Genomic DNA, 55355 nt, shown 5'->3' on the forward strand with positions numbered 1-55355 from the left:
GCAAGCACGACATCGCCGATCTCGCCGACCCTGGCGTCGTTGGCGCCGTAGACAGTCGTGCCCTTCAGGTCATCGGCACGAATCTCGCCGACCGGCATCTCGGTCAACGTCGACTTGTCGATGGCGGCAGTCTGTGTCTGGTCGGGAGCCGAGGCGTCAGGGGTCGTCGCTGCCGGAGCTTCGGCGGTCTTGTCTGCCGGAGCGACAGCAGGAGCCGTGGTGTCAGAGGGCAGAGCTGCCGGAGCGGTGGCCGCCGGCGCATTTGAAGCCGTCGTTGCCGGCGCCGGATCATAGGCCTTTCGGTCGAAATCCGGCTGCGCCTGCAGCTCTTCCTTGGTGGTCTGGGCGACCAGCCAGCGGTCGCCATTCTTCTCGGCCCACTGCGCCTTGGAGAAGTCATAGGTGACGTTCTTGGCGCCGAGACCAAGGAAACCACCAACGCCGATGACAAGGGACTCGGCCTTGCCTTCCCTAGTCAGCACGATGTCATTGACGTCGCCGATATTCTGCGCGTCGTCGCCAGTGCCGTTATAGACGTCTTCACCGATGATGTTGGTGGCAAGGTTACCGTCCGCGCGCTTCACCGGTTCCGCCGGTGCGGCGTTCATGTCGGCCGGCTTTTGTGCCGTATCCGTCGTAGCGGGTGCCGTCGGTGCGGCCGCGTCAGTCGATGCCGCAGGTGCAGGGGCCGGACTGTAGGGCTGGCTGTCGAATTCCGCCTGAGCGGTCAACTCGTCCTTGGTCGTCTGGGCTACCAGCCAGCGGTCGCCATTCTTTTCGGCCCACTGCAGCTTACCGTACTCGAAGGCGACGCTTTTGGCACCGACGCCCAGAAAACCGCCAACGTCGATGACAACGGATTTCGCCTGCCCATCCTTGTCGAAGACGACGTCGCTGACCTTGCCGATGTTCTCGGCATCATCGCCGGTGCCGTTATAGACGGACTCTCCTATGATGTTGGTGACTATGCTGCCCTCTGCGCGGACCGCTGCGGCGCCTGTCTCCTGAACGGCGGGGCTCTGCGCGGGCGCTGGGGTCGTCGCACTCTGCGCATAAGCGCCGGTGGCGATCAGCGTTGCGAGTGCAGTGGTGGCTAAAAGATTGCGGATCATGATAGTCTCTCCTCGTGCCTGATCTCATGCGCCGCGTGTTCGTTGGAAAATCGGACGCGGCATCTACAGGTTCACAACGTTGTGACCAGTCTGTTGTTCCGACAAAACCGCTGCCGTCCGGGAATCGAAACCACAGAAATATCGGGCCGCCGGGCAGCCCGCGCGTAGCTAGGGAACCTTTCCGTCGCCGCCGCGTTTCAGCCATCGGCTGGGTGTGTCCCGGCCACTTTTGGCTGACATGGTGGAGCGGGGCATGAAATTCGCAGCGGTGCTGAACCGGGATGGCGGCACTTTGCGCACCACCGACCTCGCCGCATTCTCCGACCGGATGCATCAGACGCTGGAGACGGCCGGTCACTCGCTCAGCATCGAGATTGTCGCCGGCAAGGACGTGGTGGAAACGCTCGACAGCGCGGCGTCGCGTCGCTCGGTCGACATCGTGCTGGCGGGTGGCGGCGACGGGACCATTTCCGCCGCGGCTGCCCGGCTGATGGGCACGAAGAAGGCGCTAGCCATATTGCCGGCCGGCACCATGAACCTGTTCGCACGCGGGCTGGGCATTCCGCAGTCGCTCGACGGCGCGCTGAAATCCTTCGCCGACGGCGAAATCATCGCAGTGGACGTGGCGACGGCCAATGGCCAACCTTTCGTGCACCAGTTCTCGATCGGCATGCATGCGAAGATGGTGCAACTGCGCCAGAAGATGGAGTTCGGTTCGCGGTTGGGAAAGATCCGCGCCTCGGCCAAGGCGGCTTGGGCGACGATCAACAATCCACCTGCGATGAATGTGACGCTCAGCATCGGCGAAGCCGAAATGGCGGCCCGCATCACCGGCATCGGCGTCACCAACAATTTGTTCGGCGAAGGCCATTTGCCCTACGCCGACAATCCGGCGGGCGGCGTGCTTGGTGTCTATGTCACGGTGGCGAAGCAGCGCGCCGAACTGGTCAAGTTCTTCTTCAACGTGGCGCGCGGCAAATGGCGCGACAACGAACATGTCGAAATCCACCAGACGAACAGAACGGTGCTGAGAATCCATTCGAGCAGCCGCAAGTTTCGCGCCGTCATGGACGGCGAACTGGTCAGGCTTGACCGTGAAACGGTAATCGAAATCCAGCCTGGCGCGCTGAATGTACTGGTGCCGACGAGCGCGGCCCAATCGAGAGCCGCATGATACGATGCGTTGCAACGAACAAATCGGCTTTAACCAGCAGGAGCCTGCTCGGTGGTGCTAGGTGTGGGGACATGCTGTTCATCACTGGTTGGCGCCTTGATCAACACACCATAGATCTCGGCAACGCCCCACGCGGCAAACACCAAAAGCAATGCGGCGATCAGGATTCGAAATCCATGCCAGCCCCATCGCCCCTGCCGCGCCTTGTTTTCTGGAATGATCTTGGCCATGCTCGATCCCTGTCTCATACTGCACCAACTGGCGCGCTCGGCAAATCATGGTCGGGTAACGGTTCCTCGCTAGGATGGTTCCGGAAATGCGCCCTGGCCTTGCACCAGCGCAAGCATGGGGCGGCGAAGACCGGGACGAGGCAATTAGGGTGACTGGCAAGACGCAAACAACACCCGATCTGCCGGCCGAAGTTGCGCGCGCAGTCAAGGATGTTGACCGGCTCGCTGTGCTGCACGGGTTGGAGATGCTGGATACGGCGCCCGACCCCGATTTCGACCGGGTCAGCAGCCTTGCCGCGGCGGTGATGCAGGCGCCGATGGCCCTGGTCACACTCGTCGACCTCGAACGGCAGTGGTTCAAATCCTGCTTCGGCCTGGACGAGACCGAAACGGCGGCCGACATCTCGTTTTGCGCCCATGCGATTGCCGCCGGCGACGAGCCGATGGTGGTCGTGGATGCAACGACGGACCCCCGTTTCAAGACCAACCGGCTGGTCACCGGAAAACATCATGTCCGCTTCTATGCCGGCGCGCCGATGATCGTGGCAGGTGCCCGCATCGGTACTCTGTGCGTGCTCGATCGTGAGCCGCATGGTTTTCCATCCCGCGCCGAGCTCGACCAGTTGAAGGCGCTCGCCAGCCTCGCCGCCAGCCTGTTCACCCTCAAGGATGCAACCCGCAGCGGCGCGATCGCCGAGGCCGCACTGGTGCGCGAGGAAAAACGACGCGCCATCGCACTCGATGCGGCGTCGCTCGCCAGTTGGGCATGGGACATCCGCACCGACATCATCGAATGCGACACATTGATGTCGGAGCTGTTCAGCCTGCCGCGCTCCAACCGGCTGCGCGCACGTGACATCCTCGCCGCCATCGATCCGCGTGACGTCTACCAGACCGAAACCCGCTTTCGCGATGCCCTGACCGGCAGCGACGACTATTTCGGCGAATACCGAGTGAAGGGCTTTCATCCGCCGCGCTGGCTCGCCACGCGCGGCCGTGTGATCGAGCGTGACGGCGACGGCAAGCCGACATTGATCTTCGGCGTCAACTACGACATCTCCGAGCGCAAGCTCGGCGACGAACGGCAACGGCTGCTGCTGCGTGAGCTCAACCATCGCGTCAAGAACACTTTGGCGACCGTCCAGGCGCTGGCAACCCAGACCGTGCGCCACGCCCGCCAGCCAAGCCAGTTCCTCGAGGCCTTCGGCGCCAGGCTTCAGGCCTTGGGCATCGCCCACAATCTGTTGTCGGACCGCGAGTGGCGTGGCATCGGCATCAGTGAACTCGTCCAAATCGAGGTCAAACCTTTCGAAACGGCCGAGCAGCCGCGCATGACGATCTCCGGCGACGACCTGCTGCTGTCGCCCGACCAGGCCATCGGGCTTGGCCTGATCCTGCATGAACTCGCCAGCAACGCGCTGAAATATGGCTCGCTGTCGGTGCCGTCAGGCAGCGTCGACCTCGGCTGGAGGACGCAAGGCAGGAGGGATGCCCGGCGTCTTGTGCTGACCTGGCGCGAAAGCGGCGGCCCGCAAGTCGCTCCGCCGGATCGGCACGGCTTCGGCTCGATCCTCATTCGCCGCAGCCTTGCCAAGGTCATTTTCAGCGAAGTGACCCATGAATTCCGGCCGGAAGGCGTATTTGCCGAAATATCGATGCCCCTGGAAGATCTGTCGAAGTGACCTCCCGACAGGTCTATCTCCGCTCGCTCTCGTCCGGATCGTCGGATTTCACATTCTCGCGGTAGATGGCGTAGGCCGCGAGCGCCACGGCCGGCCCCAGAATGACGCCGAGACCGCCTTTTCCCTTAAGCAGGCTCGGCAGCACGGCGAGTGCGGCGGTGATGCCGATCGCCTTCATGTCGGCATTGCGGCGCCGCGCCCGGCGCCGGGCGCGCGAGCCTGCCGATATCCGGTAGACCAGCAGGACAACCCCGGCAAGCACCAGAAAACCGACGCCGAACCCCAGTGCCGCGGCAAGCGGCCCATAGCGCATCGCCGTCCAGATATAGGCGGCCCCGACAAGAAAGCCGAGACCGCAAAGTGCGGCGGCCATGGCGATCACATAGACGATTGCCGCCGTGCGCGCCCGGTATATGGCGGCCACGGTCTCCCCCGAGGCGAGACCCGAGATCAGGGTTGCCAGCATTCCCATCCGAAGCGCGACTAGCGACGCGCGATGAGCGCGAAAAGGAAGCCGACGCCGGCGGCGATCGCCAGTGACGTCACCGGCTTTTCGCGCACGCTTGCCATCATCTGCGCTTCAATGTCCTTGGCATTGCTGCGCAGGCTGTCAAAGGCTGCTTCGCCCTGCGCACGCAACTGCTCGACCCCTTCCGTGGCTGCGCGGCGCGCGGTGCCGTAACCATGCTCGCCGGTCTTGGCCAGTTGTTTGGTGAGCTTGTCGATGTCGGCCTTCAACTGCCTGATGTCGGCTTCCAGGTCCGCATTTGCACGGGCGTCGTTTGCGGTCTTTCCTGCGGCAGTGGCCATGGCTTAACTCCTTGTGATTGCTTGGTTTCAAACGCGCTGCCCGCCTCAAGGTTCCGGCATTGGGGACAAAGTAGCCGAAAACGCATCGGCGCGCACCCGGTCCGTCGGCTCCCGCAAAAGACGCTTCCTCAGATTAATGGCCGGCGCGCTTCACCCAGCCCTTCCCAGCCGGCGAGCCGCTTGAGGCCTTCATTGTCGGAGACCACGCAGCCGCCGTCGCGCCAGACGATCAGCTTGCGATCCATCAGCTTGCGGATCGTCTTGTTGGTGTGAACCAGCGACAGGCCGAGCGTATCGGCAATGTGCTGCTGCGTGATCGGTATCTGGACAGTTTGGTTGCCATTCAGTCCAACGACCTTGGCGCGGCTGCCGATGAAGGCGATGAGATAGGCAGCGCGCTCGATCGCACTGCGGCGCCCGAGGCTGAGCAGGTTCTCGTCCAGCATCCGCTCTTCACGCGATGCGATCCAGGTGATGTCATAGGCCAGCCCGGGATGATTGCGGTACAGCTCATGCAGATATTCGCGCTCGAAAACACACAGCAGCATCGGCGACAGTGCCTCCACGGAATGCTGCATCTCGCCCATCACACTGCCTTGCAGGCCGATCAGATCGCCGGGCATGAGATAGTTGAGGATTTGGCGGCGGCCGTCCCGCAACAACTTGTAGCGAAACGCCCAGCCGGAGAGCACGGTGTAGAGATGGGCGCTATGGCTTCCCTCCACCAGCACCGTGCCACCCTTTTCGACTGCGAGTTCGCCCTTCTTGAATTTGCTGATGAAGGCCAGTTCCTGTTTTTCGAAATCGCGGAAAATCGGCAACGGCCGCAATGGGCAGTTCTCGCAAGGATATTGGCTATTGTTCTGGACTGACATTTCGACCCCCTTCGAAAGCCCGCTCTTGGAGGAGCGCGTTTCCCGTTGCAAGGATTGAGATTCCGCCCGCTTGCCACATGTCTTTTTTAAATGACAGCAAGCGAATTAGCGATCATGACTCCGGCGTTTCAAGGAGTCTTTGCCTGTGCCCACATTGCTTGACGGATTGCGGATTCTGGTCCTGGAGGACGAATTTCTGATCGCCATGGATGTCGAGCAGCTTTGCCGCGACCATGGCGCCGATGAGGTGGTGATCGCCCGTGACCTGACCGAGGTCGATGGCCGCGAGGTCGCCACGCGATTCGATGCAGCCATTGTCGACTTAATGCTGGGCGGTGTCTCGACGATCGATTTCGCCTCCGGCCTGCGCGCGGCAGGCATACCTTTCGTGTTTGCGTCGGGCTATTCGGATGCAGAGGAGATCAAGGCATCGTTTCCGGGCGTCAGGCTGATTGGCAAACCCTATTCGGGTGAAGACCTCGTGCAAGCGGTCGCCGCGGCCTGCGGACGCGCTTGAGACACGATCGCGGTCAGCTTGCCGGCGAGCTCGTTACCTGGGCCGAAATTGCGTCCGGACCATACTCGTCCTCGCCTGATATTTTCAGGATCTCCTGCAAGCGCGTACGGGCTCGGCTGACGCGGCTCTTGATCGTCCCCACCGCGCAACCGCAGATCTCGGCGGCCTCCTCGTAGGAGAAACCAGACGCGCCGATGAGGATGATGGCTTCGCGTTGGTCCTCCGGCAATTGTTCCAGCGCCCCACGAAAATCCTTCAGGTCAAGCTGGCCGTGCTGAGCCGGATGAACGGCAAGCCTGGCCGTCATGATACCGTCGCTGTCCTGCACTTCGCGCCCGCGCTTGCGCATCTGCGAATAGAACTCGTTGCGCAGGATGGTGAAAAGCCAGGCCTTGAGATTGGTGCCGGGCTGGAAGCTCTCATGCTTGTCCCAAGCCTTGACGAGCGTTTCCTGGACGAGGTCGTCGGCTTTATCGGCATTTTGCGTCAGCGACACGGCGAACGCGCGCAGACTTGGGATTGCCCCAAGCAGATCGGTCTTGAAGCCTTGTGAGACCGCGGCCATGCCTCAGTCCTTCTTCTGTGCGGGTTCAGCCTGTTCCAGCTGGCTAAGCAACTGGGAAAAGCGATCCGGCACATCGTCGGAGACCAGCGCGTCGTAATATTGTTTGAGTTTGCGTCCGATTTCGGAGTTCGGTCCAAGAGCATCACCAGAACCGTTCCGGCGCCTGCTCTCGGCGCCAGCCAGAATATCTTTCGTCATATCCTTCATTTTGCCCTTGTATTCCCAGCGCTCAAGCCGCTCTTATCATACTCAACACAACGCAAGCGGCGCCCTCGTCTGGTTGCCCATCCCGACCACAAACGCCACTCCCCGGCTTTTGTTCCGTCGAGGCGGAACTTTTTCAAAAAATCCGCGTTAACGTCAGGGCTTGCAGTCAGCTTGACCTATGCAGTCATGTCATTCTGAGGGAGACGTCTTACCATGAGCTTATCCGCCACCATCGCACCACATCTGCCCTTCCTGCGCCGCTTCTCGCGGGCTGTTTCCGGGTCGCAAGAGAGTGGTGATGCGCTGGTAGCCGCGATGCTCGAGGCCATCATCGCCGATATCGAGATATTTCCCGAAGCATCGAGCGACCGCATCGCGCTGTACAAGGTTTTCGCCAAGCTGTTCACATCCGTCGCCATCCGCGTCCCGCAGGAGCAGGCGCAATCGGCGTGGGAACAGCGCACCGCCGCCAATCTGAATGCGATCGCGCCGCGGCCTCGTCAGGCCTTTCTGCTCGTGGCTGTCGAAGGCTTCAGCGAGGACGAAGCGGCTGAGATCCTCGACGTCGGCGACCAGGAGTTTTCAGAGCTGCTTGCCCAGGCGAGCAACGAGATATCCCGTCAGGTGGCAACCGACGTTCTGATCATCGAGGATGAACCACTGATCGCCATGGATATCGAAGAAATGGTAGAGAGCCTCGGGCACCGCGTCGTTGGAACGGCGCGCACCCATGCCGAGGCAGTGATGATGTTCGGCAAGACACGGCCGAAGATGGTGCTGGCCGACATCCAGCTTGCCGACGGCAGTTCCGGCATCGAGGCCGTGAACGAGATCCTGTCATCGACGTCGGTGCCGGTCATCTTCATCACCGCCTTCCCCGAGCGCCTCTTGACTGGCGAACGGCCGGAACCGGCCTTTCTGGTCACCAAGCCGTTCAATCCCGACATGGTCAAGGCGCTGATCAGCCAGGCACTGTTCTTTGACCGCCAGGCGAAAGCCGCCGCATAGTCGTGAATTGGGGAAGTGGTAATCGTGCCGCCTGATGCACGCGGGCGGCGACGGGGAAATTCCTGCGCGCTTCCTGCTTGAACGATTTGCAAGCTCGGTCTTTTTCGGCAAAGGGTGGGAACAAACCGCAGCCACCCACGTTTTTATCGCACCATTCGAAGGAGATGCATCATGCTTTACTGGGCGCTCGTATTTCTCGTCGTTGCGATCATCGCCGGCGCGCTTGGTTTCGGCGGCATCGCCGGTACATCTGCCGGCATAGCGCAGATATTGTTTTTCATCTTCCTCGCTTTCCTGGTCATTTCGCTTCTTGCGGGCCTGTTCAAACGGGCTTCATAACAACGAACGGCCGAACACTGGAAGCCGCACCCCTCAAACGGTTTCCAGCCACCGCCGGGCGGTGTCCTAAAGGACGCCGTCCGGCGGACCGTTTTTTGGCGGCGGGTTCGGGAAACCTGTTTGGAACCCATTCACCGGTGAGCCGTTCAGCCTGAATTGGGTGGACAGTTTGGCCGATGGGTTCCAGGACCGGAAACAGGAAGGACGACGTGCAAAGCGATGAAGTCATCGCCCTCCATCCTGCCGAAAGCGGCATGCAGCTCGGCCGCGCCCTTCTTCACGCGTTGCACAATGCCGGCATTTCCGTTCTCTACCAGGATCGCGAGATGAAAACCGTATGGGCGCGCAACATGCGTGCGCCCTGGGTTTCGGATACCACCGACAGCATCGGTATTCTGCCGGAGGCGCAGGCCGACCGCATCGGCGCGGCCAAGCGCGACGTCATTGCATCCGGCAACCCCCAACGTCTCGAGATCAGCGTTCCCGTCGAGGATGGCAGCCGCTGGTTTGAGGTCTGGATCGATGCCGACCACGGCGACGGCGGCACGGTGCAAGGCGTCGTCACCACGATGGTCGAGACGACCGAGCAAAAGCGCCGCGAGCAGACCCTGACGACGCTGTTGCGGGAGGTAAGCCATCGCTCCAAAAACCTGCTGGCGATCATCCAGAGCATAGCCACCCAGACCGGTCGCTACTCCGACAGCATCGGCGATTTCCTGACACGCTTTCGCGGCCGGCTGCAATCGCTGGCTTCGTCCCAAGATCTCGTGACCTCTTCCAACTGGCGGGGTGCAGCACTTCGCGAACTCGTGTCGGGCCAGGTGGGCCGCTACGGCGGCGATCCGGTTCGCAGCCTGAGATTTCAGGGGGCAAACCCCTATCTCAATCCCAACGCTGCCCTGCATATCGGCCTTGCGATGCATGAACTCGCCGTCAATTCGGTGAGCTATGGCGCCCTGTCGCGGCCCGATGGATTCGTCGATGTTACAGCTAACCTGACCGCCGCCGACACGGGAACCTCCCTGTCCCTGACATGGGCCGAGGCAATCGGAGCCAGTGATGTTAGGCGTAGCGAGAAGCGCTTCGGCAGCGTCGCACTCGAACGGGTCGTGCCGACGTCGCTGAACGGAACGGCGACGCTCGAAATCGCGGCTGGCCGTCTCGAGTACCGCCTTGTCGTTCCGCACGGCAATTTCGAGACGGATTGAGCGGCCCGAGCTTCCTTAACCAGCTGTTCACCATAAAAGCAGATGCTGTTTTTCCCAGATACCGCTGGAACTTGTTGCATCACCGAACATTTCCGCAGCAGGATTGCAGCATGGTGCGGGAGGAATGCCTTGACGGTTGCCGACATGAACAGACTGGAGCAGGCCGCCCGGATTTCCATGGGCGAGTTTGAGGACTCCGAGGCATCCGCGCCACCGCTGGCCCCTGTTCCCAATGGGGCCTTGCGCCTTGTCGCGCTGGGCCTGCTGGCCGTGATCGCGGTGGTCGCCCTGTACCAATTGGTCTGAGGCCAGCTCGTTTCGGCCGGTGACAGAATCGATTGTCGCCCTCTTACTTCCCTGCCCGGCCCAGCGAGCCAGGAACTTTGGCGAATGTAGACCGTTACTATGGCGAGAGGACTTCCCGCCATGGAACATATCGCTGCATTGCTGCTGGTCATCGGTTGCTCGAACACGATGGCCGACTGCCGTGAACTCCAGGTGCCCAGAAGCGTTTTCGCGAGCGCCGAGCAATGCGTGGCCGAACGCCCGTTCGCCTTGGGCGACGTGCAAGGGCAGGCTGACAACATCGTCGCCAAATGCCTTGCCGTCGATCCGGCGCTTGAAGACGACTATGATAAGATCGTCTGGAATGTGCGCGCCGATGGTACGCTTGACGCGTCTTTGGCAATTTCCAGCCTCGTAATGGCGTCGAACGCGGCACGCCCAGAAAAAGACTATCTTCACCAACAATAGATTGCAGCAGCAAAGGCCGTCATTTCATGCTAAATGGCAGCTGGAGCTTTACCAAGTGAGGACAAAAAGTGAGGAGTGACTCTATGCGGAAGATGATTATTGCACTGGTTGCGGTGGTTGCCGTCAGCGGCTGCACCTCGACCGAGCAGGACGTGGTTGGCGGCGGCTTGATCGGCGCCGGTGTCGGCGGCTTGGTCGGCGGCGGCAAGGGTGCGCTGATCGGCGCGGCCGTTGGTGCCGGTTCCGGCCTGCTGGTGCGCAATCTGCGCAACGGCTATTGCCAATATCGCGATCATCGCGGCCGGATCTACACGGCTCGCTGCAACTAATTCGGCGATAATCGAAACGTGGATCCGGAGGCCGGTCCGCTGGCCTTCGGATTTTTCATGTCTGGACGCTTGATCCTTTTCGGGTGAAGGTCGCGCTCAGTTGGCGAGTGGAATTTTGATTTCAACGTTCAGCCCATTGGCCTGGTAATCGCGTTTGATCGTACCGCGCAGCTCCCGCGTCACGTTGAGATCGATCAGCTTGGTGCCGAATCCGGTCTTGGCTGGCGCTTCGAGTTTCGTCTGCCCGTTTTCGCGCCAATTGAGAGCCAGCGTCCTGTCGCGCCCGCGCCCTTCGACCGACCAGTCCACTTTCAGCGCGCCGACGGAATTGCCGGCTTCGCCGTATTTCAGCGCATTCGTCGCCAGTTCGTGGAAGGTCAGGCCGAGCGCTTGCGTCGTGGTTTCGTCGAGCAGCACCTGCGGCCCTGACAGCAGCCCCTCGGGCAGCTCCTTGCCGAACACCTGGCCGAGTTCGATGCGCAGGAGATCGCCAAGATCGGCCTTCTGCCAGCGCGAGCGCGTCAGCATGTCCTGGGACGCCGCCATCGCCTGCAGCCTGGCCGAGAAGGATGCGGAAAACTCGTTGACGTCGGTAGCCCGCGATGCCGTCTGGCGCGCGATAGCCAGCACCCTGGTGATCGAATTCTTGATGCGATGCTTCATCTCCTGCAGCATCAGGTCTTTTTCGATCAGGCTCTTTTCCGTCGTTTCGTGCAACCGCGACGCTGCCTCATAGGCCCGCTCCTGATAGCGCGCCACCAGCGCGATGGCGCCCGCCAACAACAGGCCGAACAGCCCCAGCATCACCGGAATGGCGCGCGACGACGGCTGCGAGAAGGCGCTTGTCGGCCGGAACAGGACAGTCCATGGCCGTCCGGCGACGATGATCTTTCGGGTGACCAGCAGCCTGTCGCCGAAAGTCGACGCCGGCGGCGTCTCCGACCGGAACAGCAGATTATCGCCGTTCACGGCACCATCGCCATCATAGATTTCGGTGTTGACCGGCAGCAGCGGCGACCGGCTGAGCGCGGTCTGGAACAGATCGCGAGCCCGAAAGGCCGCATAGAGAAAACCGGCCGTCGAGGATCTCGAAGCATTGATGACGTCGGGAGCGGTTTCGACATTGAGCCGCACGAAAACGAAGAAGCCGGTGAACGTCTGCGCGACGCCGGTGTCCTGGCCCAGCTGCACCAGCCCGCTGGCGTGCTGCTGGTCGTCGGACATCGCCTTCTCGATCGCCACACGCCGCGCCGGTTCGCTGAACATGTCATAGCCGATGCCCGCTTCATTGGATGGATCCAGCGGTTCGAACAGCACGATAGGGGTGCGCCAGGGTTGAGTGGTATCCGGGTAGATTGGATGACTGACGCCATAATCGTGCAGCATATCGCGTTCGACCGTCGCCTCGTCGCCCGCCTTTACCAGCCTGAGGAAGCCGATACCGCGTAAGCCGGCGAAATTCTTGTCGACATCGAGCGCGGTGAAGAACGCCTTGAACTCATTGCGAGAAATATCGCCATCGCGGGCGTCGAACAGGGCCTGCGTCGAGCGCAGCAGCGACAGATGCAGGTCGATGCGGCTCTCGATCCGGTTGAGCGCATCGTCGGCAGTCGCCTCGAACTTGATGCGCGCGGCTTCCTGCGTGGCGAAATAGGCAAAACCTGCCATCACCATGCTGATCAGCGCGACGGCGATAAAGGCGATGATCGGAAAAAGCTTCTTCAACGGATCGTGCGGTCCCTGCAATGTCGGACCTTTATGGGCAAGTCGCCGTGCCAACACAATGCCAAGGCCAAGCCATCCTTACGGCTGGCATATCACGTGTCCGGCAACCGCGATCTGGCTCGATCTCAGGCCGCGATCTTCAGCGCGCCCGGTCCGGGAATGGCGCCCGGCGGGCATTTGCCCAGAATGATCATTCCCAGCACCTCGTCCTGGGTGACATCGGTGGTGCGGGCGGTGCCGACCACCTGGCCGTTTTTCATGACGCAGACCCGGTCGGCTAGCTCGAACACATCGTGGATGTCGTGGCTGATCAGGAAGATGCCGATGCCGTCGGACTTGAGCTGCTTGACCAGTTCGCCGACCTGCGCCGTTTCCTGCGGACCAAGCGCCGCCGTCGGCTCGTCCATGATCAGGATGCGGGCGTTGAACAGGATCGCACGCGCGATCGCCACCGATTGCCGCTGGCCGCCCGACAGCTTGATCACCGGCTCCTTGAAGCGCTGGAACCGGGGATTGAGCCGACCCATCACCTTGCGCGCCTCGGCCTCCATGGCAACGTCGTCGAGCGTGCCCCAGGCGGTCATCAGCTCGCGGCCGAGGAACAGATTGGCGGCGGCATCGACATTGTCGGCCAACGCCAGCGTCTGATAGATCGTCTCGATGCCATATTTCTTGGCGTCGCGTGGATTGGAGATCGATGCCTCCTCGCCGTTGACGAAGATCTGGCCCGAATCGCGCTTGTAGGCGCCGGACAGGATCTTGATCAATGTCGACTTGCCGGCGCCATTATGGCCGAGCAGCGCCACGACCTCGCCGGGGAAAAGATCGATCGAGGCGTCGTCGACGGCGCGGATGCCGCCAAACGCGATCGAGATGTTCCTCATGTCGATCAGCGCGGTGGCTGCAGGAGCAGTCTTGTCAATCATGGCATGCCCTCCTAGACGCGCTTGCGATAGACGGTGTCGAGCCACACGGCGATGACCAGGACGGCCCCGACGACGATGCTCTGCAGCGGCGAGTCGACGCCGAGCAGCACCATGCCGGACTGCAGCGACTGCATCAGCAGGGCGCCGAGCATGGCGCCGATGATCGTTCCCGATCCGCCAGCTAGCGACGTGCCGCCGATCACGGCGGCTGCAATGACGAGCAGCTCGTCGAGCGTTCCAAGCACGTTGGTGGCCGAATTCTGCCGGGCCGAGGAGATCGCCGCGGCGATCGTGGCCAGCACGCCCATGATCATGAACACCTTCATGGTGATCCAGCGCGTGTTGATGCCGGCGAGATTGGCCGCCTCGGGATTGCCGCCGATGGCGAAGACATAGCGGCCGAAACGGGTTCGGTTGGTGATGAAGGTCATGACCAGCCCGACGGCGACCGCCATCAGCACCGGTATGGCGATACCGTGGGCGATGAACAGGCCGCCTTCGGGAACGGTGATGTTGTTGGCGGCCGCATATCTGTTCACGATGCCGATCGGCCAGGGATAGGAATTGGCGAGCCAGACCGCGCCCATGATGGCGCCGCAGGTGACGAGACCGAGCAGCGTCTCGGCCCAGATCGGACGTAGCGGAAACCGGAAACGCTTGCGCTGCACCCGGCCGTTGAACAGCCCAAACACCACGGCGAGGCAGGCGACGATCCCGACGACCCAGCTCCAGGTCGCGCCGATCGATCCCGCCGGCCCGCCGCCCATCAGCTGAAAGGTGGCGTCGAGCGGCGCCACGGTCTGGCCTGACGTGACCCACCAGGCCGCACCGCGCCAGACCAGCAGGCCACCCAGCGTCACGATGAAGGCGGGCACTTCGAGATAGGCGATGACGAAGCCTTGAAAGGCGCCGATCAACAGGCCGAGCGCCAGGCCGATGACCAGCGCCAGGACCCAGATCCACGGATTGCCGAGTTCGAGCCCGACAAAGCGCACCAGGAAATGCACCTGGGCGAACCCCATCACCATGCCGATCAGGCCCTCGGCGGAACCGACCGACAGGTCGATGTTGCGCATGACGATGACCAGCACCATGCCGCAGGCCATGATGGCAACCGCGGATGTCTGCACGGACAGGTTCCACAGATTGCGCGGCGTGAGAAAGGTGCGGCTGTCGAAATCGAGCGGGTTGACGCCCAGGCGCAGGCTGGAAATGCCATGCAGCCCAATCCAGATGACCAGCAGCGCGCCGATCATGCCGAGCATGCGGGTATCGATCTCGGTCGCCTTCAGGAACCGGGCGACGGCCCCGAGTTCCGACGCGCGCGCCGTATCGGTCTGCGGGTTTGACGTCGTATCGGTCATGATTTCCTCCCACCGACTGGCCGTCTGACGCGCATGCCGGAGCCCAGCCTAGAAGCTATCCGCATGATGCGGAAACACAAAAGTCTTTGAGAAAACGCCGCGGCTTTTGGGCCGCGGCGTTGAGAATGCAGGAACAAGCCAGCTTTTAGTTGCAGGCCGCGACGGTGCCGGCAGCGACGCCCGTGCAGACTTCTTCCTTCTTGATCCAGCCAGCGTCGATGACGAGGTTGAGATTGTCCTTGGTGATGGCAATCGGAGTCAGGAACAGCGACTTGACGGTGTTGCCGCCCGGCGTCGTGAAGTCCTTGGCGCCGGCAATGTCGCCGGTCTTCTTGCCGTCTGCGAGCTGCGAAGCGATCTCGGCGGCCGTCTTGCCGAGCTCACGCGCGTCCTTCCACACCGAAACGGTCTGCGTGCCGAGCGCGATACGGTTCAGCGCGGCGTGGTCGCCGTCCTGACCCGAGACCGGCACAGTGCCGGCAAGGCCCTGCGCCGTCAGCGCCGCGACGACGCCACCGGCGGTGCCGTCATTGGCCGCGACCACCGCGTCGACCTTGTTGTCGTTGGCGGTCAGGAACTGTTCCATGTTCTTCTGGGCGTTGGCGGGCAGCCAGCCATCCGTGTAGGCTTCGCCGACATTCTTGATCTTGCCGCTGTCAATGGCTTCCTTGAGCACTTCCATCGAGCCCGAGAACAGGAAGTCGGCATTGGGATCGGCACCGGAGCCCTTGATGAAGACGTAGTTGCCTTCCGGCTTGACCTTGAACACTTCGCGGGCCTGCATGCGGCCGACTTCCTTGTTGTCGAAGGTCAGATAGAAGACGTCCTTGTTTTCGATCAGCCGGTCATAGCCGACGACCGGGATGCCTTCGTCCAATGCTTTCTGCACCGCAGGGCCGATCGCCGAGGCGTCCTGCGCCAGAATGATCAGCGAATTGGCGCCCTGCGAAATCAGGCTTTCGACGTCGGTGAGCTGCTTGCCGGGATTGGACTGCGCATCGGCGGAGATGTACTTGTCGCCAGCGGCCTCGATCGCCGTCTTCATGGCGGCCTCGTCGGTCTTCCAACGCTCTTCCTGGAAATTGGACCAGGAAACGCCGACGACCTTGTCCTTCGCCTGCGCGACAGACGCGAGCGTCAGCGACATGGCGGCACCCGCCAGGATGGCGGCTGTGAATCTTTTCATATTATCCTCCCTGCGCCGCGTATGGCGCGACCAAACTGACCCGAGGGCCGGCATAGAAGCCCTATTTTTTCGAGCCTCGAAAAAACACTGGGCCAACGCCTGAACGCTGTCAACATCGAATCTGATGGATTTTGATGGCCTTTCGAATTTTTTTCGAGCCCCGGAATAAATAAATGACAGGGCGCGCGGCTTCTGCCAGTATTTATCTGCGTTGCCGACAGCGTTCCAGGGCAGGAAGAACCGCGGCGACCGGGAGGACGTGAAAGAACATGTCGGTCGGAATCCGCCACGACGATCTGCGTCGCCGCAACCGGGCGATGGTAATTGCGGCCGTGCGCCAGGCCGGACAACCGTCCCGCACCGAAATCGCCGCGACCACAAGCCTCAGCCATTCGACCATCTCGGCGATTTCCTCCGACTTGATCGTCGAAGGCATCCTGACCGAAAGCAAGCCGAGCGAGGCCGGCTCGCTCAAACGCGGCCGGCCGCAGGTCGGCCTCAGTCTCAATCCGGAAGCGGCCGCGGTAATGACCGTGGTGCTGTCGCTGAACTTCCTCTCCGTCGCCGTCATCGACTATGCCGGCCAGGTAGTATCCGAGGAACAGCGCCGGCTGGACACGCTGACGATGTCGCGCGAGTCGCTGATCGGTGAATGCACGGCAATCGTGCGGCGCCGCCTGGCGGATCCCGACCTGGACGTGCGCAGCATCGCCCGCATCGCGCTGGCCATCCAGGGCATCACCGACACCCGTGCCCGCGCCATGCTGTGGTCGCCGATCACTCCGCACACCGACATCGCCTTCGCTGACATATTCGAAGACGAGTTCGGCATCCCCGCCATAATGGAGAATGACTGCAACATGATGGCGGTGGCATTGCGGTGGCGCGATCCGCTGCGCTACCGAGACGACTTCATCGCTATCCTTTTGTCGCACGGCATCGGCATGGGACTGGTGCTGAAGGGCGAATTGTTCACTGGCACCCATTCTTCGGGCGGCGAATTCGGCCACATGATCCATCGGCCGAACGGCGCGCTCTGCCGCTGCGGACGGCGCGGCTGCGTCGAAGCCTATGCGGGCAATTACGCCATCTGGCGCAACGCCAGGCAGATGGGCGAGGATGCAGAACCCGTCGCCGATGTCAGCGACGCCGACATGCGCGCCCTGGCTGCCGCGGCCCGCGAAGGTGACGGACCCGAACGGGAAGCCTATCGCAAGGCCGGCGAAGCGCTCGGCTACGGCCTCGGCAGCCTGTTCGCGCTGATCGATCCGGCGCCCGTTGCCATGGTCGGCGTCAGCGCGGCCGCCTTCGACCTGATAGAGCCGGCACTGCGCGAAGCGATTGCCCAGACCGCCGGCGGCCAGCACTCAAAATCGATTTCCTTCGATACAGAGCCGAACGAACTGCCGCTGATCCGCGAAGGCTGCGCCATGCGGGCATTGATCTTCGTCGATCAGGAGATTTTTGCGCCGGGCGTGCAGGCGAGAGGGAGCGCCGGAAAGAGCGTGGCGTGAGGGCCAGGGTCAAAATTGCGCGGTCCGCAACATCTACCGCTCCGTGAAAGCGCGCGCGAAGGAATCGCGCATCGGCCGTACGAGATACTCGAAGAAAGTCCGTTCGCCGGTGCCGATGAACGCTTCTACCGGCATTCCAGGGTAAAGCTGCTCCGCTTTCACTCCGGGCGGCAAGTCGGCGGCAATCTTCAGCTTGGCGCGGAAATAGGGTTCATGCGTAGCCTGATCGATGAGCCGATCTGCGGAAACCTGTGTCACCATGGCTGAAATCTCAGGGGTGAGCCGCATGTTCAACGCTGATAGTCGCAGTTTTGCCGGCTGGCCGACACGAACCTGGTCAATGTCTTTCGGCGGCAGCCGTGCATCGACGATCAAGCCCGATGCCGTAGGCAGAATCTCCATGATCTTCTCGCCGGGGGCAATCACGCTGCCCTTGGAATTGTAGGTGGACGATACCACGATGCCCGCCGCTGGCGCCTTGATCGTCGTCCGCCGCAGCACTGCCTCGGATGCCCGCATCTGTTCGTCAATGTCAGCCAGCGAAGAACGTACCTCGTCGAGTTTCGTCAGGGCTTCCTCCACGCGCTGCGTGGTCAGGCGCTCTATCTGCTCCTGGGCTTCGACGATCTGGGTGTTGGCCGATGCAAGATTTGCCTCCAGCGCCCCTGCCTGCCCGACGAGATCGGCCTCGCTACGCAAAAGCTGTGAATATTCAGTGCGATTGGTGAGGCCCTTGTCCAAAAGGCTGGTCTTGATGCCCAGTTCTTTCTTCACGACTTCGGCCTGTTGCTCAATGGCCTGTTTCTGGGCCTGCAACCCGACGACCGATTGGCGATGCATGGCAACCCGTTGCCTGAGGATCGATTGTTCCGATCGAAATCGGGCGAGCCTGGCGTTGAATTCCTTCCGCTGTTCTTGAACCAGGACCTCGAAATTGTGCTGGAACGGTGCCGGCGCAGCCTCTGTGATTGGCGCAAGCCGATCCAACCCGTCGCGTTCCGCCTCCAGCCGCGAGGCGCTGGCCTTCAAAGCGATCGACTGTCTCGTCAGCCGGTTGAGTTCGGCTTGCGCGGCTGTTCGATCCAGCAGGATCAGTTCCTGGGCCTGTTGCACGCGATCACCCTCATGGACGAGCAACTCTTGGATGATGCCGCCCTGGGGATGCTGGATGAGGATGTTCCCGCCTGTCGCCGAGATTGTGCCTTGCGTGATGACCGCGCCGGACAACGGTGCACTGACCGCCCAATAGCCAAAGCAACCAACCAATATCGCCATTGCCGCGTATCCGGCGAATGCCACCCGGCGAATGTCGGTGCGTGCTGTGCCTTCCCGGACGAGGCTTTGCGCTGTCATCTTCTACGATCCAAAGCGGACACTATGAGGGGTGCCGCGGATCGTCGTGGCAAAAGACCCTGTCACCGCCATGCTGCGCTGTGGGGCAAGGCTGATGCCGGCGATCGGCTGCCGCATCACGTCGCCGCTTGGACCGAAGGCTTCGATCACTCCGCTGCGCAGAAGCATCACGCGGTCGCAGGCTGCGGCGATCGAAGGGCGGTGCGTTATCACGATTGTCGTAACGCCCGCCGCTTTTGCGGCGGCAAGCACTTCTTCGAGCGCGGCTTCGCCGCTGCCGTCGAGATGGGTACTGGGCTCATCCAGAACGAGAACATGCGGATTGCCGTAAAAAGCGCGCGCCAGCCCGATCCTTTGGCGTTCGCCGCCCGATAGTGTTCTGTCCGACGGACCTATTCTGGTCTGATAGCCGTCTCGCTGCTCCAGTATCAGCTCATGCGCCCGGGCATTCTTTGCTGCCTCGACGATAGAGGCGTCATTCGCATCGGGTTCAAAGCGGGCGACATTTTCCGCGATCGATCCGGGAAAGAGCTCCACCTCCTGAGCGAGATATCCGATATGCCGGCCAAGCTGCTTCTCGTCCCAGGTTCTGAGATCGGCGCCATCAATCCTGACGCAGCCGCTGGTTGCCTGAATCGCACCGACAAGCAATCTTGCCAGGGTGGACTTGCCGGCTCCGCTCGGACCTATTATCGCCACCGCTTCGCCTGCGCCGATGCGGAAGTTCAGTCTCTTGATGATGGGTTCGGTGCCGGGCGTGGCGTTCGGCGCGACAAAGATCAGGCCCTGCACGACAATTTCGCCGGACGGGTCCGGCAAGGTCAGTTTTTGCGCATGTGCCGGATGGGCGGAAAGCGCCTTGTCCAACCGCTTCCACGATCGTCTGGCGTCGACGATCTGCCGCCATGACCCGATCAGTTGGTCGAGCGGCTGCAGCGCGCGGGACGACACCAGGGAAGACGCGAAGATCATGCCGGCCGTCATCTTCCCTTGCAGCACGAGCCATGCTCCGACACCCAGTATTGCCAGCTGAAGCATCATGCGTACGGCTCGCGACGTTCCACTGAAAATCGCGTTGGCCATCGACGAACGGTCATGCAGGACTAGCGCCTCCGCCACGTGCCTTCCCCACACTCGCGCGGCGTTTTGGATCATGCCCATGGCGCGCAGCGTCTCCGCATTCCGGGCAAAGGCCTGCTCCGACAGGCTGGCAACAGCCGAGCGTTCCGCCGACAAGGCATCATTCCTGCCGGTGGCAAACTGATTTGCCAGGACCAGCGCAAGCAACAGACCAGATCCCGCCAGCGTAAGCCAGAACAGCAAAGGATGGATGAGGTACAGCAGGGCGAGGAAGAACGGAGCAAACGGCAGGTCGAACAAGACCGCCGCGCCACGTGACCTGATGAAGGCGCATACCGAGGCAAGGTCGCGCAGTGGAGGCAGGGCTGCTCCCCCGGCGTACTTAGCCTCCAGCGAGACGGCGAATGTCCTCGCGCCCAGTCTGTTGTCGACAATGGCTGCAACGCGCTGCGTGTAAACGGAGCGGACCGCATCGAGGAGACCGAGAAAGGCGAGTGCGAGAACCGCGATAGCAGAGAGGTAAAGAAGCGTCTCGACGCTGGAGGAAGGCAGGACGCGGTCATAGACCTGCAAGAGATAAAGGGGGATCACCAATAGCAGGATGTTGATGAGGAACGAAAAAACACCGACATCGGCGATGGCGCGCCTCAAGACTGCCCGCAGATCAGACCGTGCAATCATTCCCGCGCTCCTAACGGCTCATGGCCCCAACATAAGGGCGTCGCTTAGACCGAATGGTCGCCGGCGATGTCCAAGGGGTGGTGCTGCAGGTCGTCCAGCGTATAGGCGCGGATGTAGTCGATCTTCATCTCCGCTGGCGTAGCCAGATGGTCAGGAGGCTGGCCGGCAATGCCGCCCACCGCGAGATTGGCCAGCATATACATGGGATCGTGCATGTCGGCCGGCGTCGCTGCTTGAGCGACCTTTACACTATCGTAGGTCCAGACAAGCTCATCCTTCGTCCAGAGCAGGCCATAGGTGTGGAAACCGTCGGTATCCGCAACGTTCACCGTTGACGAAACCTTCGTGTGCGCTCCCGTCTCATTGGAATGCGCCGTCATGTAGAGCGTGTTCGGGTCCTGGCCGCGCGTTTCGACAACGTCCAGCTCCGGCGGCCACGATCCGTCCTCCGGAAGCAGCCAGAACGCCGGCCAGGCTCCGGCTGTTTCAGGAAGATCCGCCCGCATTTCGAAATAGCCGTAGGTTTGCGAGAAGGTGTCGTGGGTCGTCAGGATCCCCGAGGTGTATTCGTAGTTGTTGATCAGAGGCTTGATGTCCTCCGGCGCCTGCGCGGCGGTGATGGTGAGGACGCCGTTCTCAACGCTGAACGGATGGACCGAACTCGTCGGGCCATAATTGGCGTCGATATACCACTGCAACTCACCATTGCTGCTCAACGTGCTGCCGTTCGGCGCTCCCCACCAGAAATTGGAATTCCAGGTGCCGTCCTGCCCGTCCCGAAGGCTCAGCGTGTTGAAATCGTCGGAGAAGGACAGCGTCATTGCGGACTTGTCGATCGGAAGTTCGAACTGGGTGGGCTGCAGCTTGTCGATGGTCGTATTCTTGAACACCAGGATCTCGTCGGATCCGAGGTTCAGCATCACGTTAGATTCCACCTGGACCATCTGTGAACGGACGGCATCGAACGAAGTGAAGTCGTAGCCGTCAAGCCGGACCGCATCGGTCGCACCGAAGTCGAAGATAAGATCGCTTCCATTACCTTTGGAGATGGCGAAAGTATCGGCGCCATCGCCGCCGATCAGGACATCATTTCCCTTGCCGCCATCCAGCGTCTGGTGACCCGACCCGCCCTTGATGATGTTGTCCACCGCATTTCCGAACGCAAATCGGTTGGTGCCGGTAACGACGAGGTTCTCGAAATTGTCGGGGAGCTTGTAGCTCATCCATGTGTCGATCGTGTCGATCCCTGCCCCAGGATCCTCGACCACCTTATTGTTGGTGGAATAGAGATGATAGTAGTCGTCGCCGGCGCCACCGTAGATCGTGACAGTGACGCCGGTGTCTCCCCAGAAGGAGTCGTTGCCGGAGGTGCCATGCAGTTCCGGTCCAGACCCGGTGGCCGAGAACCAATGAGTGGAAGCGCCGGTGTAGGCAAGAGGGATGCCCTTGGCATTTAAGACCGTGCTCATCAGAAATCCTTCCCAATGGTGCCCGACCTGGTCAAAGGTCCGGCGACCGCTTCCAAGCAACGCTGCAAAGAACGAGATCGTTCCACGGAATCGTCATTAGATCCGAGATCGCGTTGAGCAATCGACAGACGAGCAATGAATAAAGAGGAGAGGACTCGCAATAATTTGAAGTAATTTATTAAAATTGTATATTTCTGCAGAATACGCGTCATCCGACGAACGTATATCTAAATTAACTCAAAGTCATTCTTGCGTGGCTTTCTGGGCGGAGTCTGCGGGCAAGATGGCGACGTACCAAGTAATTCGCCGTGCTTCCTGCGGCCAGCCGGGCCCCAATAGAGAGTTTGGGAGATCGGGGAACGCCAGAAGCTGCCTGTCGCTTTGGCCCAAATGCAGTCATTCGAAACCTGATGAGGATGACCGCTCCTGGCGTCACGTGCTCGCTCCCCATCCATGAGACGAGTGCAACATTCCACCGGCTGTTGGCGACCGCGTGCTAATCGAGTTTTCCCGATCTATCGGGACGGAACAGCCACCTAGTCTTCCCTGATCGCGTAACCCGCCCCACGGATGGTGCGGATGACATCAGGCATGCGGCCGTTGTTGACCGCCTTGCGCAGCCGGCCGACGTGCACGTCGACAGTGCGTTCGTCGATGTAAATCGTCTCGCCCCAGACATTGTCGAGCAGCTGGCTGCGCGAGAACACGCGGCCGGGGTGGCGCATCATGAATTCGAGCAGGCGGAATTCGGTCGGCCCGAGCCGGATCTCGCTCTTCTTGCGATAGACCCGGTGCGACTCGCGATCGAGCACGATGTCGCCGACCTTTAGCACGCTGGACAGCACTTCCGGCTTGGCCCGGCGCAGCAGCGCCTTGACCCTGGCCATGAACTCCGGCGTCGAGAACGGCTTGACCAGATAGTCGTCGGCGCCGGTCGACAGGCCGCGCACGCGGTCGCTTTCCTCGCCTCGCGCGGTCAGCATGATGATCGGCAGCCGCTCGGTCTCTGGGCGCATTCGCAGGCGCCGGCAGAGTTCGATGCCGGAAACCGCCGGCACCATCCAGTCGAGCACGAGAAGGTCGGGAACGTTCTCCTGCAGCCGGATTTCGGCCTCGTCGCCGCGCGTCACCACCTCGACCTGGTAACCTTCGGATTCAAGATTGTAGCGGAGCAGCACGCCTAGCGGCTCCTCATCCTCCACCACCATGATGCGTGGTGCGATCATCGGCTGGTCACCCCTGTTATGCCGCTGGCGCGGACATTGCCGTCTCGTCCTGCTTCGGACGATTGGCTGGCAGCTGCGTGCCGGTCAAAACATAGTAGGCATTTTCGGCGATGTTGGTCACGTGGTCGCCGATCCGCTCGAGGTTCTTGGCGCAGAACAACAGGTGCGTGCACGCCGTGATGTTGCGGGGATCTTCCATCATGTAGGTCAGCAGCTCGCGGAACACCGAGGTGTATTTGACGTCGATGCGTTCGTCATTGTTTCTGAGCGTGGCAAGCGCTGCCGGGTCGGCGGCGGCGTACTCGTCGACGACCCCCTGCACCTGGATCAGCACCAGTTGCGCCATCGCGTCGATCGAATGCGAAAGGTCGTGCGGCGTGACACTCAGCCCGACAGTGCCGACGCGCTTGGCGATGTTCTTGGCAAGGTCGCCGATGCGCTCAAGGTCGCCGGCCATGCGGATCGAACCGACCACCGCACGCAGATCGTTGGCCATTGGCTGGCGCTTGGCGATCAGCGTGATGGCGCGATCGTCCAGCTCGCGCTGGCGTGCATCCATGATGGCATCATCGGAAACCACGCGCTGCGCCAGCGCATTGTCCGAATTGAGCAAAGCCTTGGTCGAGCCACTGACCATCGAGCGGGCGAGATCGCCCATGTCGCGGATCAGCTGGCTGATCTGCTCCAGATCCTCATCGAAAGATGCGACGGTATGTTCACCCATGATCTTCGTCCCTCGTATGCCTGAGCTCAGCCGAACCGGCCGGTGATGTAGTCCTGGGTGCGTTTGTCGTCGGGGGTGGTGAACATCTTGTCGGTGGCGCCCTCCTCGACCAGATAGCCTAGATGGAACATCGCGGTGCGCTGCGACACGCGCGCTGCCTGCTGCATCGAATGGGTGACGATGACGATGGTATAGTTCTGACGCAGTTCGTCGATCAGTTCCTCGACGCGAGCGGTGGCGATCGGGTCGAGCGCCGAACACGGTTCGTCCATCAGGATCACCTCGGGTGACACGGCGATGGCGCGTGCAATGCACAGACGCTGCTGCTGGCCACCGGAAAGACCCGTGCCAGGTTCTTGCAAACGGTCCTTGACCTCGTTCCAGATCGCCGCCTTCTTCAGGCTCGACTCTACGATCTGATCCATATCGGCCTTGCGCTTGGCCAATCCGTGGATGCGCGGACCATAGGCAACGTTCTCGTAGATCGATTTGGGGAACGGATTGGGTTTCTGGAACACCATGCCGACGCGCGCCCTGAGTTCGACGACATCGATGTTCTTGTCGTAGATGTCTTCTTCGTCGAGCGTTATCTTGCCGGTTACCCGTGCTGAATCGATGGTGTCGTTCATGCGGTTGAGGCAGCGCAGGAAGGTGGACTTGCCGCAGCCGGAGGGGCCGATCAGCGCCGTCACCTGATTCAGGCGGACGTCGAGATTGACATCGAACAGCGCCTGCTTCTCGCCATAGAACACGCCGACCTTGTCGCCGCGCATTTTGATCACTTCGTTCGACTTCATCTTGTCGCCCACTGCGTTTTCAAGGGACTGTTCGGTCATGATGTTCATACCAAGATGCCTTTTTTTCTACCAGCGCCGCTCGAACCGACGCCGAAGCACGATCGCGGTGATGTTCATGGCCATGAGGAAGACGAGCAGGATGATGATGGCGCCGGACATACGCTCGACGAAGGCGCGTTCGGCCTCGTTCGCCCACATATAGATCTGCACCGGCAGCGCGGTGGCCGGATCGAAAGGCGTCGTCGGTGGATCGGCGACGAAGGCGACCATGCCGATCAGCAGCAGAGGCGCGGTTTCGCCGAGCGCACGCGCCAGACCGATGATGGTGCCGGTGAGGATGCCGGGCGCGGCAAGCGGCAGGATGTGCTGGAACACCATCTGCATCTTGGAGGCGCCAAGACCGAGAGCTGCCGAGCGGATCGACGGCGGCACCGCTGCAAGTGCGGCTCGCGTCGCGATGATGATCGTCGGCAGCGTCATCAGCGTCAGCACCAGGCCGCCGACGAAGGCGGCAGAGCGCGGCATGCCCAGGAAATTGATGAACACCGCGAGGCCGAGCAAGCCGAAGACGATTGACGGCACTGCGGCCAGATTGTTGATGTTGACCTCGATAAGGTCGGTAAAACGGTTCTTCTTGGCGAACTCCTCCAGATAGATGGAGGCGGCGACGCCGATCGGCAGCGCCAGGAGCAACACGATCACCATCATATAAAACGAGCCGATGATCGCCACGCCCATGCCCGAGGTTTCCGGGCGGCTGGAGGCGCCGTAGGTGAACAGGCCGCTGTTGAAGTGCTCGGCCATCGCGCCCTCGGCCTTGAGCTTGTTCATCCAGGTGATCTGCTGGTCCGAGACCTTGCGTCGCGCTTCCTCGACGCTGAGGTCGATCTGACCCTTGAAAGCCGAGTCGAGATTGGCGGCGGCGAGGATGTTGACGTCGCGCGTCGTGCCGATCACGGACGGATCGGCGGCAACGATGTCGCGCAACTGGACGCGGGCGCCTTCCGACAGGAAGCCCTTGAGCTGCTTGATCGCCGGCTTGTCGTCGGGATTGATGCCGAGCTTGGCCACCAGCGCGTTTTCGGCGAGCTTGGGATAATTCGCCTTGATCAGAACGCTCGGATCGGTTGCGCGTTTGCCGGAAGGATCGATCACCTTCTCGTCGAACGAGATCGGCAGTGATACCGTCGTCTGCCAGAAGGCGGTGTAGCCTTTCGAGACGATGGTGATCAGCATGATTGCCAGGAACGCCAGGCCTACGGAAATCGCCACGACGCCATAGATGCGGAATCGGCGCTCGGCAGCGTAACGGGCCTTCAGGCCGATGTCGCGGCGCGGATGGGCCGCCGCCCTGACCATCGTATCCATGGAAATGTCGGTCATTCGTACTGCTCCCGATATTTGCGCACGATGTAGAGCGCGACGATGTTCATCACCAACGTCAGCGCGAACAGCGTCAGGCCGAGCGCGAAGGCGACCAGCGTCTGCGGCGAATTGAACTCGAGGTCGCCGGTGAGCTGGTTGACGATCTTGACGGTGATGGTCGTCATCGCCTCGAACGGGTTGATGGTGAGGTTAGCGGCGACGCCCGCCGCCAGCACGACAATCATCGTTTCGCCGATGGCGCGCGAGGCAGTCAGCAGGATGGCGCCGACGATGCCGGGCAGTGCAGCCGGCAGGATCACCCGCTTGATCGTCTCGGAGCGGGTCGCGCCGAGGCCAAGCGACCCGTCGCGCATGGCGCGCGGCACCGCGGTTATGATGTCATCCGAAAGAGAGGACACGACCGGGATCAGCATGACGCCCATGACCAGGCCGGCGGTGAAGATGCTCTGGCCCTGGATGAAGGGCGAACCGCCGGTCAGTGCCGCGGACAGGTCGCGCAGGAATGGCCCAAGCGTGACGACGGCGAAGATGCCGTAGACGATGGTCGGTATGCCGGCCAGCAGTTCAAGCGCCGGCTTGACCACCGAGCGCACCCTGGGCGTTGCATATTCGGCCATGTAGACAGCCGACATCAGCCCCACCGGCACCGCAACCAGCAGTGCGACGGCGGCGATGTAGAGCGTGCCCGCAAGAAGCGGGATCAGGCCGAACTGGCCCTGGCTGCCGCCCGAACCGGCAGCGGCAAAACGCGGATCCCAGACGGTGCCGAAGAAGAAACTCATCGGCGAGACGCTTTCGAAGAAGGTGATCGTCTGGAACAGCATCGAAAGCACGATGCCGATGGTGGTCAGGATGGCGATGGTGGAGGCGGCAAGCAGCCCCCACAGCATCAGCCTCTCGACATTGTTGCGTGCCCTGGCGCGCGGCTCGATCTGCCTGAGCGCATAGAAGGCGCCGGCGATCGAGGAAACGAGAATGACAATGGCGCCGAACAGGCCGAGCCGGTCCTGGACCTTGTTCGCCTCGACGGCGATCGGGATCATGTAATCCTGCGTGTCGCTCGCCAGTGCCACACCCTTGGCGGCGAGCAGCGGCTGCAACTCGGCAAAGCTGGCAGGCATTGCGGCCAGTGTGCCTGCATCGAGTTTCCGCAGGCCCCTGGCGAGGCTCTTTACCAGGCTGACATCCAGTGCCTCACTGGCAACCTTGCTGTCGACGGTGCGCTCGGGCAAGGCAGCGTGAATGTGTCGGTCCAGATAGATGGAAGACCCGACGGTCCAGACGGCAAGCAGCAAAAGAGCAGGCAGGACGGCGAGCAGGAAGGCCCACCAGCCATGATAGTGGGCGCGCGAATGCGGCTTGACCTTGCCATTGTCCTGGGCCGCGGCACGCTGCCGGCCGATGAAAAAGGCAACCAGGCCGACGGCAACGACGATGGCCAGTACGAGCAAGGACGACATGGACCCACCCCAAGAGAAATTCTTACGCAGCCGCCGTTGCGGCCTGCGATGAAACCGGGGCGCGGGATTGGCCCGCACCCCGGTTCGGCAGCTGATTACATCGACTTTCCGGCGGCGAAAGCGTCACGCTGGGCCTGACGCTCGGCATCCGGAGCAGCAACGAGGCCGTATTCGGCGAGCGGGCTTTCCGGGCCAACCATCTGGTCGTCAAGGAAGAACTCGACATATTCCTTGAGGCCGGGAACGACGCCCAGATGCGCCTTCTTGACGTAGAAGAACAGCGGGCGCGAGACGGGATACTTGCCGCTGGCGATCGTCTCGGTCGAAGGCACGATGCCTTCCACGGTGGCGACCTTCAGCTTGTCGGCATTGTTCTCATAGAAGGCGAGGCCGAACACGCCGACGCCGGTCTTGTTGGAGTCGATGCGGGCGAGCGTCTCGGTATAGTCGCCATCGATGTCGACGGCCTTGCCGTCCTTGCGGATGGCGATGCAGGTTTTGCCGATTTCCTTGTCGTCGGCAATGCCGGCAGCCTTGAGAGCAGCCTTGTCGCAGCCGGCATCGAGAAGCTTGGTCTCGAATACTTCGCGCGTGCCGTGCTTTTCGCCCGGAATGTAGGCGGCGATGTCCCAGTCGGGCAGCTTCGGATTGACCTGGCTCCACTTGGTGTTCGGATTGTCCACCAGCTTGCCGTCGACGACCAGCTTGGCCGCGAGCGCCTTGTAGATGTCGGCGGGAACCAGCGCCCAATCCGGGCCCTTGATGTCGGTGGCGAAGACGATGCCGTCATAGCCGATCCGGACTTCCTGGACTTCTTTCACGCCGGCGTCGGCGCAGGACTTGAGTTCGTCCGCCTTGATCGGACGCGACGAGTTGGCGATGTCGATCGTGTCTTCGCCGACGCCCTTGCAGAATTCCTTGATGCCCGCGCCGCTGCCGCCGGATTCGACGACCGGGGTCTTGAAGTTGGTGAATGTTTCGCCGAACTGCTCGGCGACGATCTTGGCATAAGGTAACACGGTCGATGACCCGGCGACCTGGATCTGGTCGCGCGCGGCGGCGAAGCCGGACGTCGCGGCGATCGCAAGCGCAGCGGCCGACGCCGTATAGAGGAATTTCTTCATGTGGCCTGCTCCTGTTCGGAAGATGGTCTCTCGGCGCTCGTCAGTCGGCACCCGCTGAGGCCAATAGCCTTCGATTATAACAGTCGCATGACAGTTTGATGTCACCCCGGTAACGCGTCATCGGGATGAGCAGAATGCCGCCTGGCCGGCACTCCCGACGCAGCCCGGCTTTGTCACCGGAATCAGGGACTTGCTCGATTCGGTCGAGGCTGGCCGGCGATTTGGAGATCAGCCGGCCTTTATGAAGAAAAGCCGGACGGGAGCGCGTTGCTCTCAGCCAGACGGTGTCGTGGCCGGGCCATCGCCGAAAACAGGTCCGTTGGGGTAGGTTGACGCTGCCTCATGCCGGCGGTCGCTGCTCCCGCCCGTAACTGGGAAGAGCGGAATTCGTATGTCGCCATTGTCTCGGCTGGATGCCGCCTTTCATATGGTGCGATCGCACCATAGTCTTGGCCGCCGACAGGGGCGCGAATCTTCGCCGTATTCCCGGCACTCGGGCAGAGCCGGCCTTATCCGGCGTTGCGCTGCGCCTGCCGGCCGGCGCCGACCCAGCGCTCGACCTTCTCGAGCAACGCCCGGGGACTGATCGGCTTGGGCAGATAGTCGTCCATGCCTGCCTCCAGGCAGCGCTCGCGGTCGCCCTTCAGCGCATGCGCGGTGACGCCGACGATCGGCACATGCGTGCCGGTTTCTTCCTCCAGCCGGCGAATGGCGGCGGTTGCTTCGAGACCGTTCATCTCCGGCATGGAGACATCCATCAGGATCATGCACGGGTTGAGCCGGCCAAAGGCGTCGAGCGCCTTGCGGCCATTGCCGACGATCTCGAAACCATAACCGGTCTCGCCGAGGATCTGGGTGAACACCATCTGGTTCACCTCATTGTCCTCGGCCACCAGGATATCCAGCCTGTCGCCGCCAGCCGCCACCGGTGGCCGGGGGCGAATCGAAGGCGGCTGCAGCAGCGCCCGCTGTTCGGACGGTGCCGAGGGCTGCGGCCGCGCAACATTGCCTGGAGTGGCGTCGGCCGCGAGCGGCTGCGTGTCGCCAGTATTGTGGCGATGCCGCTGGATGGTGGCGACCAGCGTTTCCAGCAGCACCGAAGAGCGCGCCGGCTTGATCAGCTGGGCATCGATGCCGAGAGCGCGATAGCTGGTGTTGGCGAGCGACTGGTCGACCGAGGTCAGCATGATGATCGGCGTGCCGGCAAGACCGGCGGTGTTGCGCACGATCCGCGCCATTTCGGCGCCGCTCATTTCAGGCATCTGGTAGTCGAGCACGACGCAGTCGACCGGCACGCCATAGGCCGCGGCGGCGATCAGCACCTTGAGGCCTTCGGCGCCGCTTTCGGCCGCGCAGGAATCGAACGTCCACGATGTCATCTGTTCGGTCAGGATCGCCCGATTGACGGCATTGTCGTCGACGATCAGCACACGCGCACCGGTCACGTCGATCGGCATGATGCGCTGTCCGTTCTGCTGTCCGGCCCTCGGCAGCGTCACCGAGAACCAGAAAGTCGAGCCCTTGCCTTCCGCACTTTCGACCCCGATATCGCCGCCCATCAGCTCGACGAGCCGCGAGGTGATGGCGAGGCCGAGACCGGTCCCCTCGTGTCGCCTCGTCGAAGAGGTGTCGACCTGGCTGAATTTCTCGAACACCAGTTTCAGTTTTTCCTCGGGGATACCGATACCGGTATCGGTGACCGAGATCGTCAGCTTCGTTCCGGTTGGAACGCTCTCGCCGGTGACGTCGACCAGCACATGGCCTTCATCGGTGAATTTCACCGCGTTGCCGAGCAGGTTGGTGACGATCTGCCTGATACGGCCGACATCGCCGACGAACAGGCTCTCGAGCCGAGGCTCGACACGAACGATCAGCTCGAGGTCCTTTTCCTTGGCCCGTGTGGACACCAGCGTCGCTACATCCTCGATCGCCTCGGCCAGATTGAAGGGCGCCGGATCGAGCACCAGCTGACCGGCATCGATCTTTGAGAAGTCCAGGATGTCGTTGATGATGGTGAGCAGCGCATTGCCCGATTTCACGATGATGTCGGTAAACGTCTTCTGCTTCGGGTCGAGGTCCGATTTGGCCAGCAGTTCGGCCATGCCGAGCACGCCGTTCATCGGCGTGCGGATCTCATGGCTCATATTGGCGAGGAATTCCGACTTGGCGCGGTCGGCGAGCACGGCGCGCTGACGCGCCTCGCGCAGTTCGGCCTCTCGCATCTTCAGCTCGGTGATGTCGGTGGTCGAGCCGATCAAATAGAGCGAGCCGTCGGAGGCGATCATCGCGCCCTTGCGGGCGAATTGATGCCTGACGCTGCCGTCGGCCAACGTCACCGTCTCTTCGACCTCCTGGGTTTCGCCGGTGCGCAGCACGGCGAGGTCGCCATTGACGAAAGCCTCGCCATCCGGCCCGAAAATCTCGATGTCGGTCTTGCCGATAGCCTCTTCCTTGCGGAAGCCCGTGAGATCGCACCAGCCCTTGTTGACATAGAACTGCCGGAGATCGGAGCGCTTGGCGTAGATCGATACCGGCACGTTGTCGATCAGGCTGCGGAACACCTCGTTCTCGCGCATGCTTTCTTCCAGCGCACGCTCGCGCGCCTTGACGTCGGTGATGTCGGTGCTCGAACCGACCAGATGCACCGACCCGTCCAGCGTCACCAGGCGGCTCTTGCGCGTCATCAACTGCCGAACCGTACCGTCGCGATGGGTGACGGGTTCCTCGACCTCCTTGACGGCGCCCGTCACGGCGACTTGCGTGTCGTCATGGCTGTAGCCATCGGCGTCCTGCGCACCGAACAACTGCCGGTCGGTGCGGCCGATGACATCCTCCTTGGCCAAGCCGGTGATCGCGCACCAGGCCTTGTTGACGAATTCGATGCTCAGGTCCTGCGCCTTGATGAAGGCGGCCACCGGCAACTCGTCCATCACGTGCCGGAACAGGTCGATCTGGCGCATCGAATCGCGCAATGCCGCCTCGCGGCTCTTGATCTCGGAGATGTCGACGCGAACACCGATGAAGGTGCCATCATCGGTCCGCATGTCGTAGACCTGGTGCCAGCGGCCGTCGGGGTTATGACGCTCGTAGCAGGAATTGGGCAAGCGGTAGCGGGCGAGGATCGCATCCAGCCAGCGGTCATGGTCGCTGTCGTAGAGCTGGTCGACTTGTGGATCGCCGCTGTTGCGGAAATAGCCGTTCGCATGGCCCAGAACGAGTGCCTCGCGGAATGTGCAGCCGGGCTGCCATGCCGGCTTCAAGGCCGGCAGCGTATCCTGGATCTTGCGGTTGGCGAACACGAACCTGTCGTCGCTATCGTAGATGATCACGGCGGCCGGCAAGGATTCCAGCACGCTGGCGAGATGCTTGCGCGCATCCTGCGCCTCGGTCTCGCGGCGCTTCATGTCGGAAATGTCGAACAGGAAGCCGGCAACATAGTCGCGGCCGCTGGCCATGCCGACGCGGCTCTTCCTCACGATGCGCGATCGGCTGGCGCCATCGGCCTCGAAATTCTCTTCCACTTCGTACGGCCGCCCGGTCGCAAGGACCTCACCTTCGCTCTGCTCGAAAAGCGCGACAGCGTTCGCCGGGAGGAAATCGCCGCCGGGCTTGCCGAGCATGGCTTGCGGCGTCTGGCCAAACAGAGCGGCGAACGCCTCGTTGACGAAGACGAAGCGCAGATGGTCGTCCTTGACGAAGATCGGATCCTTGACGGCGTTGATCACCGCCTCCGCCAGCCGCGCCCTCTCCAGCGCGTCGGCAAGTTCGGCCTCCCGGTCCTTCATGTCGGTGACGTCGACATAGGAGATCAGCCGCTTGCCGCCGGCCAGCGGCGCCATCGACGAGATCAGGGTGCGGCCGTCATTGCGCGGGAACTGCCGCGAGGCGGCGATCCCGGCCCTGATTTCCGCCTCGCGCTCTGCCACATGCCGCTGCCATGATGCATCGTCGGCACCAAACGGATCGATGTCGCGGCTGGCGTCCATCAGATCGCGGAAGCTGCAGCCGATCTCGGCGCGCCGGGCGTCGATCTGCCAGAAATCATAGAAAGCACGGTTGATGATCTCCGCGCGCATATCGGCGTCGAGGACGAGGACACCGATCGGCATCTGGTCGACCATGGTGCGGAGACTGACGAAGGTCTCGGCGATCTTGGCGTTCGCGCTTTTGATCTCCGCATCGCGTTGCTTGATCTCGGTGACCTCATAATAGGTCAACAGCCGCTTGCCGCCTGACAGCGCCGTCACCGAGAACATCATCGTCCTGCCGTTGGCATGGACAAATTCGCGCGGCGCGACGGATCCGGCGCGAATCTCGTCGAGACGAGTGGCAAGGTAGCGCTGCCATTGCCGTTCGTCGATGTCGCCATAGATGCCGCTGCGGCGGTTGAGCTCCATCAACAGGCTGAACGGAGCGCCGACGCTAACAGCGCCGTCCGGAATCCTCGAGAGGTCGCGATAGGCCTTGTTGATGATCAGCGTGTCGAGCCTGGCATCGAGAAGCACGACGCCCATATGCATGGCGTCCATCGTCCGCTCGAGGTCAGCCAGATGCTGGTCGGGCTCGCCGTCGGCCGATGGTCCCGGCCCCGGACCTTTGAAGGCGTCCGCCAGTGCCGTGACGTTGCGGCCGATGCCGCGATAACCGGCAAATCTTCCTTCGTCGTCGAACTTCGGAAAGCCTGACGTCAAGACCCAGCGACAGTCGGCGTTGCCACCCTTGAGTTCGTAGACGAAGTCGCGAAAAGGCCGGTGCGACTGCAGATCCTCCAGATGCGCGGCGCCACTGCGATCGCCGTTCAGGACCTGGTTGAGGAAGTCGAAGCGGAACCGGCCAAGCACGTTTGCCGGATCGATGCCGGTGGCTGCCTGGTAATTTTGCGAAAGCCAGGAGAAGCGAAGTTCGGCGTCGGTCTCCCAGACCCAGTCGGAACCGGCTTCAACGAGTTGGCGAAGCGCATCGTTCGAATCCATGCAAGAGGCGGACGATGATGCATCATCGCCATGCGCAGTGGATCTGCGGGGCCCGCGCTTGCCGCGCGCGCCGATTGTTTGGTTCGCTTCCGCCATGCCGTCCCCACCCCGAAAACCAAGGCCGAACCCTCCTCCGCGGTTCGTCGGCGGAATGTGCCCGAGAAGCATTAAGGATCCGCTAACCTTAACGGTTGGTCAGACAGGGTTGGGCGGCAGGGTCTGCTTCATTCCGCCCGGTTGTCGGCAGGGTCGAACCCGCTATATAAGCAACGGCAGGGGTATTGCTGATGCTTGGACGGATTGTGCCTTTTTTCATGGGGCTGGCGCTGCTTTTCGGCGGCGGTTGCTCGCGCAGTTATGACGGCACGGTCGTCATCCCGAGGCCGCTCGATGTCCGGCGCTTCTGGGACCGGCCGCCACCGAATGTCGACTATGGGCAAGCCGAGGTCGAAAACGGCGCTTTTCCGGTGGCGCCGCAGCCGCCCCGGCGTTTTTCCGAGCGCAAGGTCAGCCATGCCGCGCCGAGACGGCACCAGACGAGGTTGCCTGCGTCGGCGTCCCTATCGGCGCCGGCGAAATCGCTGACCTGCAGGAACGTCAGCGAGCCTGGCAAGAGAGCTCGCATGGTCTGCGATTAGATTGGAGCTTGGTCCTAAAAGCGGGATTCGATCAAACAAAACGCGATCCGCGGATAGCTCGGTTACCCGGCCTTCACAGGGAAGCAGCGCCTTTTTTCGGCTCCTTCGCTCCGAGCTTGTCGAGTGCAAGACGAACCTGACGCAGATCTTCCTGCCAACCGTCATCGTCGTCCATTGGACCCTCCGAGGCAGCCCGCTGCAACCCACGCGCCTCGGATTCGATCTCGCGCAGTTCGGCGATTTTCTGTTCGGTGGTCAGCGAGTCGTCTTCGACGATCTCCAGCACCCGCATTTCCCTGAACGTGGCCACGGCGTTCCTCCCGGCTGATGTCGATCACAACGCCGTGAGTGCCCCTCTGTTCCAGAGGGATCGCGCAACCGCATCGCAGCACGCACGCCGCCACCGGTGATCGCCGATCGGGGAAGACCGGCGATCATTCGGCCGGGAAAAATGCCGGGCCGACCACGCGCACCGGCCGCTCGCCGGCCTCGATCGAAAGGTGCTGGGCCGCACCTGGGGCTTCGGCATCGATCCCGGCGACGGCCGCAACCGTGGCGAGATCCGGCTTCGCCGTCGGCAGCGGAATAATGGCGTTGCGCATGTTGGCGGGCGTCACGGTCCTGGCTCGCAGTTCGGTGACCCGCTGGTAGTAGCGCTTGACGTCGCATGCCTTGAAATTCGCATCATCGCGATATCTGAAGGCTGCCGGCAGCTCGGTATAGGGTTTGCGCGTGTCGAGTGCGGTCATCTGGTCGGTTTCGAGGCTGGCGTCGCTCAACGTGTAGAGGTCGACGCCGGGGTCATCGCAGATGTAACGGCATTGATCGACCGTCTCCTTAAGATCGCCACTGGCGGCGAACTGCGACTTTGGCGCCGGGAAGAAATACCCGTCCGACAGACGCACGCAAAACAGCATCGCATTGCCGGCGAACGTGGTGGTCGCCGATTGGGTGCTGGGCGCGGCGCGCACAGGCCGTTGCTTTGCCGAAGGCGCACAGCCAAGCGCGACGAGGCGCGCCTGCAGGCCCGCTGTGTCGCGGCCCGAATTCCCGGCGGCAGCGATCCGGCGCTGCACATCCGAGCGGCTCCTGGCGAGATCGGCGCAGGCGTTGAAGAGACCACCAAGCGAACTTTTCGCCGTGCACTGGCGCTGTCTCTCGATAGTCTGGATGGCTGCAAGTTGCCGGCGCAACTGGGCAAGCTCCGGGCTCGCCCCGCCGCTGCGGCCAGCCGAAAGCAACTGGCTTCTGATCGCGCCGCAGCTGTCCGCGTAGGACGAAAGCGTACCGAACAAAACTGCCGCCAGCGAAATAAATACGATCACCATGGAAGGCCAGAAACGGATCATCGGGAAAACTTGGTCCTTTTTGCAGAGAACCTGGAATTCAGAGCCCATGACTTCAGCAAGCTTCAGATACATGAGTAATTTCTAATAATCTAAAGAGTTTCAACCTGAAGGACCTATTATCTATTGTACTACGTCACCTCATGTAAATTCGATATTACATTTTTATTTCAAGATTGAGACGAACCTCGAAAGAAAGCGCAAGCCTGATCATGGCCGAGGATTTGCAACGCAACGGACCGAGATCAATGCGCCATTATCGCCAGGCGTTCGAAACCTTTGCCGGGCCTTCCGCGTTGAAGGACCAAAGGGAGATTGCAGATGTCGATCCACTTCACCGTCTCGGACCTGACAAGAAACCTGTTTCACTCGCTGGGGCTGGACCAGCGCGCGCCAAGGCCACTCAATCCCGAGCAGAGCCTGTTGCTGGAGTGCTATCTGGCCGGCCAGGTTCCTGAATCAGCCTGGAGCGACTACGTCTTCGAGACGCCCGATCTTGCCCGGCATGCCGAGGCAAGGCGCAGTCACCACTGAGCGGCAGCGCCTATTTTGGAGAAGCGAATTGCAATGTGAACACGTTGCCGGCGATCCCTTGCGCCAGCTTCGCTGAGAAGGTCAGGGGCAGACAATTCTGCAGGGCGGTTGTCGCGGCGTCGACAAACGATTTCTTCGCCTTGGCATCGCCTTCCACCTTGATGGCTGTCGGCCTCGGTGGGCCGATTAGCGTGCCGTCCCGCTTGAAGCTGAAGCTCAAGGTGACGCTGGCGGTTCCGGCATCCGCCGGCGGTGTCCAGCATGCCTGAATGGCGGTCCCGACATCATTCATTGTGTTCAATTCAGCCGCATTTGAAGGATGAACAGCACTCGCCAGCATCACACCCACAACCGCAACCCGCTTCGCAACGCTTTTCATCGCCAGCCCTCATTTCGCGCCTGACCGACAATCCATGCCGGACTGGATGGTAGGGCCAACGCCGGCGATGACAATATCTCTCTGCAAAAGTTGACGTCAGAAAAGCGACACTGGACGAGGCCTCCGTGCCAGATCGCACTTGGCGATGGCGTGCGAAAGCAAAAAGGCCGGCATTGCGCCGACCTTTCCTATCGCTACGACGTTCTGCGCCAGTACATCCGTGGTCGCGGGCCGAAAGCGAATTGCCCCGCAGTAGACAGGGCTTTGGTTAACGCATCCTTAACCTCAGGCCTTGGCCTGCGACTTCACATGGGCGATGTAGCCGCGCACGTCGCCGGCCGGCTCGCTATAGGCCTTGCCGAGCGTCTTCTCGATCGCCGCCACATAGTCCTTCGCCCATCGGGGCAGGGAATAGTCGATGACGGCCAGGAATTCGAGCGTCGCCGCCAGCCGGATATCGGCGATCGAAGGATGCTTGCCGCCGATGAACGGCTTGCCGTCCCTGAAGAAGCTGTGGAAGACCTCCAGCGGCTCGGCGATCGCGGCCATCGCCGCCTTCTGGGCCTCCGACTTCCTGTCGGGGTGCGCGTCGCTGTGGCCGACCTCGCCGGCATAATGCGGGAAGCCGAGCGCCGGGTAGGTGGCGCGCGCCACATAGGGGTAGAGCGTGCCGATCAGGTAGAACATGGCGCTGTCGACCATCGCCCGCTTGGCCGGCGCCTTCGGATAGAATTTCTCCAGCCCGTGCTTGTTGGCGAGATACTGCATGATGGCGCAGCTTTCCCACAGCACGCCTCTGGGGAGGCTCTTGTCCTCGATCATCGGTGTCAAATGGGCCGGGTTTCGCGCCATGAACTCCGGCGAACGGGTGTGGCCCCAGGCATCGGTCTCGGCATGGTCGAAACCGGCCGCGCGCGCAAACACCCGCACGGTCATGTTGTTGACGCTGGGCTTCAGCATGCTGAGCTTCAGCGCCGGCTTCTTGGCCGACTTGGCCTTGGCCCTGGGCGCGGCTTTTCCCGTCGCCTTTACCGCAGGCCTAGCGGCTGCCTTGGCTTTTGGCTTTGCCGCAGCTTTCGCCGCCGGCTTGGCGGCAGCTTTGGTCGCGGATTCCCCGGCAGTCTTCGTCGCTGTCTTGGCCATCTTATTCCTCCCTCTGGTCTGTTCAGTATGGGTTCTTCGCTGCCCGGTCCTCCGACAAGGTTGCGCGGGAACGCTCGACGAGCGCCTGGATCGCATCGGCGAGATGCACTTCGGCGATGTTGTAGTCGCCGCGCGCGACCCGCAGCCTGTGCGCTTCCATCAGCACATCGGCATGGGTGAAGCCCGCTGGCGGTTCGAAGCGGTAGGACGCCAACTCGACCAGCAGACCGAGCGGATCCTCGAAATAGATCGAATCCATGAAACCGCGATCCTTCACGCCGCTGTGCTTGATGCCGCGCTCGTCAAGCCGGGCGACCGCCTGCAGGAAGGTGACGCGCGACACCGAAAAGGCAATGTGGTGGACACAGCCCGGATCGGTCGGCGTGCGCCGCTTCTCTGGTGTGCGGCTCTCGTCGGTGAAGATGGTGACCAGCCGGCCGTCGCCAGGATCGAAATAGAGGTGGCTTTCCCTCGGCTTGTCGAGATTGGGCTGTTCGAAGATGAACGGCATGCCGAGCACGCCTTCACAGAAATCGATAGAGGTCTGGCGCCCGGCGCCGACCAGCGTGATGTGATGGACGCCCTGCGATTGCAGCTTCTGCATTGGCCTTCCTCCCCACGGCATCAACTGGCCGTCCGGGCAGCGCGGCGTTCTGCGCGCCGCTGGAGCCGTATCTCAGGATCCGTGACGTGATGCTAATGCAAACAGCCTCGCGGCGCCAGAAGCGACGACGCGGCGACGCAACGGGAAAAAGCCGACTGATTGAGAGCGCCGTCCGCACTCCCGATGCCCGACATCGGAAGCACGTACGCGCTACGCTCTTGGAGGCTGAGATCGACGAATCCGGCCGGTGGCGACCGAATTGATGTACCGACTTACGAGCCGCTGCTGTTGACCGTAGTGCCGACGTTCGTGAATATCCCGTTGAGCGAATTGCCAAGCGCCCCGGCGCCGGTGATGATTGCCAGCGCGATAAGAGCCGCGATCAAGCCATACTCGATCGCGGTCGCGCCAGGCTCGTCCCAAGCGAAACGATAGGCTATTTTCTGCATCTCAACCTCCTGCAGATACTAAAGCGACAACTAATATATCGCCGTGAGCTGCGGGGCGTTAAGGTTCTCGGTTTCGGGTCCGTTAACATTTGCCAGACGACTGAAATGAAGGCCGGAGTGGTTGGTGCCACTGGGATCTTCAAGATTGCGGCTACCTGTGCAGAGCGGGTTTTCCGAACGCCGCAGTATCGACGGTCGCCGACTTCAGAAACGAAATCGACGGCATCCTGTAATTTGTCGGAAAACTTGGTACGCCCAAGGGGAATCGAACCCCTGTTCCCGCCGTGAGAGGGCGGTGTCCTGACCGCTAGACGATGGGCGCGTTCAAGAACCGGCGATATAGGCTGAGCGCTGGGAAAAAGCAACTGGGGTTAGGCCGCTTTCCCTTGCCGAGGAAAAGCCGGCCGTCAGCCTATCGTTTCGGCTCGATCAGATCCCAGAGATTGCCATGCAGATCGGCGAAAACAGCCACCGTGCCATAGGGCTCGAAGCGCGGTGCTTCGCGGAATTCGACGCCCTTCTCCAGCATCGCCGCGTGGTCGCGTGCAAAGTCGTCGGTTTCCAGGAACAGGAAGACACGCCCGCCGGTCTGGTTGCCGATGCTTTTGCTCTGTGCCTCGTCGGAAGCCTCGGCCAGAAGCAGCCTGACGCCCTGCCCGTTGGCCGGCGCCACTGTGACCCAGCGCTTGCCGCCGCCGAGATCGACATCCTCGACGAGCAGGAAGCCCAACTGCTCGACATACCAGGCAATCGCCTCGTCATAGCTGGCGACAACCAGGGCGACGGTCGCGACGCGGCGATGTTCGGCGAACCCGCTCATGCCTGTGGCCAACTCATTGGTTGCTACCGCTCATTTGTTGCGGATCGCAAAACGGCCGATCAGGCGGCGCTCAGTGATATCGTAGACGAAGATCGTGCGGCTGCCGTCGCCAAGCTCGGCATCGATCGAGACACGATTGCCGGACAGCGACTGGCTGACCACCTTGGCCCCGACCGGCAGCACGATGTCGCCGCTGACCGGTTCGCCGGCGGGTGTCTGGATATCGCCGGCCAGCGGCGGGTTCGCCGGCGGTGCATTGCGCGCTTTGTAGACAAGGGCGCCGATCACCACCATAAGGGCGAGGAACAGCAGGCCGAGATTGATCCCGACGAAGCGGACGAGTTTCCTGCGCACTTTTTCGACCTCCGGGTCGAGCGGCTTATCCTGGTCTTCTTCGGTGATCGGGCTGGCCATGGCGAAACAGTTCCGGAACGGTTTTTCAATGAGCGCTCATAGCGAACAGGCCCCTGAATTGATAGAGGCGGAACCGACCGTGCTGGTGGCAGGCGCGGATGCGGCCGGCCTGCGCCTCGACCAGTGGCTGGCCGCAAGCCTTGGCCCGGACATGTCGCGCAGCCGCGTGCAGATGCTGATCAGGCAGGGCGCAGTCTCGGTCGACGGCAAGCCTGTCGACGAGACCAAGCGCAAGATGGCGCCGGGCGAAAGCGTGTCGGTTACCATGCCGGAGCCGGAGCCGGCGGAGCCGCAGGGCGAGAACATCGCGCTCGATGTGCTCTATGAGGACGACGATCTGATCGTCATCAACAAGCCGGCGGGGCTTGTCGTTCATCCCGGTGCCGGCAACTGGACCGGCACGCTGGTCAATGCGCTGATCCATCATTGCGGCGACAGCCTTTCCGGCATCGGCGGCGTGCGGCGGCCAGGCATCGTCCACCGCCTCGACAAGGAGACCAGCGGCGTCATGGTCGTCGCCAAGACCGACCGCGCCCACAAGTCGCTGTCCGAAGCCTTCGCCGATCACGGCCTGACCGGCGACTTGGAGCGCGCCTATCTGGCGCTGGTCTGGGACATACCGCAGAGGCCGACCGGAAGGGTCGACGCGCCGCTCGGCCGCGCCGCCGACCGCGTGCGCCGTGCCGTGGTGCCGGAAGGACGCGACGACGCCCGCCATGCGGTCACCCATTTTGCCGTGCAGGAGCGCTTCGGCGTCGATCAGCAGGAATTCGCCACCGCCAGCCTGGTCGAATGCCGGCTGGAGACCGGCCGCACCCACCAGATCCGTGTCCATATGGCGCATATCGGCCATCCGGTGGTCGGCGACCCCGATTATGGGCAGGCCTTCCGCACCAAGGCCAACCGGCTGCCCGAACCGCTGAAAAGTCAGGTCAAGGCATTTCCCCGGCAAGCTTTGCATGCCTGGCTCCTTGCATTTCGGCACCCCACTACCCATCTAACGATGAGGTTCGAGGCGCCGTTACCGAGGGACATGGAGGAACTCGTCGGCGGCTTCCGCAAACTCTGAACCCGTCACCGACAGCCATCAAAAACCTGACTGACATTGTTCACTTCACCGTGACACACTGTTTCGTGTTGAACAAATGCCTGTCTTTTCTGGTTTTGTTCCTGTATAAGATCTGATGTCGCGGGCGAGCCTTTTGGTGCTCGCGTCACATGCCCGCCGCGTTTCGGGGGCATCACTCCAATAGAGAGGGGGCGCTATCATGGCCCAGTCACTACCCAGTATCGTTTCCGGCGAAGGCGGCCTCAGCCGCTACCTGGAAGAAATCCGCCGCTTTCCCATGCTGCAGCCGCAGGAAGAGTACATGCTCGCCAAGCGTTACGCCGAGCATGAAGACACCTCCGCTGCGCACAAGCTCGTCACCAGCCACCTCAGACTCGTCGCCAAGATCGCCATGGGCTATCGCGGCTATGGCCTGCCGATTGGTGAAGTGATCTCGGAAGGCAATGTCGGCCTGATGCAGGCCGTCAAGAAATTCGAACCCGAGCGTGGCTTCCGCCTCGCGACCTATGCCATGTGGTGGATCAAGGCCTCGATCCAGGAGTACATCCTGCGCTCGTGGAGCCTGGTCAAGATGGGCACGACCGCCAATCAGAAGCGCCTGTTCTTCAACCTGCGCAAGGTGAAGGGCAAGATCCAGGCGCTGGACGACGGCGACTTGAAGCCCGACCAGATCGCCGAGATCGCCACCAGGCTGAACGTTTCCGAAGCCGAGGTGGTGTCGATGAACCGCCGCCTGTCGGGCGACGCCTCGCTCAATGCCCCGATCCGGGCGAGCGAAGGTGAGTCCGGCGAGTGGCAGGACTGGCTGGTCGACGACCACGAAAGCCAGGAAGAGATGCTGATCGAGCAGGACGAGCTGGAAAACCGGCGCGGCATGCTGTCGGGCGCTCTTGCCGTGCTTAACGAGCGCGAGCGGCGCATCTTCGAGGCTCGTCGCCTCGCCGAGGAGCCGCTGACGCTGGAAGAGCTTTCGTCCGAGTTCGACATCAGCCGCGAGCGCGTGCGCCAGATCGAGGTGCGCGCCTTCGAGAAGGTGCAGGATGCGGTCAAGGCCGCCGCCAAGCGCCAGACCCAGGCGCTGCGTACGATTGAGGCACAGCCCGCGGCTTAAAGCCGGCTAAGGCAACAAAAATCAAGGCGGCGCCAGGAAACTGGCGCCGCCTTTTTTGTAGCGGACTGCAATGGTGGTTGGCGAAAGCGAAGGCGACATCCGATCTCCCCCCTTGCGGGGGAGATGTCCGGCAGGACAGAGGGGGGTGTGAAGGATCGCTACTTTTCGGCGTCAGTCACCCAACCGAAAGACTGAAGGCACAGCCACAATTAACTGACAGGTTGGCGGGACAGCACCCCCCTCTGCCCTGCCGGGCATCTCCCCCGCAAGGGGCGAGATTGGCAACTTCGCCAACAGCCCCTCAAAGCCCGTCCAGCGGAAACTTCAGGTACCGCCGGCCATTGGCTTCGGGTTCGGGCAGCCTCCCGCCATTCATGTTGACCTGCAGCGCATGCAGGATGAGCCTTGGCATCGGCAGCGTCCTGTCGCGCGCCTCGCGCAGGGCGATAAACTCGGCCTCGCTGCGGGCGGCGGCGAGATGGGTGTTGGTTGCCTTCTGTATGGCGACCGTGCTTTCCCACAAAGGTTCGCGGCCGCCGGCCTGATAGTCATGGCCGACGAACACCCGCGTCTCGTCCGGCAACGCCAGTATGTCCTGGATCGAGCGCCAGAGCCGCGCGGCACTGCCGCCGGGAAAGTCCGTCCTCGCTGTGCCGCTGTCGGGCATGAACAGCGTGTCGTGGACGAAGGCGGCATCGCCGATCACATAGGTGACCGAGGCCAGCGTATGGCCAGGCGAGAACAGCACCTTGACCGGAAGCGTGCCGACCTTGAAGGTTTCACCTTCACCAAACAGCCTGTCCCACTGCGAACCGTCGGCGGGAAAATCCGGCCAGTTGTAGATCGCCTTCCACAAATTCTGGACGTCGACGACCCTGTCGCCGATCGCTGTCGGCGCTCCGGTCTTCTCTCTCAAATAGTGCGCCGCCGAGAAATGATCGGCGTGCGGGTGCGTGTCGAGGATCCATTCGACGCTCAGCCCCTGCTCGCTGACGAAGTCGAGCAGGACATCGGCATTCGTCGTTGCCGTAGCACCTGATTTCTCGTCGAAATCAAGGATCGGATCGATGATCGCACAGCGCTTCGTCGCCTGGTCGGCGACGACATACTGGATGGCCCCGGTCGGCTTGTCATAGAAGCCGCTGACCTGCGGCTTGGCCAAAGCTACGTCCAATTCCGGCTTCCCCAACTCTCGGTCGCCAGGAAATGATTTGCTCTGACGACACCCGAGAGGAGCATGGTTGTCCGCTCGGGTGCGGCAGTCAAGTATCACTTGGCTCGCAAGGGCGAGAAGGCCAAAGATCGCTCCGAAGCGCCTGGGATCAGGCCGATGGCTGCTTGGTCTTCCGCAGATAGGGCAAAATGGTCTCGTAGGCGCCGAAGCGCTTGATCGCGTCTTCGTTGGAGACAGCAGCGGTGATGATAACGTCCTCGCCCTGCTTCCAATTCGCCGGTGTCGCCACCTGGTGCTTGGCGGTAAGCTGCATGGAATCGACCGCGCGCAGGATCTCATCGAAATTGCGCCCCGTGGTCATCGGGTAAGTCAGCACCAGCTTGATCTTCTTGTCAGGTCCGATGACGTAGACCGAGCGCACCGTGGCATTGTCGGCCGGCGTACGGCCCTCCGACGTCTCGCCGGCACCGCCCGGCAGCATGTCGTAGAGCTTGGCGACCTTGAGGTCCTTGTCGCCGATCAGCGGGTAGTTCACCGAATGACCGGTCGCCGTCTTGATGTCGTCCTGCCACTTGCCGTGACTTTCGACCGGATCGACCGAAATGCCGATGATCTTGACATTACGCTTCTTGAACTCGCCTTCGAGCCCCGCCATCGTGCCAAGCTCAGTCGTGCAGACCGGCGTGAAATTCTTCGGGTGACTGAACAGGATCGCCCAACCGTCACCGATCCAGTCATGGAATTTGATCGTCCCTTGCGTGGTCTCGGCGGTAAAATCCGGCGCAATGTCGTTGATACGAAGGCTCATGGTACATCTCCCCTGTAAACGGAACCGTCGGCAGCGAGGAACAGCACGCGGCAATCACGCCGACATCAAGCTGTCCCGCCCGGCATCGTTGCATCTTAGCGCAAAAATCGTGGCTGCAAGATAATATGAAACTCTTGTCGGCGGCAGGCGAGCATTTTTATGCTGCCGAATACGCTGCGCGCGTATGAGAGCCTGTTGGGCTGGACAGGAAAGGTTCCTGCCTCAGGTTTTGTTGACCGCCAGCGTCACAGCCAGGTCTTCCATGCGCTGTGCCAGCGCGCCGAGCGCGTTGGTCAGCACGCTATCGCTTTTGTCGGCCTTGGTCAGAGCCTCGTCGCGGGTCTTGCGCAGGGTCAGCACTTCGCTTTCCATGCCCTTGACGCGTTTCTGCAACTCCGAGAGTTCATCCATCACCATGATGCCGGCCATCACGGTCAGTCGCTGATCGCCGATCTCGCCGAACGAGTCCTTCAGGTGTGAAACATAGCGGTCGAAGCGTTCGGCAAGGTCGATCAGATGCTCTTCCTGGCCCTCGTCGCAGGCCATGCGATACTGCTTGCCGTCGATTGAAACCGTGACCTGTGCCATCGGGGCCAGCTCCTATCTGTCCAACACGGCGCGGATGGTTTCCATGGCGGTCACCAAACGTCGCGAGACTTCCTTGTTGGCATCTTCCAGCCGTTCGGCGCGCGCTTCGGAATTATCGAGTTCCTGCGCCAGCCGCGAGCGGTCGGCATTCATCCGCTGCACCTCGGCCTCGGCTTCGGAGTAGTCGCGTTCATGCTCGAGCTTGGCCGCGACGGCGTTTTCCAGCCCCTCGATGGCCTTGCCCAGCCTCGCGATGACTTCCTTGAGTGTGGCTTCCCCGGTCATGGCCTTCGTCCTGTGCCCTGCCCATCACCGAATCGTTCACGTTCAGAACGCGTTATCCCTGAAACATTAGGCACCGGGTGAAGGCAACGTCAACAAAGCTCTCGCGACTATCCCCCGCTAACGCTAATGTAGGTCCGCCGCCGGCATCACAAGACCGGCAAATGTGCACCCGATTTGTTGACTAAAAGCCCGCGCCTGCTATGTGTCGCGCACCCTTTTCAAGGGCTCTCCCAAGCCCCCCAAACCCCCACTTCTGGAGGAACCATGACGTCGCGTGAACAACATGACCGGATGGCCAATGCGATCCGCTTTCTCTCCATGGACGCCGTCGAGAAGGCAAATTCCGGCCATCCAGGCCTGCCCATGGGCTGCGCCGATATCGCCACGGTGCTGTTCACGCGCTTCCTGAAATATGATCCCAAGGCCCCGCACTGGGCCGACCGCGACCGTTTCATCCTGTCGGCCGGCCATGGCTCAATGCTGCTCTATTCGCTGCTGCATCTGACCGGCTACGAAGACATGACCCTCGACCAGATCAAGCACTTCCGTCAGTTGGGCTCGAAGACCGCCGGCCATCCCGAATATGGCCATGCCGCCGGCATAGAGACGACGACGGGCCCGCTCGGCCAGGGTCTCGCCAATTCGGTCGGCTTCGCGCTCGGCGAGCGCATCATGAACGCCGCCTTCGGCAACGATCTCGTCGATCATTACACCTATGTGCTGGCCGGCGACGGCTGCCTGATGGAAGGTGTTTCCCAGGAAGCCATCGCGCTTGCCGGCCATCTCAAGCTCAACAGGCTGATCGTCTTCTGGGACAACAACGACATCTCGATCGACGGCCCGGTCTCGCTGTCCGACAACACCGATCAGGTCGCCCGCTTCCAGGCCTCCGGCTGGAATGCCAGCCACATCGACGGCACCGATCCGGAAGCCATCGCTTATGCCATCGAAGCTGCCCGCCATTCCGACAAGCCGACGATGATCGCCTGCAAGACGACCATCGGCTTCGGCGCGCCAACCAAGGCCGGCACCAACAAGGCGCACGGCTCCCCTCTGGGCGCCGACGAAATCGCCGGCGCGCGCAAGTTCTTCAACTGGGATTCGCCGCCCTTCGAGATTCCAGCCGACATCCTTGACGCCTGGCGCACCGCCGGCAAGGCCGGCGTCAAGGCGCGTACAGACTGGGAAGGCCGCCTGGCCAAGGCCGATGCCAAGCTGAAGGCCGAGTTCGAGCGCCGCATCAGCGGCAAGCTGCCGTCCAATTTCGACGCCGTCATCGCCGACTACAAGAAGAAGCTGTCGGCCGACAAGCCGAAGGTCGCCACCCGCAAGTCTTCCGAGATGGCGCTGGAGGTCATCAACGGCGCCGTGCCCGAGAGCATCGGCGGCTCCGCCGACCTGACCGGCTCCAACAACACCAAGACCAGCCAGACCAAGAACATCACGTCGGACGACTATGGCCAGCGCTATGTCCACTACGGCATCCGCGAGCACGGCATGGCCGCCGCGATCAACGGCCTGACGCTGCATGGCGGCCTCATCGCCTATGGCGGCACCTTCATGTGCTTCTCCGACTATGCCCGTCCGTCGATGCGGCTCGCCTCGCTGATGGGCATCCGCTCGATCTTCGTCATGACCCATGATTCCATCGGTCTGGGCGAAGACGGCCCGACCCATCAGCCGGTCGAGCATCTGGCCGCATTGCGCGCCATTCCCAATCACAATGTCTTCCGCCCGGCCGACGCCGTGGAAACCGCTGAATGCTGGCAGATCGCCCTGGAGTCGGAAAAGACGCCGTCGACGTTGGCGCTTACCCGCCAGAACCTGCCGACGGTACGCAACGAATTCGTTGCCAACAACTTGAGCAGCCAGGGTGCCTATGAGCTGGCTGCCGCCAGCGGCGAGGCAACGGTGACGATCTTCGCCACCGGCTCCGAGGTCGAGATCGCACTCGGCGCCCGCGACCTGCTGGAAAAGCACGGCCATCCCACCCGCGTCGTCTCGGTGCCCTGCTTCGAACTGTTCGACCAGCAGAGCGACGACTACCGCAAGAAAACGATCGGCAACGCGCCAATCAAGATGGCGATCGAAGCCGGCATACGCCAGGGCTGGGATCATCTGATCGGCTCCGACGGCATCTTCGTCGGCATGACAGGCTTCGGCGCCTCGGGCACTATCGAGCAACTCTATCCGCATTTCGGCATCACCGCCGAAGCCGCGGCCAAGGCGGCGGAAGCCCGCCTGCATAACAAATAGGTTCAAGGTTCGGCGAAATCGCGTAAGGCGGTCTCGCCGGGCCGGCCCAACTCAATCGATTTAAATCCACGCCGCTGCGGCTGGATTCTTTCTGCTTCCACAGCTATGAAACTGCGGACCCCTCATCCGCCCTCCAACTCCCAGGGAGAGAATTATGACCGTCAGAGTTGCCATCAACGGATTCGGCCGCATCGGCCGCAACATCCTGCGCGCCATCCATGAATCCGGCCGCAAGGACATCGACGTCGTCGCCGTCAACGACCTCGGCCCGGTCGAGACCAACGCGCACCTCTTGCGCTACGACAGCGTGCACGGCCGTTTCCCGCATGAAGTCTCGGTGTCCGGCGACCAGATCACCGTCGGCAAGGAGACGTTCAAGGTCACCGCCATCAAGGATCCGACGCAGCTGCCGTGGAAGGAACTGGGCATCGACATCGCGCTCGAATGCACCGGCATCTTCACCGCCCGCGACAAGGCAGCGGCACACCTGACCGCCGGCGCCAAGCGCGTCATCGTTTCGGCCCCGGCCGAAGGCGCCGACCTCACCGTCGTCTACGGCATCAACCACGACCAGTTGACCAAGGACCATATCGTCATCTCGAATGCCTCTTGCACCACCAACTGCCTGGCGCCGCTGGCAGCCGTGCTGCACGAGACGGTCGGCATCGAAAAGGGCATGATGACGACGATCCATTCCTACACCGGCGACCAGCCGACGCTGGACACCATGCACAAGGATCTCTACCGCGCCCGCGCCGCTGCCCTGTCGCAGATCCCGACCTCGACCGGTGCCGCCAAGGCGATCGGACTGGTGCTGCCCGACCTCAAGGGCAAGCTCGACGGCATCTCGATCCGCGTGCCGACCCCGAACGTCTCGGTCGTCGATTTCAAGTTCATCGCCAAGCGGTCGACCACGGTGCAGGAGATCAACGAAGCGGTGATCGCCGCCTCCAACGGCAAGCTCAAGGGCATTCTCGGAGTCACCCATCACCCGAACGTGTCGATCGACTTCAACCACGATCCGCGCTCCTCGATCATGGCGCTCGACCAGACCAAGGTGATGGACGGCAACTTCGTGTCGGTGCTGTCCTGGTACGACAATGAATGGGGTTTCTCCAACCGCATGGGCGACACATCGGTCGCCTTCGGCAAGACCATCGCCTGATCACAAAACTCTCTTTTCGAGACTTGGAACGCCCGGCTTTGCCCGGGCGTTTTTCATGAGCGCAGCTTGCGCCTTTCCAAATTGTGTCCTGGACGCCAAAACATCCAAAAATCAGCGGCATAGGCCAAAAAGCCACCCTGCCGCCTTGCACTGGTCACGTCTTCGCCCCACTCTCTCGCAAAGCAGGAGACAGACGAATTTGAGGGGCTGATTTCAGGATGGAGCATGCGATCTATCTCGTCACGCTGGTCGGCACAGCGCTTGTCGTCGCCGCCGCGTTTTCGAGCCTGATCGCCTTCCGCTTCGGCGCCCCTCTTCTGCTCCTGTTTCTCTGCATTGGCCTCGCCACCGGCACTGATGGTCTCGGCATCCAGTTCGACAACGCCCGCATCGCTTATTTTGCCGGCTCACTGGCGCTGGCGGTCATCCTGTTCGATTCCGGTTTCGGCACGCCGCTCAACGCCTTGCGGCAGGCAGCCGGCCCGGCGTTGTCGCTGGCGACCTTCGGCGTAATTCTGACCACCGGCCTGTTCGGCGCCGCCGCCCATTATCTGCTCGATCTCACCTGGCTGGAATCCTTCCTGCTCGGGGCTGCCGTCGCCTCCACAGATGCGGCGGCCGTGTTCTTCCTGTTGCGAGCCGGCGAGATCAATCTGCGCGAACGCGTGCGCTCGACGCTGGAGGTGGAATCCGGCACCAACGACCCGATCGCCATCTTCCTGACCATTACGCTGGTAGAGATCATCGCCGCCCACGCCAACCCCGAGACCAATGTTCTGGTCACCAGCCTGTTTCTCGGCTTCCTCCTCAATATGGGCCTCGGTGCAATCGTAGGCGTGCTGGGCGGTCTCGCCATCGTGCGCCTCGTCGACCGGCTCAATCTCGACCACGGCCTGCTGCCGATCTTCGTGCTGACCTTGTCGCTGATGGTGTTTGCAGCAGCCGGCGCCATTGGCGGCTCAGGCTTCCTGGCGGTGTATATCGCCGGCCTTATCGCCGGCAATTCCGACATCCGAGCCGTCACCATCCTCAAGCGTTTCCAGGACGGCATGTCGTGGCTGGCGCAGATCATCATGTTCCTCATCCTCGGCCTGTTCGCGACGCCGTCGCAGTTTCCGGCGATCATGGTGCCGGCGGTGCTGCTCGGCCTATTCCTGATGTTCGTGGCGCGGCCAGTCGCCGTCTGGCTCTGCCTGATCCCGTTCCGTCTGCCGCGCCCCGAAGTCGCCTTCATCTCGTGGGTCGGCCTGCGCGGCGCGGTGTCGATCCTGCTCGCCATCACCCCGCTGCTCGGCGGGCTGGAAAACGGCCGTGTCATCTTCAACAGCGCCTTCATCATCGTGCTCGTGTCGCTGGTCATCCAGGGCTGGACGGTCGGACCGCTGGCGCGCCGCCTCGGCCTGATCGTACCGGCACGGCTCGGACCGCTGGACAAGGTCGAGCTGGAACTGCCGGGCTCGGCCCATCACGAGCTTCTCGCCTATCGCGTCGCACACGGCAGCCCGGTGGCGCGCGGCGAGCGCATCCCGCGCTGGGCACGGCCCTCGCTGGTGCTGCGCGACGGCCGCTCAATGCGCTTCCAGGACATGGGCCGGCTCGCCGCCGGCGACCAGGTCTATATTTTCGTGCCGGACCGCTATCCGCGCCTGCTCGACAAGCTGTTCGCCAGCCGTGCCGTGGTCGATCCCGAGGATGCCGATTTCTTCGGTGCGTTCGCGGTCGACCCCGCGCGCTCAGCCGCCGAACTGGAAGCGGCCTATACGCCGGGCCTGACCGAAGCGGAGCAAAAGCTCACCGTTGGCGCGCTGGTCACGGCGCGGCTCGGCGGCCATGCCGAATATGCCGACCGCGTCCTGCTCGGCCCGATAGAACTGATCGTCCGCGACGTCGACGACAAGGGCAAGATCATAGGCCTCGGTCTGTCTTTCGAGCCGACCGCGCCGGTGGCGCGGGTGCCGGTCTTCCTCAGCGCCGGCGAAATCGGCGATCGGCTTTCCGCCTTCATCCGCAACTGGCGCAAGCCGACCGAGACGCAGGAGGCCGAGGCGCGGACGGACGAAAAACCGGCCCCGGAGCCAGCGCCGGAAAAGGCAGCAACCGAAAGCTGACAAACCGCTATTGAGCGCTGCCATTCATCCGCCCCGCCGGCGCAAGATCGTACCCACTTCAAAATTTCGGTTCGAGCGCGCCCTAAGCCTTGCATCGTCACCGATGCGGGGTATGGTCCCCCGGTTTTTCGCGAAAGGAACCCGCATGGCCGCCTTCAAGACACTCGACGATATCGGCAACATCAGCGGCAAGCGCGTGCTGGTGCGCGTCGACCTCAACGTGCCTGTCGCCGACGGCAAGGTCACCGATGCCACCCGCATCGAACGCATCGCACCGACTATCGCCGAGCTATCGGCCAAGGGCGCCAAGGTCATCCTGCTCGCCCATTTTGGCCGCCCCAAGAATGGCCCCTCGCCCGAATTCTCGCTGGAGCCTATCGCCAGGGCGACAGCCGACGTGCTCGGCCGTCCCGTCGGTTTCGCCTCGGATTGCGTCGGCGACACGGCCGGAAGCGCTGTCGCCGCCATGAACAAGGGCGACGTGCTGCTGCTCGAAAACACCCGCTTCTACAAGGCCGAGGAGAAGAACGAGCCGGCCTTCACGGAAAAACTCGCCGCCAATGGCGATATCTTCGTCAACGACGCCTTCTCGGCCGCGCACCGCGCGCATTCTTCGACGGAGGGGCTGGCGCATCTGTTGCCGGCTTTTGCCGGCCGCACCATGCAAGCCGAGCTTGAGGCGCTGGAGAAGGGCTTGGGAAAACCGGTTCGTCCGGTCGTCGCCATTGTCGGCGGCGCCAAGGTCTCGACCAAGATCGATCTGTTGATGAACCTGGTGAAGAAGGTTGATGCCCTCGTCATCGGTGGCGGGATGGCCAACACCTTTCTTGCCGCGCGTGGCACCAATGTCGGCAAATCGCTGTGCGAGCATGATCTCGCCGCGACCGCCAAGCAGATCATGATCGAGGCGGCCGAGGCCGGCTGCGCCATCATCCTGCCGGTCGACGGCGTCGTCGCCAGGGAGTTCAAGGCGGGCGCGGCCTGCGAGACCGTCGCCATATCGGATGTGCCGGCCGACGGCATGATCCTCGATGTCGGCGCCAAAACCGTGACGGCCATCGGCGAATGGATCGACCGCGCCGCGACACTGGTCTGGAATGGCCCGCTCGGCGCCTTCGAGATCGCGCCCTTCGATCATGCGACGGTGGCAGCTGCCAAGCACGCGGCGTCGCGCACCAAGGCCGGCAAGCTGGTCTCGGTCGCCGGCGGTGGCGATACGGTGGCGGCGCTCAACCATGCCGGCGTCGCCGACGACTTCACCTATGTCTCGACCGCCGGCGGCGCTTTCCTGGAATGGATGGAAGGCAAGCCGCTGCCCGGCGTCGACGTCTTGAAGCGCTGAGGCTCCGAGGCGATCAACACTCGGAGAGCGAACAAGGCCGCCCGAGGCTTTCAATCGATTCGAGCTTTCCGATGCCATTCCTTTGGCGGTAGACTTCCGTTAAGCGCGGAACAACCGTTCAGGAGAAGCCACAATGAGCGAACGTCTCGAAGACATTGCCGCTGCGATCGTCGCCGATGGCAAGGGCCTGCTGGCCGCCGACGAAAGTTCGGGCACCATCAAGAAGCGCTTCGACGTCATTGGCGTCGAATCGACAGCCGACAGCCGCCGCGATTACCGCGAGATGATGTTCCGCACCAGGGAGGCAATGACCCGCTACATCTCCGGCGTCATCCTCTATGACGAGACGATCCGCCAGAAGGCCGCCGACGGCACGCCGCTGGTCGACATCATCAAGGCGGCCGGCGCCATCCCCGGCATCAAGGTCGATGCAGGCGCCAAGCCGCTGGCCAGGTTTCCCGGCGACACCATCACCGAAGGCCTCGATGGCCTGCGCGAGCGCCTTGCCGACTACTACAAGCTCGGCGCCCGCTTCGCCAAATGGCGCGCGGTGATCGACATCGATGTCGCCAAAGGCGTGCCTTCGGGGACCTCGATCGGCTCCAACGCCCATGCGCTCGCCCGCTATGCCGCTCTTTGCCAGGAAGCCGGCATCGTGCCGATCGTCGAGCCGGAGGTGCTGATGGATGGCGCCCACGACATCGACACCTGCTACGACATCTCGAAAGCAACGCTGATCAAACTTTATGACGAACTCCATGCAGCGCGCGTCGTGCTGGAAGGTACTATCCTGAAACCGAACATGGTGCTGGCCGGCAGGAAATCAGGCAAGGTGAGTGGCCCTGAAGAAGTCGCGGAAAAGACTATAAAGCTGTTCCGCGAAACCGTACCGGCAGCCGTGCCGGGCATCGCCTTCCTGTCCGGCGGCCAGGAGGACGAGGAGGCGACCGCCAACCTCAACGCCATCAACGCCATCGGGCCGCACCCGTGGAAGCTGACCTTCTCCTATGGTCGCGCGCTGCAGGCCGCGCCACAGAAAGCCTGGAGCGGCAAGGCCTCGAACGTCGCCGCCGGTCAGGCCGCCTTCACCCATCGAGCCCACATGAACCATCTGGCAGCGCTCGGAAAATGGAAGGCGAGCCTGGAACAGGCCGCCTGACCACAGTCCTTTCTTCCTCCTTCGAACCCGGGCCGATGCGCCCGGGTTTTTTGTTTGTGACTTGCCGAGCTTGGGGCGGAGCCTCTCCGTCCTTATTTCCTCTCGGGCGATGTCGGGTTGTGCTCATCCCGAACGTCCTTGGAATGACACTTCAGGGAGAGGTTCATGCATCGAAACAAGGTCGTTTCGCGCGAAGACTGGTTCCAGGCGCACAAGGCGCATCTGGAGCGCGAGAAGGAACTGACGCGGCTCCGCGAGCGGATCGCGGCTGAGCGACGTGAATTGCCCTGGCTGAAGATCCGGAAGGACTATGTCTTCGAGACCGGGCAAGGGCCGAAGAGACTGGCCGACCTGTTTGCCGGCAGCAGCCAGCTGATCGTCTATCACTTCATGTTCGGGCCGGGCTGCGTCAATCATTGCGAGGGCTGCTCATTCCTTGCCGACCATATCGACGGCGCCAATCAGCATCTGCGGCATCACGACGTGTCGCTGGTCGTGGTTTCGCGCGCTCCACTGGCGGAACTTCTGCCTTACAAGCAGCGCATGGGCTGGAAGTTCGATTGGGTGTCGTCCTATGCCTCGGATTTCAACTTCGACATGCAGGTCTCCTTCACCGACAAGCAGATCGCCGCCGGCGACACCACCTACAATTTCGAAACCCGTCCACGGACATCGAAGGAGCTTCCCGGCACCAGCGTTTTCTACCGGGACGAGACCGGCGACATCTTCCTCACCTTCATGTCGCGCGCCCGCGGCGGCGAGGCGCAGATCGGCGCCTACGACTATCTCGACATGACGCCGAAGGGCCGCAACGAGAACGGCCCCTATCATGGACTGATGGATTGGGTGCGGCTGCACGATGAATATCAGGGCAAGCAAGCGGGGCAGGCGAGTTGCTGCGATTGAAGAGCGTTCCCGTCGACCAAAACATGCGCTAAGGCTGCCGCTGATCGTTTAACGGTACTGCTATGCGCTTCCCGGCCCTACTCACCTGGCTCGCCTTCCCGGTCTATATCTGGCAAGGCCTCGGCGTGCGACGCCGCACCACGCGCATGCTGCCGGCGCAAGGGCCGGTCATGCACGAAATACCAGGCAAGGCACCTGATATCTCGCTTCTGGTGCTGGGCGATTCCTCCGCCGCGTCGGTCGGCATCGGCAATTCGGAAGATGGGCTTGCCGCGCAACTCGCCGTGCTGATTTCACAAAGCACAGGTCGCGCCGTGCGCTGGCGGGTGGCTGGTTTCAATTCGGCAACGTCGGGCCAGATCCGCGACCATGTCCTGCCCAATCTGTCGGCCGATCCGTGGACGCATATCGTGCTGGCCATCGGCACCAACGACGCCAAGAATTTTCACTCCGTGCCGCGCTTCAAAAAGGAGTTCGGTGGCCTGCTCTACGGCCTGCGCGCCAAATGGCCGGAAGCACGCGTGGTGTGGTCGCCGGTGCTGGAGTTCACCCGGGCGCCGGCCATGCCGCCGCTGCTCGGAAAAATTCTTGAGATTCGCGCCACCGACATGAACCGGATGGGCGAACGCCTTTGCCTGGAGCGCGGCGCGGTGCCGGCGCCGCGCCTGCCGATCACTAATCCGGAAGCCGGCTTTGCCTCGGACGGCTTTCACGCCTCGGAAGCAGGCTACCGGGCTTGGGCCGAGCATCTGGTTGGCCCGGTGCTTGGCAATTGGGCACCGACGACAAGTGCCGTCCTACGTCAAATGCCCGAGCACGGCCGCCAGTGAAATCGCGGCCATGGCGAGCAGTGCCAGCTTCCAGAAATCGCCGCGTCGCTTGAGGCCTGGCCAGCCGAGCGGCTTGATCAGTTGAATGACCATGAAACCGACGATGACAAGGGCGAGGAATTTCGTCATGCCGCCTTTGACCAGCAACGCGTCCGGCTGTCAAAGCACGTCGTTCATTGCCTGAGAAAGAACGACGCCGCGATCCTAGACTAGGTCGGAACGCGGCGCCCGTCTGCGACTGGGAAAACGATCTACTTCAGCGGCTTGAGGCCAGCCTCGATCGAAGCGCGCTTCGGTTCGAGGAATGGCGGCAAGGCGAGGCTTTCACCCAGCCTTTCCAGCGGCTCGTCGGCGGTGAACCCCGGTCCATCGGTGGCGATCTCGAACAGGATGCCGTTCGGCTCGCGGAAATAGAGCGAACGGAAATAAT

General features: G+C 62.2%; 56 protein-coding genes and 1 tRNA gene (2 of these 57 only partly in view). 21 read left to right on the forward strand and 36 right to left on the reverse strand.

What is annotated here, in order from left to right; genetic code table 11:
• A protein-coding gene (locus tag NKK51_RS21110) for a PRC-barrel domain-containing protein (protein ID WP_352554481.1) crosses the window boundary here: on the reverse strand, positions 1 to 1112 show its 5' portion. It extends 226 nt beyond the left edge of the window; 1112 of the gene's 1338 nt are visible here — the first part of the coding sequence; the start codon lies at positions 1110 to 1112; its stop codon lies off the left edge, out of view.
• Between the two features lie 253 nt (positions 1113 to 1365).
• Here NKK51_RS21110 and NKK51_RS21115 point away from each other — a divergent pair, with 253 nt between their 5' ends.
• Positions 1366 to 2286: a diacylglycerol/lipid kinase family protein gene (locus NKK51_RS21115; protein ID WP_352554482.1), complete on the forward strand. Its 921-nt coding sequence runs from the start codon at positions 1366 to 1368 to the stop codon at positions 2284 to 2286.
• 29 nt (positions 2287 to 2315) lie between these two features.
• Here NKK51_RS21115 and NKK51_RS21120 read toward each other — a convergent pair whose 3' ends face one another.
• Entirely contained in the window at positions 2316 to 2516 is a 201-nt protein-coding gene (locus tag NKK51_RS21120) for a hypothetical protein (RefSeq protein WP_127295178.1), read from the reverse strand.
• Between the two features lie 149 nt (positions 2517 to 2665).
• Here NKK51_RS21120 and NKK51_RS21125 point away from each other — a divergent pair, with 149 nt between their 5' ends.
• The gene (locus NKK51_RS21125) at positions 2666 to 4198 is read left to right on the forward strand and encodes a sensor histidine kinase (protein ID WP_352554483.1); all 1533 of its coding nucleotides are present in this window, start codon (positions 2666 to 2668) and stop codon (positions 4196 to 4198) included.
• A 13-nt stretch (positions 4199 to 4211) separates the two neighbouring features.
• Here NKK51_RS21125 and NKK51_RS21130 read toward each other — a convergent pair whose 3' ends face one another.
• The 3 genes from NKK51_RS21130 to NKK51_RS21140 form a co-directional block, all read right to left on the reverse strand.
• Positions 4212 to 4670, reverse strand: coding sequence for a hypothetical protein (locus NKK51_RS21130; RefSeq protein ID WP_352554484.1), 459 nt, complete (start codon positions 4668 to 4670; stop codon positions 4212 to 4214).
• A gap of 11 nt (positions 4671 to 4681) precedes the next feature.
• Positions 4682 to 5008: an ElaB/YgaM/YqjD family protein gene (locus tag NKK51_RS21135; RefSeq protein WP_023811001.1), complete on the reverse strand. Its 327-nt coding sequence runs from the start codon at positions 5006 to 5008 to the stop codon at positions 4682 to 4684.
• A 128-nt stretch (positions 5009 to 5136) separates the two neighbouring features.
• Positions 5137 to 5883: a Crp/Fnr family transcriptional regulator gene (locus NKK51_RS21140; protein ID WP_023811000.1), complete on the reverse strand. Its 747-nt coding sequence runs from the start codon at positions 5881 to 5883 to the stop codon at positions 5137 to 5139.
• 205 nt (positions 5884 to 6088) lie between these two features.
• Between NKK51_RS21140 and NKK51_RS21145 the strand changes: the two genes are divergently transcribed.
• Complete coding sequence (locus NKK51_RS21145; RefSeq protein WP_050592687.1) at positions 6089 to 6400, forward strand: response regulator; 312 nt, start codon at positions 6089 to 6091, stop codon at positions 6398 to 6400.
• Between the two features lie 13 nt (positions 6401 to 6413).
• Here the strand turns inward: NKK51_RS21145 and NKK51_RS21150 are convergent, their stop codons facing one another.
• Together NKK51_RS21150 and NKK51_RS21155 are read right to left on the reverse strand one after the other, a co-directional pair.
• Positions 6414 to 6965 carry an RNA polymerase sigma factor gene (locus tag NKK51_RS21150; RefSeq protein WP_013529285.1) on the reverse strand — a complete coding sequence of 184 codons (552 nt, stop codon included), beginning with the start codon at positions 6963 to 6965 and terminating at the stop codon, positions 6414 to 6416.
• 3 nt (positions 6966 to 6968) lie between these two features.
• A complete protein-coding gene (locus NKK51_RS21155) occupies positions 6969 to 7172 on the reverse strand; it encodes a NepR family anti-sigma factor (protein WP_023810998.1) in 204 nt (67 codons plus the stop codon).
• A gap of 213 nt (positions 7173 to 7385) precedes the next feature.
• Here NKK51_RS21155 and NKK51_RS21160 point away from each other — a divergent pair, with 213 nt between their 5' ends.
• The 6 genes from NKK51_RS21160 (at position 7386) to NKK51_RS21185 (ending at position 10809) form a co-directional block, all read left to right on the forward strand.
• Complete coding sequence (locus tag NKK51_RS21160; protein WP_023810997.1) at positions 7386 to 8180, forward strand: response regulator; 795 nt, start codon at positions 7386 to 7388, stop codon at positions 8178 to 8180.
• A 171-nt stretch (positions 8181 to 8351) separates the two neighbouring features.
• Positions 8352 to 8519, forward strand: coding sequence for a DUF1328 domain-containing protein (locus NKK51_RS21165; protein ID WP_013529282.1), 168 nt, complete (start codon positions 8352 to 8354; stop codon positions 8517 to 8519).
• A 176-nt stretch (positions 8520 to 8695) separates the two neighbouring features.
• A complete protein-coding gene (locus NKK51_RS21170; RefSeq protein WP_164893021.1) occupies positions 8696 to 9727 on the forward strand; it encodes a sensor histidine kinase in 1032 nt (343 codons plus the stop codon).
• A 129-nt stretch (positions 9728 to 9856) separates the two neighbouring features.
• Complete coding sequence (locus NKK51_RS21175; protein WP_127295168.1) at positions 9857 to 10033, forward strand: hypothetical protein; 177 nt, start codon at positions 9857 to 9859, stop codon at positions 10031 to 10033.
• A 120-nt stretch (positions 10034 to 10153) separates the two neighbouring features.
• Entirely contained in the window at positions 10154 to 10480 is a 327-nt protein-coding gene (locus tag NKK51_RS21180) for a hypothetical protein (protein WP_023810995.1), read from the forward strand.
• A gap of 83 nt (positions 10481 to 10563) precedes the next feature.
• Entirely contained in the window at positions 10564 to 10809 is a 246-nt protein-coding gene (locus NKK51_RS21185) for a YMGG-like glycine zipper-containing protein (RefSeq protein ID WP_023810994.1), read from the forward strand.
• 96 nt (positions 10810 to 10905) lie between these two features.
• Here the strand turns inward: NKK51_RS21185 and NKK51_RS21190 are convergent, their stop codons facing one another.
• The 4 genes from NKK51_RS21190 to xylF form a co-directional block, all read right to left on the reverse strand.
• A complete protein-coding gene (locus tag NKK51_RS21190) occupies positions 10906 to 12534 on the reverse strand; it encodes a CHASE domain-containing protein (protein WP_352554485.1) in 1629 nt (542 codons plus the stop codon).
• A 125-nt stretch (positions 12535 to 12659) separates the two neighbouring features.
• Positions 12660 to 13460 carry an ATP-binding cassette domain-containing protein gene (locus tag NKK51_RS21195; RefSeq protein ID WP_023810992.1) on the reverse strand — a complete coding sequence of 267 codons (801 nt, stop codon included), beginning with the start codon at positions 13458 to 13460 and terminating at the stop codon, positions 12660 to 12662.
• 11 nt (positions 13461 to 13471) lie between these two features.
• Positions 13472 to 14824, reverse strand: a complete 1353-nt coding sequence (locus NKK51_RS21200; RefSeq protein WP_352554486.1) for a sugar ABC transporter permease — start codon at positions 14822 to 14824, stop codon at positions 13472 to 13474.
• Positions 14825 to 14969: 145 nt separating this feature from the next.
• Positions 14970 to 16010 carry a D-xylose ABC transporter substrate-binding protein gene (gene xylF / locus NKK51_RS21205; RefSeq protein WP_023810990.1) on the reverse strand — a complete coding sequence of 347 codons (1041 nt, stop codon included), beginning with the start codon at positions 16008 to 16010 and terminating at the stop codon, positions 14970 to 14972.
• 269 nt (positions 16011 to 16279) lie between these two features.
• Between xylF and NKK51_RS21210 the strand changes: the two genes are divergently transcribed.
• Positions 16280 to 17524, forward strand: coding sequence for an ROK family protein (locus tag NKK51_RS21210; protein ID WP_352554487.1), 1245 nt, complete (start codon positions 16280 to 16282; stop codon positions 17522 to 17524).
• Between the two features lie 33 nt (positions 17525 to 17557).
• On the opposite strand, the gene NKK51_RS21215 is transcribed toward NKK51_RS21210, so the two are convergent.
• The 10 genes from NKK51_RS21215 to NKK51_RS21260 form a co-directional block, all read right to left on the reverse strand.
• Positions 17558 to 18877 (reverse strand): HlyD family type I secretion periplasmic adaptor subunit, encoded by a 1320-nt coding sequence (locus tag NKK51_RS21215; RefSeq protein WP_502902476.1) that lies wholly within the window; start codon positions 18875 to 18877, stop codon positions 17558 to 17560.
• Positions 18878 to 18880: 3 nt separating this feature from the next.
• Positions 18881 to 20638: a type I secretion system permease/ATPase gene (locus NKK51_RS21220; RefSeq protein ID WP_352554489.1), complete on the reverse strand. Its 1758-nt coding sequence runs from the start codon at positions 20636 to 20638 to the stop codon at positions 18881 to 18883.
• Positions 20639 to 20682: 44 nt separating this feature from the next.
• Positions 20683 to 22107: an endo-1,3-1,4-beta-glycanase EglC gene (gene eglC / locus NKK51_RS21225; RefSeq protein WP_352554490.1), complete on the reverse strand. Its 1425-nt coding sequence runs from the start codon at positions 22105 to 22107 to the stop codon at positions 20683 to 20685.
• Between the two features lie 536 nt (positions 22108 to 22643).
• Entirely contained in the window at positions 22644 to 23333 is a 690-nt protein-coding gene (gene phoB, locus NKK51_RS21230; protein WP_010911896.1) for a phosphate regulon transcriptional regulator PhoB, read from the reverse strand.
• A gap of 16 nt (positions 23334 to 23349) precedes the next feature.
• Positions 23350 to 24057, reverse strand: coding sequence for a phosphate signaling complex protein PhoU (gene phoU / locus NKK51_RS21235; protein ID WP_352554491.1), 708 nt, complete (start codon positions 24055 to 24057; stop codon positions 23350 to 23352).
• 26 nt (positions 24058 to 24083) lie between these two features.
• Positions 24084 to 24902 (reverse strand): phosphate ABC transporter ATP-binding protein PstB, encoded by an 819-nt coding sequence (gene pstB / locus NKK51_RS21240; RefSeq protein WP_224698713.1) that lies wholly within the window; start codon positions 24900 to 24902, stop codon positions 24084 to 24086.
• Between the two features lie 18 nt (positions 24903 to 24920).
• Positions 24921 to 26237, reverse strand: a complete 1317-nt coding sequence (gene pstA / locus NKK51_RS21245; RefSeq protein ID WP_023810984.1) for a phosphate ABC transporter permease PstA — start codon at positions 26235 to 26237, stop codon at positions 24921 to 24923.
• Positions 26234 to 27700, reverse strand: a complete 1467-nt coding sequence (gene pstC, locus NKK51_RS21250) for a phosphate ABC transporter permease subunit PstC (protein WP_128305021.1) — start codon at positions 27698 to 27700, stop codon at positions 26234 to 26236. The genes pstA and pstC overlap by 4 nt, the downstream gene beginning before the upstream one ends.
• Before the next feature lie 95 nt (positions 27701 to 27795).
• Positions 27796 to 28824 carry a PstS family phosphate ABC transporter substrate-binding protein gene (locus NKK51_RS21255; protein ID WP_352554492.1) on the reverse strand — a complete coding sequence of 343 codons (1029 nt, stop codon included), beginning with the start codon at positions 28822 to 28824 and terminating at the stop codon, positions 27796 to 27798.
• A 509-nt stretch (positions 28825 to 29333) separates the two neighbouring features.
• Entirely contained in the window at positions 29334 to 33893 is a 4560-nt protein-coding gene (locus NKK51_RS21260) for a PAS domain-containing protein (protein WP_352554493.1), read from the reverse strand.
• Positions 33894 to 34084: 191 nt separating this feature from the next.
• Here NKK51_RS21260 and NKK51_RS21265 point away from each other — a divergent pair, with 191 nt between their 5' ends.
• Positions 34085 to 34435: a hypothetical protein gene (locus tag NKK51_RS21265; protein ID WP_023810980.1), complete on the forward strand. Its 351-nt coding sequence runs from the start codon at positions 34085 to 34087 to the stop codon at positions 34433 to 34435.
• 73 nt (positions 34436 to 34508) lie between these two features.
• Here the strand turns inward: NKK51_RS21265 and NKK51_RS21270 are convergent, their stop codons facing one another.
• A complete protein-coding gene (locus NKK51_RS21270; RefSeq protein WP_013529265.1) occupies positions 34509 to 34745 on the reverse strand; it encodes a hypothetical protein in 237 nt (78 codons plus the stop codon).
• Positions 34746 to 34869: 124 nt separating this feature from the next.
• Entirely contained in the window at positions 34870 to 35784 is a 915-nt protein-coding gene (locus NKK51_RS21275) for a DUF2865 domain-containing protein (RefSeq protein WP_352554494.1), read from the reverse strand.
• A 318-nt stretch (positions 35785 to 36102) separates the two neighbouring features.
• On the opposite strand from NKK51_RS21275, the gene NKK51_RS21280 reads away from it, so the two are divergent.
• Complete coding sequence (locus NKK51_RS21280) at positions 36103 to 36315, forward strand: hypothetical protein (protein WP_023810978.1); 213 nt, start codon at positions 36103 to 36105, stop codon at positions 36313 to 36315.
• Positions 36316 to 36325: 10 nt separating this feature from the next.
• On the opposite strand, the gene tolA is transcribed toward NKK51_RS21280, so the two are convergent.
• The 7 genes from tolA to NKK51_RS21315 form a co-directional block, all read right to left on the reverse strand.
• Complete coding sequence (tolA, locus tag NKK51_RS21285) at positions 36326 to 36694, reverse strand: cell envelope integrity protein TolA (RefSeq protein ID WP_352554495.1); 369 nt, start codon at positions 36692 to 36694, stop codon at positions 36326 to 36328.
• A 285-nt stretch (positions 36695 to 36979) separates the two neighbouring features.
• Positions 36980 to 37837 (reverse strand): glutathione S-transferase family protein, encoded by an 858-nt coding sequence (locus NKK51_RS21290; RefSeq protein WP_352554496.1) that lies wholly within the window; start codon positions 37835 to 37837, stop codon positions 36980 to 36982.
• A 22-nt stretch (positions 37838 to 37859) separates the two neighbouring features.
• Positions 37860 to 38441: a VOC family protein gene (locus NKK51_RS21295; RefSeq protein WP_352554497.1), complete on the reverse strand. Its 582-nt coding sequence runs from the start codon at positions 38439 to 38441 to the stop codon at positions 37860 to 37862.
• Between the two features lie 272 nt (positions 38442 to 38713).
• Entirely contained in the window at positions 38714 to 38890 is a 177-nt protein-coding gene (locus NKK51_RS21300; protein WP_023810975.1) for a Flp family type IVb pilin, read from the reverse strand.
• Between the two features lie 247 nt (positions 38891 to 39137).
• A tRNA-Glu gene (locus tag NKK51_RS21305) sits at positions 39138 to 39212 on the reverse strand.
• A 90-nt stretch (positions 39213 to 39302) separates the two neighbouring features.
• Positions 39303 to 39710, reverse strand: a complete 408-nt coding sequence (locus tag NKK51_RS21310; RefSeq protein ID WP_352554498.1) for a VOC family protein — start codon at positions 39708 to 39710, stop codon at positions 39303 to 39305.
• Between the two features lie 30 nt (positions 39711 to 39740).
• On the reverse strand, positions 39741 to 40124 hold the full coding sequence (locus NKK51_RS21315; protein WP_352554499.1) for a fimbrial protein: 384 nt from the start codon (positions 40122 to 40124) through the stop codon (positions 39741 to 39743).
• Between the two features lie 28 nt (positions 40125 to 40152).
• Here NKK51_RS21315 and NKK51_RS21320 point away from each other — a divergent pair, with 28 nt between their 5' ends.
• A complete protein-coding gene (locus NKK51_RS21320) occupies positions 40153 to 41193 on the forward strand; it encodes an RluA family pseudouridine synthase (protein ID WP_352554500.1) in 1041 nt (346 codons plus the stop codon).
• 199 nt (positions 41194 to 41392) lie between these two features.
• Positions 41393 to 42304, forward strand: coding sequence for an RNA polymerase sigma factor RpoH (gene rpoH, locus NKK51_RS21325; protein WP_013529255.1), 912 nt, complete (start codon positions 41393 to 41395; stop codon positions 42302 to 42304).
• Positions 42305 to 42605: 301 nt separating this feature from the next.
• On the opposite strand, the gene NKK51_RS21330 is transcribed toward rpoH, so the two are convergent.
• The 4 genes from NKK51_RS21330 to NKK51_RS21345 all read right to left on the reverse strand — a co-directional run bounded on the left by NKK51_RS21330 (position 42606) and on the right by NKK51_RS21345 (position 45159).
• A complete protein-coding gene (locus tag NKK51_RS21330; RefSeq protein ID WP_352554501.1) occupies positions 42606 to 43478 on the reverse strand; it encodes an MBL fold metallo-hydrolase in 873 nt (290 codons plus the stop codon).
• Between the two features lie 148 nt (positions 43479 to 43626).
• On the reverse strand, positions 43627 to 44286 hold the full coding sequence (locus NKK51_RS21335) for a peroxiredoxin (RefSeq protein WP_127260439.1): 660 nt from the start codon (positions 44284 to 44286) through the stop codon (positions 43627 to 43629).
• A 222-nt stretch (positions 44287 to 44508) separates the two neighbouring features.
• Positions 44509 to 44874 (reverse strand): cell division protein ZapA, encoded by a 366-nt coding sequence (locus NKK51_RS21340; protein ID WP_128305871.1) that lies wholly within the window; start codon positions 44872 to 44874, stop codon positions 44509 to 44511.
• A 12-nt stretch (positions 44875 to 44886) separates the two neighbouring features.
• Positions 44887 to 45159: a DUF4164 domain-containing protein gene (locus NKK51_RS21345; protein WP_013529251.1), complete on the reverse strand. Its 273-nt coding sequence runs from the start codon at positions 45157 to 45159 to the stop codon at positions 44887 to 44889.
• Positions 45160 to 45423: 264 nt separating this feature from the next.
• Between NKK51_RS21345 and tkt the strand changes: the two genes are divergently transcribed.
• The 7 genes from tkt to NKK51_RS21380 all read left to right on the forward strand — a co-directional run bounded on the left by tkt (position 45424) and on the right by NKK51_RS21380 (position 54925).
• Positions 45424 to 47415: a transketolase gene (gene tkt, locus NKK51_RS21350; protein WP_352554502.1), complete on the forward strand. Its 1992-nt coding sequence runs from the start codon at positions 45424 to 45426 to the stop codon at positions 47413 to 47415.
• 154 nt (positions 47416 to 47569) lie between these two features.
• The gene (gap, locus tag NKK51_RS21355; RefSeq protein ID WP_013529249.1) at positions 47570 to 48580 is read left to right on the forward strand and encodes a type I glyceraldehyde-3-phosphate dehydrogenase; all 1011 of its coding nucleotides are present in this window, start codon (positions 47570 to 47572) and stop codon (positions 48578 to 48580) included.
• A 218-nt stretch (positions 48581 to 48798) separates the two neighbouring features.
• A complete protein-coding gene (locus tag NKK51_RS21360) occupies positions 48799 to 50688 on the forward strand; it encodes a potassium/proton antiporter (protein WP_352442026.1) in 1890 nt (629 codons plus the stop codon).
• A gap of 145 nt (positions 50689 to 50833) precedes the next feature.
• On the forward strand, positions 50834 to 52030 hold the full coding sequence (locus NKK51_RS21365) for a phosphoglycerate kinase (protein WP_352442025.1): 1197 nt from the start codon (positions 50834 to 50836) through the stop codon (positions 52028 to 52030).
• 133 nt (positions 52031 to 52163) lie between these two features.
• Positions 52164 to 53189 carry a class I fructose-bisphosphate aldolase gene (locus tag NKK51_RS21370; protein WP_352554503.1) on the forward strand — a complete coding sequence of 342 codons (1026 nt, stop codon included), beginning with the start codon at positions 52164 to 52166 and terminating at the stop codon, positions 53187 to 53189.
• A 165-nt stretch (positions 53190 to 53354) separates the two neighbouring features.
• Positions 53355 to 54095 carry a DUF899 domain-containing protein gene (locus NKK51_RS21375; protein ID WP_128305877.1) on the forward strand — a complete coding sequence of 247 codons (741 nt, stop codon included), beginning with the start codon at positions 53355 to 53357 and terminating at the stop codon, positions 54093 to 54095.
• A gap of 62 nt (positions 54096 to 54157) precedes the next feature.
• A complete protein-coding gene (locus tag NKK51_RS21380) occupies positions 54158 to 54925 on the forward strand; it encodes an SGNH/GDSL hydrolase family protein (RefSeq protein WP_352554504.1) in 768 nt (255 codons plus the stop codon).
• Here NKK51_RS21380 and NKK51_RS21385 read toward each other — a convergent pair.
• Both NKK51_RS21385 and NKK51_RS21390 read right to left on the reverse strand, forming a co-directional pair.
• Positions 54893 to 55054 (reverse strand): hypothetical protein, encoded by a 162-nt coding sequence (locus tag NKK51_RS21385; protein WP_023810961.1) that lies wholly within the window; start codon positions 55052 to 55054, stop codon positions 54893 to 54895. The two genes, NKK51_RS21380 and NKK51_RS21385, sit on opposite strands and share 33 nt — an antisense overlap.
• A 122-nt stretch (positions 55055 to 55176) precedes the next feature.
• Positions 55177 to 55355, reverse strand: the final stretch of a protein-coding gene (locus tag NKK51_RS21390) for a ring-cleaving dioxygenase (RefSeq protein WP_352554505.1). The gene runs 769 nt beyond the window's last position; 179 of the gene's 948 nt are visible here — the last part of the coding sequence; its start codon lies beyond the right edge, outside the window; the stop codon is at positions 55177 to 55179.

It is taken from the genome of Mesorhizobium sp. M0011 (assembly GCF_040324155.1).
Classification (GTDB): domain Bacteria; phylum Pseudomonadota; class Alphaproteobacteria; order Rhizobiales; family Rhizobiaceae; genus Mesorhizobium.

What these genes read in the sequence shown, in the direction of transcription:
- NKK51_RS21150 (WP_013529285.1), bottom strand. Translation starts at nt 6,965, where the DNA reads ATGGCCGCGGTCTCACAAGGCTTCAAGACCGATCTGCTTGGGGCAATC.
- NKK51_RS21200 (WP_352554486.1), bottom strand. Translation starts at nt 14,824, where the DNA reads ATGACCGATACGACGTCAAACCCGCAGACCGATACGGCGCGCGCGTCG.
- NKK51_RS21360 (WP_352442026.1), top strand. Translation starts at nt 48,799, where the DNA reads ATGGAGCATGCGATCTATCTCGTCACGCTGGTCGGCACAGCGCTTGTC.
- pstA (WP_023810984.1), bottom strand. Translation starts at nt 26,237, where the DNA reads ATGACCGACATTTCCATGGATACGATGGTCAGGGCGGCGGCCCATCCG.
- NKK51_RS21380 (WP_352554504.1), top strand. Translation starts at nt 54,158, where the DNA reads ATGCGCTTCCCGGCCCTACTCACCTGGCTCGCCTTCCCGGTCTATATC.
- NKK51_RS21310 (WP_352554498.1), bottom strand. Translation starts at nt 39,710, where the DNA reads ATGAGCGGGTTCGCCGAACATCGCCGCGTCGCGACCGTCGCCCTGGTT.
- NKK51_RS21260 (WP_352554493.1), bottom strand. Translation starts at nt 33,893, where the DNA reads ATGGCGGAAGCGAACCAAACAATCGGCGCGCGCGGCAAGCGCGGGCCC.
- NKK51_RS21290 (WP_352554496.1), bottom strand. Translation starts at nt 37,837, where the DNA reads ATGGCCAAGACAGCGACGAAGACTGCCGGGGAATCCGCGACCAAAGCT.
- NKK51_RS21195 (WP_023810992.1), bottom strand. Translation starts at nt 13,460, where the DNA reads ATGATTGACAAGACTGCTCCTGCAGCCACCGCGCTGATCGACATGAGG.
- tolA (WP_352554495.1), bottom strand. Translation starts at nt 36,694, where the DNA reads ATGAAAAGCGTTGCGAAGCGGGTTGCGGTTGTGGGTGTGATGCTGGCG.
- pstC (WP_128305021.1), bottom strand. Translation starts at nt 27,700, where the DNA reads ATGTCGTCCTTGCTCGTACTGGCCATCGTCGTTGCCGTCGGCCTGGTT.
- gap (WP_013529249.1), top strand. Translation starts at nt 47,570, where the DNA reads ATGACCGTCAGAGTTGCCATCAACGGATTCGGCCGCATCGGCCGCAAC.
- NKK51_RS21165 (WP_013529282.1), top strand. Translation starts at nt 8,352, where the DNA reads ATGCTTTACTGGGCGCTCGTATTTCTCGTCGTTGCGATCATCGCCGGC.
- NKK51_RS21210 (WP_352554487.1), top strand. Translation starts at nt 16,280, where the DNA reads ATGTCGGTCGGAATCCGCCACGACGATCTGCGTCGCCGCAACCGGGCG.
- NKK51_RS21365 (WP_352442025.1), top strand. Translation starts at nt 50,834, where the DNA reads ATGGCCGCCTTCAAGACACTCGACGATATCGGCAACATCAGCGGCAAG.
- NKK51_RS21120 (WP_127295178.1), bottom strand. Translation starts at nt 2,516, where the DNA reads ATGGCCAAGATCATTCCAGAAAACAAGGCGCGGCAGGGGCGATGGGGC.
- NKK51_RS21130 (WP_352554484.1), bottom strand. Translation starts at nt 4,670, where the DNA reads ATGGGAATGCTGGCAACCCTGATCTCGGGTCTCGCCTCGGGGGAGACC.
- phoB (WP_010911896.1), bottom strand. Translation starts at nt 23,333, where the DNA reads ATGATCGCACCACGCATCATGGTGGTGGAGGATGAGGAGCCGCTAGGC.
- NKK51_RS21385 (WP_023810961.1), bottom strand. Translation starts at nt 55,054, where the DNA reads ATGACGAAATTCCTCGCCCTTGTCATCGTCGGTTTCATGGTCATTCAA.
- NKK51_RS21135 (WP_023811001.1), bottom strand. Translation starts at nt 5,008, where the DNA reads ATGGCCACTGCCGCAGGAAAGACCGCAAACGACGCCCGTGCAAATGCG.
- NKK51_RS21265 (WP_023810980.1), top strand. Translation starts at nt 34,085, where the DNA reads ATGCTTGGACGGATTGTGCCTTTTTTCATGGGGCTGGCGCTGCTTTTC.
- NKK51_RS21215 (WP_502902476.1), bottom strand. Translation starts at nt 18,877, where the DNA reads ATGACAGCGCAAAGCCTCGTCCGGGAAGGCACAGCACGCACCGACATT.
- NKK51_RS21140 (WP_023811000.1), bottom strand. Translation starts at nt 5,883, where the DNA reads ATGTCAGTCCAGAACAATAGCCAATATCCTTGCGAGAACTGCCCATTG.
- NKK51_RS21155 (WP_023810998.1), bottom strand. Translation starts at nt 7,172, where the DNA reads ATGAAGGATATGACGAAAGATATTCTGGCTGGCGCCGAGAGCAGGCGC.
- eglC (WP_352554490.1), bottom strand. Translation starts at nt 22,107, where the DNA reads ATGAGCACGGTCTTAAATGCCAAGGGCATCCCTCTTGCCTACACCGGC.
- NKK51_RS21320 (WP_352554500.1), top strand. Translation starts at nt 40,153, where the DNA reads ATGAGCGCTCATAGCGAACAGGCCCCTGAATTGATAGAGGCGGAACCG.
- NKK51_RS21220 (WP_352554489.1), bottom strand. Translation starts at nt 20,638, where the DNA reads ATGATTGCACGGTCTGATCTGCGGGCAGTCTTGAGGCGCGCCATCGCC.
- NKK51_RS21315 (WP_352554499.1), bottom strand. Translation starts at nt 40,124, where the DNA reads ATGGCCAGCCCGATCACCGAAGAAGACCAGGATAAGCCGCTCGACCCG.
- NKK51_RS21280 (WP_023810978.1), top strand. Translation starts at nt 36,103, where the DNA reads ATGTCGATCCACTTCACCGTCTCGGACCTGACAAGAAACCTGTTTCAC.
- rpoH (WP_013529255.1), top strand. Translation starts at nt 41,393, where the DNA reads ATGGCCCAGTCACTACCCAGTATCGTTTCCGGCGAAGGCGGCCTCAGC.
- tkt (WP_352554502.1), top strand. Translation starts at nt 45,424, where the DNA reads ATGACGTCGCGTGAACAACATGACCGGATGGCCAATGCGATCCGCTTT.
- NKK51_RS21170 (WP_164893021.1), top strand. Translation starts at nt 8,696, where the DNA reads ATGGGTTCCAGGACCGGAAACAGGAAGGACGACGTGCAAAGCGATGAA.
- NKK51_RS21180 (WP_023810995.1), top strand. Translation starts at nt 10,154, where the DNA reads ATGGAACATATCGCTGCATTGCTGCTGGTCATCGGTTGCTCGAACACG.
- NKK51_RS21370 (WP_352554503.1), top strand. Translation starts at nt 52,164, where the DNA reads ATGAGCGAACGTCTCGAAGACATTGCCGCTGCGATCGTCGCCGATGGC.
- NKK51_RS21345 (WP_013529251.1), bottom strand. Translation starts at nt 45,159, where the DNA reads ATGACCGGGGAAGCCACACTCAAGGAAGTCATCGCGAGGCTGGGCAAG.
- NKK51_RS21145 (WP_050592687.1), top strand. Translation starts at nt 6,089, where the DNA reads ATGGATGTCGAGCAGCTTTGCCGCGACCATGGCGCCGATGAGGTGGTG.
- NKK51_RS21185 (WP_023810994.1), top strand. Translation starts at nt 10,564, where the DNA reads ATGCGGAAGATGATTATTGCACTGGTTGCGGTGGTTGCCGTCAGCGGC.
- phoU (WP_352554491.1), bottom strand. Translation starts at nt 24,057, where the DNA reads ATGGGTGAACATACCGTCGCATCTTTCGATGAGGATCTGGAGCAGATC.
- NKK51_RS21300 (WP_023810975.1), bottom strand. Translation starts at nt 38,890, where the DNA reads ATGCAGAAAATAGCCTATCGTTTCGCTTGGGACGAGCCTGGCGCGACC.
- NKK51_RS21115 (WP_352554482.1), top strand. Translation starts at nt 1,366, where the DNA reads ATGAAATTCGCAGCGGTGCTGAACCGGGATGGCGGCACTTTGCGCACC.
- xylF (WP_023810990.1), bottom strand. Translation starts at nt 16,010, where the DNA reads ATGAAAAGATTCACAGCCGCCATCCTGGCGGGTGCCGCCATGTCGCTG.
- NKK51_RS21160 (WP_023810997.1), top strand. Translation starts at nt 7,386, where the DNA reads ATGAGCTTATCCGCCACCATCGCACCACATCTGCCCTTCCTGCGCCGC.
- NKK51_RS21255 (WP_352554492.1), bottom strand. Translation starts at nt 28,824, where the DNA reads ATGAAGAAATTCCTCTATACGGCGTCGGCCGCTGCGCTTGCGATCGCC.
- NKK51_RS21335 (WP_127260439.1), bottom strand. Translation starts at nt 44,286, where the DNA reads ATGAGCCTTCGTATCAACGACATTGCGCCGGATTTTACCGCCGAGACC.
- pstB (WP_224698713.1), bottom strand. Translation starts at nt 24,902, where the DNA reads ATGAACATCATGACCGAACAGTCCCTTGAAAACGCAGTGGGCGACAAG.
- NKK51_RS21375 (WP_128305877.1), top strand. Translation starts at nt 53,355, where the DNA reads ATGCATCGAAACAAGGTCGTTTCGCGCGAAGACTGGTTCCAGGCGCAC.
- NKK51_RS21295 (WP_352554497.1), bottom strand. Translation starts at nt 38,441, where the DNA reads ATGCAGAAGCTGCAATCGCAGGGCGTCCATCACATCACGCTGGTCGGC.
- NKK51_RS21340 (WP_128305871.1), bottom strand. Translation starts at nt 44,874, where the DNA reads ATGGCACAGGTCACGGTTTCAATCGACGGCAAGCAGTATCGCATGGCC.
- NKK51_RS21275 (WP_352554494.1), bottom strand. Translation starts at nt 35,784, where the DNA reads ATGATCCGTTTCTGGCCTTCCATGGTGATCGTATTTATTTCGCTGGCG.